Here is a 56482-nt window from a genome sequence, read left to right as displayed (position 1 = left end):
TAGAAAATTTGAGCTTCCGGAGATTTGCATGAAAATCTCTCATGTTCTGCCGTTGGATAGGCAGCGCGGCGACGGCGTTCCCGCTAGAATCCGCCCATTCCGAAGGTCTGGAGCCTTACATGTCCCTGCGAGCACGCTTCACGTTGTTCATCGCATCCCTGATGCTTTCAGCGTTTTCCCAGGCCGCGGGCCTGTCCTACACCAAGGACATCCAGCCGATCTTCACCGAGAAGTGCGTGGCCTGCCACGCCTGCTACGACTCGCCGTGCCAGCTCAACCTGACCGCTGCCGAAGGCGCGCAGCGCGGGGCCAACAAGCTGCCGGTGTACGACGGTGCGCGGACCAGGGCGGCGGACACCACCCGCTTGTTCCTCGACGCCCACGGTGCGGATGCCTGGCGGCGCAAGGACTTCTGGTCGGTGCTCGATGGCCGGGGCAGCCAGGCCGCGCTGATGGCGCGGATGATCGACCTGGGCCATCAGCATCCATTGGCGCCCAACGAGAAGATTCCCGACGGTCTGGACCTGTCGATCAGCCGCACCAACCAGTGCCCGACGCCCGACAGCATCGACGACTTCGTGCAGAAGAACCCGCGCAGCGGCATGCCCTTCGCCGTCACCGGCCTGACCGACAAGCAGCTCGCCACCCTCAAGACCTGGCTGGCCCAGGGTGCGCCGGTGGACCAGCAGGACTGGCAGCCGAGCGCCGCCGAGACGGGGCAGATCGCCGATTGGGAAAGCTTCCTGAACCAGCCCGGCGCACGCCAGAGCCTGGTTTCGCGCTGGCTCTACGAGCACCTGTTCCTGGCGCATCTGTATTTCACCGAGAACGGCCAGGACGGGCACTTCTTCCAGCTGGTGCGCTCGCGCACACCCAGCGGCCAGCCGATCGACCCGATCGCTACCCGCCGGCCGAACGATGATCCGGGCAACAACTTCTACTACCGCCTGTGGCCGGTCCAGGGCGTGATCGTGCACAAGACGCACATCACCTATCCGCTCAACCCGGCCAAGCTGGCGCGTACCCAGGAGCTGTTCTATGGCACCGACTGGAGCACCGACATGGTGCCCGGCTACGGCCTGCAGCACCGCGCCAATCCGTTCGAAACCTTCGCCGCGATCCCGGCGCAGGCGCGCTACCAGTTCATGCTGGACAACGCCGAATACTTCGTCCGTACCTTCATCCGTGGGCCGGTGTGCCGCGGGCAGATCGCCACCGACGTGATCCGCGACAACTTCTGGGCGCTGTTCCAGGACCCGCAGCACGACCTCTATGTCACCGATCCGGACTTCCGCGCCCAGGCCTCGCCGCTGCTGGCGCTGCCGGGGCAGATCGACGACATGGGCACCATGCTGTCGCAGTGGCGCGCCTACCGCGACAAGCGCAACGCCTACGAGGAGCTGCGCCAGGACGTCTACGACGACGCGCCGGTGCCGACCTGGGCCGACGTCTGGGCCGGCAATGACAACTCCGTGCTGAGCATTTTCCGCCAGTACGACAGCGCCTCGGTGCGCAAGGGGTTGATCGGCGGCGTTCCGCAGACCATCTGGCTGCTGGACTACCCGCTGTTCGAGCGCACCTACTACGGCCTGGTGGTCAACTTCGACGTGTACGGCAACGTCGCCCACCAGGCGCAGACGCGGCTGTACTTCGACTTGATCCGCAATGGCGCCGAGCAGAACTTCCTCCGCCTGATGCCGGTCGCCGCACGCAAGTCGCTGCTGGATGACTGGTACCAGAACAGCGGCAGGCTCAAGATGTGGGCCGACTACTACACCAGCGACAGCACCCAGCCGACCGGGCTGTTCCTGCCGGAGAAGGGCGCCAAGAATGCCTTTGCCCAGCAACTGCTCAAGCGCTGCGTGGCGCTTAACGCACGGCCCGACCCGATCAATATGTGCGAGAGCGGCTCCTGCTACCGCAACACTGTCGCCGCGCCGCTGCAGGACGCCGAGCAGATGTTCAGCCGCCTGGTCAGCCGTCCGGCGGCGGGGCTGCCGGTGATCGGCTACTTCCCCGAGGCGACCATGCTGCGAGTGGAGTTGCCTGACGGCCAGCGTGAGATCTACACCGTGCTGCGCAACCGCGCGCACAGCAACGTCGCCTTCATCGCGGGCGAGTCGCTGCGCTACCAGCCGGGGCTGGACACTCTGACCATCTACCCTGGCGTGCTCTCCAGCTACCCGAACTTCATGTTCGACCTGAAGGCGGGCGACGTGGGCGATTTCGTCAGTGCGCTGGAGCAGGTCAGGGACCAGGCCGGCTTCGACAACGTCGTGGACCGTTGGGGCATCCGCCGCAGCCATCCGCAGTTCTGGTTCTACTTCCATGACCTGGACGCCTACATTCGCGAGACCGAGCCGGTGGAGGCGGGCATTCTCGACATGAACCGCTACGAGAACCTCTGACTGGGTGATTCCCCTGTAGGAGCGCCCCATGGGCGCGATCGCGGGCATGGCCCGCTCCTACAGGGTGTAACGCGATATCCCCCAGCTGCGAAATATTCCTACTAATTCAGTAGGGCTTTCTACCTCACCCCCGAATGGCGTAAACTGGCGCCACGTTTGCGAGGAGTTGCCATGAGCGCTATTACCATCACCGAAGCCGCACAGGATTACCTGGCCGAACTGCTGTCCAAGCAGGACACCCCCGGCATCGGCATTCGCATCTTCATCACCCAGCCGGGAACCACCTACGCCGAGACCTGCATCGCCTACTGCAAGCCGGGCGAGCAGAAGCCGGAAGACACCCCGGTCGGCCTGAAGGATTTCACCGCCTACATCGACGCCATCAGCGAGCCCTTCCTGGAAGACGCCATCGTCGATTACGCCACCGACCGCATGGGCGGCCAGCTGACCATCAAGGCGCCCAACGCCAAGGTGCCGATGGTCAACGAAGACAGCCCGCTCACCGAGCGCATCAACTATTACCTGCAGACCGAGATCAACCCGGGGCTGGCCAGCCACGGCGGCCAGGTAAGCCTGGTGGACGTGGTCGAGGACAACATCGCCGTGCTGCGTTTCGGCGGCGGTTGCCAGGGCTGCGGCGCGGTCGAGATGACCCTCAAGGACGGCGTCGAGAAGACCCTGATCGAGCGCATCCCGGAGCTCAAGGGCGTGCGTGACGTCACCGACCACAGCAACCGCGAGAACGCCTACTACTGAGTGGGTGATCGAGCAGCGAAAAGGCGACCTTCGGGTCGCCTTTTTCGTTTGGGCATGGTTCGCGAGCAAGCTCACTCCTACAGGTCGGCCCCGGTGCTCTTCGTAGGAGCGAGGGGGACGCCTAGTCCTTGCTCGCGAACCCAGCCGGCCTGCGGCCGGATCGCGGATAAGATCCGCTCCTACGAGAGCGTGACATTGCACCCGTAGGATGGCGTGGAGCGAAGCGATACCCATCGATGCCCGGCATGGAGTTATCGGCCAATCGCGGCGGATAACCCGTTCCGGGTTATGCGCCCTACGGGCTTTTCGAGATCGCCGCAGGAGCGGATCTTATCCGCGAAAACCATTCGGTCGTACCGGGCTCACCGGTTGACCGCCAGCTCCTTGCGCCCCGACCAGATCATCACCACCGCCACCAGCAATACCGGCCACACCAGCAGGTTCACCGCGCTCCAGCCGATGCTGGTGATCAGCGCGCCGGAGCTGAAGGACATCAGCGCCGCCAGGCTGCCGTTGCCCAGCTCCATCAGGCCCTGCGCGTGACCGCGCTCCTGCGCCGCATGACCGAAGGCGAGCAGGGTGGTGCCGGCCACCAGCATCAGGTTCCAGCCCACGCCCAGCAGCAGCGAGCTGACCAGGAACTGCGCCACCGACTGCCCGCTCAGCGCCACCGCCGCGCTGACCGCCAACAGCGCCATGCCGACCCAGGCCACGCGACGCCCGCCGAGCCGGTCCACCAGCGGACCGGCGATGAACGCGGGGAGGAACATGCCCAGCACGTGCCACTGGATCACGCTCACCGAGCGCTCCAGCGGCAGTCCGCAGAAGCTCATGGCCAGCGGCGTGGCATTCATGATCAGGATCATCAGCCCGTGGCCGGCGGCGGTGCAGGCCATGGCCGCGCGGATCGCCGGGCGCGACAGTAATTCCCACATGACTTTCCAGCCACCGGTGGAGGGCGCTGGCGCCGTGCCGTCCGGCAGGCGGCTGAGCACCGCGATAGCGACCAGCGCGAGCGCGGCAATCGCCAGATAGGAACCCACGAAGGGCGTGGGCAGGGCATTGCGTGACCACAGCGCCAGGCTCGGTGCGAGCAGCGCGGCCAGCACGCCGCCGCCGATCACGTAGGCGGTGGCGCGACCCTTGTGCGTTTCGTCCACCGCTTCCAGCGCGGCGAAGCGGTAATACATCGCCGAAGCCTGATAGGCGCCGATGGGCAACGCGCCGAGGCAGAACAGCAGGAAGTCCGCCAACCACACACCCAGCGCGCACAGCAGCCCGCCGAGCATGCCGCAGGCGGCGCCCAGCAACAATCCGCGTCGGCGGCCGTGGCGCTGCATGAACAGCGACAGCGGCTGTACCGCCAGCAGGTTGCCCAGCACCAGGATCGCCAATGGCAGGGTGGCCAGGCTGTTCAGCGGGGTGAGTTGGGCGCCCACCAGCGAGGTGAGGGTGATGCCGATCAGCGAGCAGGACCAGTACAGCGCCTGGCTGGTGAACAGCAGGCGGATCGTCGGGATGCGCAGCAGCATGACCCGTCCTCAGCCCTGGCAGCCAGCCGGTTTGAGCACGCGCTGGGTCGAAGCCGGATTGGCCGCCAGCTTCTCCGCCGGGCGACGCGGGCGCGGCACCAGTTCGCCGCCGCAGTTCGGGCAGCGACCGTGCAGCACCTGCTCGGCGCAATCGGTGCAGAAGGTGCATTCGAAGGTGCAGATACACGCGTCCGGGCTGTCGCCGGGCAAGTCGCGGTCACAGCATTCGCAGTTGGGGCGCAGTTCGAGCATGGCAAGGTCCTTTCGATTGTCGTTGTCAGTGCAACTGGCCGAAGCGCTCGGCGTACTCCTGCGGGCTGATCGCCAGGTGCTTGTGGAAGGTCCGCCGCAGGTTTTCCGGGTGGCCGAAGCCGCACAGGCGCGACACTGTGCTGATCGACGCCTGGGCGTCCTGCAGCAGCGCGCGGGCCGCTTCCAGGCGCACCCGTTCGACGTAGCGGCCGGGCCCCATGCCCAATTCGTTGATGAACACCCGTGACAGCGTGCGCGGACTCATGCACGCCTGCCCGGCCAGGGCTTCCAGCGACAGATCGCTGCCCAGGTTGGCGGGGATCCACTCCAGCAACGCCGCCAGTCGCGGCGTGCGGCTTGGCTCCGGGGTCAGCCAGTGGCTGAACTGCGCCTGTCCGCCTGGGCGCTTGAGAAACATCACCAGCCGCCGCGCCACCGCCAGCGCCAGGGCTCGACCGAGATCGGCTTCCACCAGCGCCAGGGCGAGATCGATGCCGGCGGTGACGCCGGCCGAGGTGAACACGTGATCGTCGCCATCGCGGCGCTGCGGATCGTAGGTATGCAGCCGGTCGCCCTGGACCCGCACGTCGGGGTAGCCCGCGCACAGCTCATCGACGTCCGCCCAATGCGTGGTGGCCGGGCGGCCGTTCAGCACGCCGGCGGCAGCGAGGATCAGCGCGCCCGAGCACACCGAGCCGAGCCGGCGCACCCGGGGTTCGGCAGCCGCCAGCCAGCGCAGCAGCTCGGCGTTCTCACATTGCGCGGGCACGCCCACGCCACCGGGCACCAGCAGCGTATCGAGCGCGGAAGGATCGACGTCGCGCCACGCCATATCGGCGCAGATGCGCAGACCGGCCGAGGTCGCCACGGGGCCGGCCCGTTCGCCCAGCACCTGCAATTCGTAGGCGGGCGCCAGGCCCTGGCGCTGCCGCTCGACATTGGCGGAGGCGAACACCTGCAGCGGCCCGGTGACGTCCAGGCTCATGACCTCGGGATAGATCAGGCAGGCGATCTGGCGAAGCGATTCCATGGCGGGCCTCGTTCAAGTGATGGAGCGAGTGTGGCGATGATTGATGCTGGCGGCAATGTCAGTCATCCCACGAATATTGCCATTCTCCCGCGGTCAGGCGTGCCGCCGCGCCGTGCGCCGCCACGAAGCCGCCGCGGTCGCCACGAACAGTCCCGCTGCCAGCGCCAGAGCCACCGGCACGCCTTGCGGACCGAGGTCCATCAGGCTGCCGCTGAGCAGCGGGCCGAGCAGGCTGCCGACGCCCCAGAGTATCCCGGCGGCAGCGTTGGCGGTGACCAGGTCGCGACCACGGAAGCGCTGGCCGATCAGCACCAGGGCCAGGGTGTACACACCACCGGCCACCGCACCCAGCAGCATCAGTGCCGGCCATAGCAGCGCGGGTCGGGTGATCAGCCAGGGCAGGGCGAGGCCGATCACGGTGGCCGCCACGCCACAGGCAAGATGCAGCGTCGGGCGGTCGAGGCGGTCGGAGAGCCAGCCCAGCGGTAGCTGGCAGAGCATGTCGCCGAGCAGGATCACCGTGGCCATGAAGGCGGCGATGCCCACTGCGTAGCCGTGGCTGGAGGCGTAGACCGGGAAGAGCGACAGCACCACGCTGTCGAAGAAGGAGAAGAACAGCACGCCCATGCACAGGGCCGGCGCCACCCGCAGGAAGCCGGCCAGGGAGAAGCTGCGTGGCTCTTCGACGTGCTCGTGGATGCCTTCCTTGGGCATGGCGCAGGCCACGGTGGCCAGGGCGATGAGATGCCCGACGCTGACCAGCAGCACCACCCAGGGCGTCTGCGCGCCGAGCAGCGCCACCAGGGTCGGGCCGAGTAGCTGGAAAGCGGTGAAGCTGGTGGCATAGAGGGCGACGATGGTGCCGCGATTGTCCTCGCCGCACAGTTCGTTGACCCATGCTTCGCCGAGGATGATGGCAATACCCATGCCGACACCCAGGGCCAGGCGCGCGATACCCAGCAGCCACAGCGAATGGCTGCTGATCTCGATGGCGGCGGTGCTCGCCGTGCAGAGTACGAAGCACAACAGGTACAGGCGACGCCGGCTCATCAGTTGGCAGGCGCGGTCGACCAGGGTGGCGGCGAGGATCATGCCGGCTGCCGGCACCGCCGAGAGAATGCCGATCTGCAGCGCGCTGGCGCCGTTGTCGAGCAGGCGCAGGGCCACCAGCGGCAGGGTAGCGCCCAGGCTCAGGCCGACGATGGACATGGCGAACAGCAGCACGGCCAGCAGCGGCTTGTTGAGGGTGAGTGAATTGTTCATGGAAACCTTCTCCGGCCCCGGCGCTCCAGCGGCGGGGCTGACACATGCGAACGAGCCCGCCGGCGGGTGCCGGTGAGCGGAATCGGAATGCGGAAAAGCCTGCGCGAGCGCGCGGCGTCCGGCTCAGCGGCCGGCGGGAGGGGAGAAGGTAAAGGCGAACAGCACGCTGCGGCGACGGCGCAGCGCGGTATCGATTTTGCGCACGCGCGGAGGCTCTCGCAGCAGGGCGAGGGACGGATCGGCGAAGCGGTAGAACGGGGTCATGGTGCGGGTACAGCGGACGGACACAAGAGCGCGCACTCTAGTGAGTGGACGTGAAGGCGTCAATCTCGGCGGGTTGGGTGGTCGCAACGGACGCACGCCGTGTCTGTCGGCGCAGGCGCTGTTGTAGGAGCGGGCCATGCCCGCGATCGCGCGCATGGCGCGCTCCTACAGGTCAGCTCCAGCGCTTCGGCTCCCGTAGGAGCGGAGCTTCTCCGCGATCAGCCGGCAAGGCCGGCGCCGGGGGCGCTGTACACCGGCATCTTTCTGGTGGGATCGAAATACGCCGCGATGGATTCGCGGACAAGGTCCGCTCCTACGAGATCAAGAACCCCTCACCCTAACCCTCTCCCGCAAGCGGGAGAGGGGACCGTCCGGTGCAAGATGAAACCATGACGTCAGCCGGCACGATCTGCCCCCTCTCCCTTTGGGAGAGGGCTGGGGTGAGGGGGGCGTGTCGGCACAGACTGCCCAGAAGAAGACAGTTGCTCCTACGGACATTCATCGGCGCGCGTGGTCATCGGCTGTAGGCTGGCGCTCCGGCCGAAACCTCCTGCGGCCGGCTCAACACATCCCGCCCCGGCAGGAACCGCCCGAATACACGTTCCTTGCCCAGCGCCTCCGGGAACCCGCTGCCACGCCGATACGCCACGCGCCCGTTGATCAGCGTGGCTTCCACCGCATCGTCGTTGCGCTTCACCAGCCGTGTCAGGCCGATCCCTTCCATAGGCGCCTCGCTGATCTCGTCCAGTTCCTCGGTCAGGCCGGCGGGGTTCACCACCACCAGGTCGGCGCGGTCGCCCACGCGGATATACCCGGCGTCGATCCCGGCGAAGTCCGCCAGCTCGCCGGTCAGCCGGTGCACCGCGCGGCCGGTGTCCATGAATGCCTCGCCCGCCAGCTCGGCATCGCGCACGTACTTGAGGAAGCGCAGCGGGAAGTTGTACTGCGCATGGGACGCCAGGTGCGCGCCGGAGTCGGCGAAGCCAGGCTGGGTCCAGGGGCTGGCCAGCAGCTTGCGCATGATCTGCGGGCGGTGGTTGCCGTAGCAGGTGGTCCACTTCAGCGCGTTGCGGTACTGGCCGGCCAGCTCGAAGAAGGCGTCCACCGCATCCATGCCGCGCTCGCGGCCGATATCCTCGAAGTTGCGCCCCACCAGCGCTGCGTCCGGGCATTCGCGCACCCAGCAGTCGGACAGGTTGCGGTGCCACAGGCCGAGGCTGAGGGTGGCCTTGATGTCCTTCTTGAAGCGCTCGCGGAAGGCCGGATCCTGGATGCGCGTGTAGAGCTCGTCCGGGTCCTTGATGTCGCGCAGCACTTCGCCGGCGCCGAACTCCTCGAAGCCGTTCATGTTCAGCCCCTCGATGCGCACCACGAAGGGCGCGGGCAGGGTCTGCCAGCGGTAGCGGCCGCGCAGCAGGCGGTTGGCGACCCAGCCGGAGGCGCGGGTGATGCGGTGCATGAAGGGTTGGGATTTCAGGTCCAGCGCGGTGAGCATCGAGCACTTGAGCGGGCGGCGGAACCAGCCGTGGGCCTGGTAGAGGAAGGCGAACACGTTGATCTTGGTGACCGCATTCGGCGCGCCCTGCATCAGCGCGTTGCGCCGGCGCAGCACGGCGAACAGGCGGGAGAATTCCTTCCAGCTGGCGAAAGTGGAGGGCAGCGGGCTGGACCAGGCGCGGTCGCCGTCCATCTTGTCCAGGCGCGTGGTCATCACCGAGAGACCGAAGCAGCCGGCGTCCAGCGCCTGTTCCAGCAATTCCTCCATGCGTTGCAGCTCGGCCTCGGTGGGCTTGGCGCCACCGATGGCGCGCTCCAGGCCCATCACCGCCACGCGCAGCTCGGAATGGCCGAGGAAGGAGCAGAGGTTCGGCCCCAGCGGCTGCTGGTCGTAGAAGGCGCGGTAGCCCCTGGCGTCCTTCCAGGTGCGCTTGTCGCGCAGGATCGGCAGGACCTGCTCGCGCGGCACGGCCTCGACGCGGGTGAACAGGTCGGAGCAGTCCTCGGATTCGCTCAGCACCATGCTGATCGAGCATGAGCCGACCGACACGGTGGTCACGCCATGGCGCACCGACTCTTTCAGCGCCGGGGCGGCGATGACTTCGGCGTCATAGTGCGAGTGGATTTCCAGGAAGCCGGGAGTGACCCACTTGCCGCTGGCGTCTATCACTTCCGCGCAGCCGCTTTCGTCCAGCGGGCTGACGCTCAGGGTGTCGATGCGGCCGTCCTTGATGCCGATGTGGCGCAGGCTGCCGGGGGCATCGCTGCCGTCGAAGTACAGGCCGTTCTTGATGATGATGTCGTAGCTCACAGGAGGCTCCAGGGCGACAGCAGCAGGGTGCCGCTGACCAGCAGCAGGCAGTGGATGGCGAGGCGGAAATGGCGTTCGTCGAAGCGCTGGTGCAGGCGCTCGCCCAGCCACACACCGAGCAGCAACAGGGGCGCGTAGGCGAACACCTGGGGCAGCGCGGGGCGCAGGCGACCGTCGAGGAGGAAGGCCAGGGTCAACAGGCCGTTCAGGGTGAACCAGACGCACACCAGGGTGGCGCGCAGCCGCGCCTTGTCCAGCGGGCGGGTGGCCAGGGCGTAGACCAACAGCGGCCCGCCCGAGGCGAACAGACCGTGGCAGATGCCGGCGGCGCCGGTGGCCAGGCGTACTACCCAGCTCGGCGTTCTACCGCGTTCCGGGGCGCTGGCGCGCAGGCGCCACAATTCGCGGCCGGCGAACCAGAGGATCAGTACGCCGAGGCCGCGCTTGAGCGGCAGCGGGTCCAGGTGCGGTAGCAGCAGGTAACCGATGCCCATGCCGATCAGCATGCCCGGCAGCACGGTGCGCAACAGCAGCGCGCTGTCTATCAATCGCCAGTGGCGACCGACCAGGTAGCCGGTCATGGCGATGTTCAGCGGCACCAGGATCGGCAGCAGCGTCTCGATGGGCATCAGCAGCGCGCCGAGGGACAGGGCGACCACCACGCTGCCGAAGCCGGTGATGGCTTCCAGCGTGTAGGCCAGCAGGATGAAGCCGCCCAGGGCGATGGCGGGGGCGTTCATCGATTGCCCTCGGTGGCGGCAGGGAAGGTGGCGTCACGCGGCTCCCGACGCGCCCACCATTGCGCCAGAACCAGCCCGGAGAACAGCTGCCAGCAGCCCCAGAAAGCGGCGATCAGCAGCATGCCGCCGGCCTGCGGGAAGAAGGTGAGGATCAGCGCCATGCCCAGCGCCGAGTTGTGGATGCCGCTTTCCAGGGTCACGGCGCGCACGTCGGTGTCCGGCAGTTTCCACAGCCGCGCGCAGCTGTAGCCCAGCAGCAGCGCCGTGCCGTTGAGCAGCAGCACCAGCCAGAAGAACAGGTGGAAATACGCCATGAACTGCTGGAAGTTCTTCGCGAAGGCCATGCCGACGAAGCCGAGCATCACCAGCAGCGACAACTGTCGCAGCGGCTTTTCCAGGCGCCGTGCCAGCTGCGGCTTGTGTTGGCCCAGGGCCATGCCGGCGAGCATCGGCAGGATCAGCACCAGCACCACCACGCCGACCAGCTCCAATGGGTCGATGTGGATCTGCGTGAGGCGGTCACGGGTCGCCGGGTTCAGCCCCGCGTAGAGGGCGAAGTTCAGCGGCGTGAAGATGCCCGCGCTCAGGCCCGACACGGCGGTGACGCTGGCCGACACCGCGACGTTGCCGCGCGCCATCCAGGTCATGATGTTGGAGAAGGTGCCACTGGGGCAGGTGGCGACCAGGATCATCCCCAGCGCCAGCTCAGGGTCGATCGGCAGGACGACGGTCAGCAGGCAGGTGGCGGCGGGCAGCAGCAGGAACTGCACCAGCATGCCGATGGCCGGCGCCTTGGGCTGGCGCAGGATACGGCTGAAGTCGTCGCGGCGCAGCTCCAGCGACACGCCGAACATCATCAGGGCAATGATGGCGTTCAGCGCGATCATCGAAGCGCCAGAGAACTCGAGATTGACGCTAGGCATTGCCGGTCTCCTGTCGGGCAGGAGTGGGCGAAGAAGCGGCCGACGCTCGGGGCGCGGCTTCGTTGAGGGTGTGCATGCAAGGCGACTCTTGTTTGTATTTATCGTTGTAATTGGCAAGCATAGGGAGCCGTCCCCCTTTGGTAACGGCTCAATCGAGACTTCGCACGGTTAATTCGGGACCATGCCCCACAGCCCATCGATCACTGTCCACTATGCCCAGGGTATCCTCCAGGCCGCGCAGCGCCTGGGCTTGCCGGTGCCTGCCGAACTGCCGGTGGAGGCGCGCATTCCGCTGGCCGTGCAGGATCGCATCTGGGAGGGACTGTGCGCTGCCTCCGACGACCCGCTGGTGGGGCTGCGCCTGGGCAGTGCCCTGCAGGTCGGCCACCTGGACATGGTCGGTGCGCTGCTGATGAGCTGCGAGCATTTCGGCGAGGCGCTGGAAGCCTTGCTGGAGTATTACCCGATCATTGCCGAGGGCAGCGAGTTCCAGCTCGAACGCGATACCGGACGGGTACGCCTGATCTACCGGCCCAGCTATACGGTGCGGCGCGAGGAGCGGGTGGAGGCGGCGCTGGCCAGCCTGGTGCACCTGACCCGCTGGATCACCGGCGAACGGGTGACGCCTGCGTACCTCACCCTGAGTCACCCGGCGCGCGCGGAGCGCTCCCGTTACGATCAGGTACTGGGCTGCCCCATCGATTTCGCCGCAGCGGACAACGCCTTGTGTTTCACCCTGGCAGACCTCGACGTGCCTTTGATTCAGGCCAACGCCTTGATGCGCGAGCACCTGCGTGCCCTGGCCGACGCACAGCTCCAGCGCCTGGGCGTGCAGAGCCTCGCGGCGCAGGTGCAGCACCTGCTGCGCCAGCAGCCGCGCTGGGGCAAGGAACGGGTCGCCGAACAGCTGGCGCTGAGTGGCCGCCATCTCAACCGCAAGCTGGCCGACGAAGGCACCAGCTTCAAGCTGCTGCGCGAGCAGGTGCTGCATGGCATGGCCGAGCAACTGCTGCGCGAGTCGCCTCGCCTGGCGGAGGTCGCGGAGAAGCTCGGCTTCTCCGACGAGAGCGCCTTCGCCAAGGCGTTCCGCCGCTGGAGTGGGATGACGCCAGGACAGTTCCGCCAGGCCAACTGAACCCTCGCCATTTATTGCCGGGGAGGTTTCACCATTGCCAGGGCTTGTGCCGCTGGCAGGTCGAGCCGCTGGGGAATGCTGCGCGGGTGTTCCATGGCGCCGGTTCCGGGCAGCCAGGTCCCGAAAAACTGCTTGCCGCCGATCAGCAGAAGCAGCAGGGCAATGGCGCCGATCCAGCAGAGCACATCGTAGTTGAGCGGCCAGCCACGATGCTGCCGTTGGGAGCGGAGAGGGGATTGCTTGTGCTTCATGAGGATCACCGCGAACAGGTTGGTGGGGCGGACCCAGCGTGCCGGCCAGTAACCGGGGGCTGGGGTCGCGGACCATTGTCCGAGTCGCGGTGATGCCTGGGATTCAGGGAGCTCTGTAGGACGAGTAAGAATTTCCCCTGGCTTCGGAAGCTGAACTTCCTACGGTGGTGTGCTCGGAGGTGCCCCGTGGCGCTGGCTGATCGCGGACGGAGTCAGATCAAGAGCCCCTCACCCTAACCCTCTCCCGCAAGCGGGAGAGGGGACTGATCGATGCCGGCTGAAACTACGGTATCAGCCGGCACGGACGGCTCCCTCTCCCTTTGGGAGAGGGCTGGGGTGAGGGGAAAGCCCGGACACAGGCTGTCCGGATGAAGGCAGTTGCCCCTTCGAAAGGTGCAGCGGTGATGGGATCAGGCGCCCGGCAGCTCCGCACCCTTGGGCCAGAGCAGCCACAGCTGGCCTTCCTGCTTCATGTGCCCGGCCAGATCGCCGGCGGCATCGCCGGTGCCCCAGAACAGGTCCGCGCGCACTTCGCCGACGATGGCGCCGCCAGTGTCCTGCGCTGCCACCGGGCGAACCACCGGCGCGCCGTCCGGGCGGGTGGTGGACAGCCACATCAGGCTGCCCAGCGGGATCACCTTGCGGTCGATGGCCACGCTGTATCCGGGTGTCAGCGGCACGTTCAGCGAGCCGCGCGGGCCTTCGTTGCTGTCCGGGCGCTGGCTGAAGAACACGTAGCTGGGGTTGCTCGCCAGCAGCTCGTCGACCCGCTGCGGGTGGGCGCGGGCCCAGTCGCGGATGCGCGGCATGCTCACTTCGTCCTTGCTCAGCTCGCCCTGTTCCACCAGCCAGCGGCCCACTGGCTTGTAGGGGCGGCCGTTCTGCTCGGCATAGCCCAGGCGCAGCTGGCGTCCGGAGTCCAGCTGCACGCGGCCGGAGCCCTGGATCTGCAGGAACTGCAGGTCCATCGGGTCGCCCAGCCAGGCCAGAACTGGCGCATCGACGCCGTCGCGGCGGATGCCGGCGGCGTCGGCGTAGGGCTTGAGGGTATTGCCGTCGAGCTTTCCGCGCAGGCGCTTGCCCTTGAGTTCGGGGTAGACGCTGTCCAGTGCCACCACCACCAGGTCGGACGGCGTGCCGTACACCGGCACGCCGTGCTGCGCGCTGCGCTCCAGGCTGCCGCGGTAGACCGGCTCGTAGTAGCCGGTAATCAGGCCGGTTTCGCTGCCTTCTCCCGAACGCAGCTGGTAGGGCTGCAGATGGTCCTGCATGAACTGACGGATTGCCGCCGGCGAGGCGGGTACGCCCAGCGCCTGGGTACAGGTGGCGGCCCAGATCTCATCCTTCTTCAGGCGCACCGCGCAGGCCGAGCGCCAGGCATTGAAGCCCTGCACGACGTCGCTATCGGTGGTTTTCGGCAGATCCGACCAGTCGGCCTTGGAGTAGGTCGGTGCCTTGGCTTCTTCGGGCTTTTTGCCGAACAGGCCGCAGCCTGAAAGCAGGGTGGCGATGCAGAGGCTGGCGAGGAGAGGGCGGGTCCAGTGGCGGGGCGAAACGGTCACGGGCGAATCCTGGCAGGCAAACGAAAGCCCGCTAGCTTGGGCAGACGCGGGGCGTGCGTCAAACGCATCGGTCGGATTTACACGCCTTGCAACGAATCCGTGGGCGGACCGGTAGAATGGGGCGTGATTCGACAGACGGATGGTTAGAGCGTGGAGGCAAGGCAGGGTTTCGTCCTGACCCGACATTGGCGGGATACGCCCGAAGGCACCGAGGTGAGCTTCTGGCTAGCCACCGACGAGGGCCCCCGGCACGTGCTGCTGCCACCGCAGACCTCGGTGGCCTTCGTGCCGGCCGAACAGCGTGCCCGCGCGGAGAAGCTGCTGGCCGGCGAGCGCGGCGCCGAGCTGCGTCCGCTGGGCCTGCGCGACTTCCAGCAGCGTCCGGTGCTGGGCCTCTATTGCCAGCAGCATCGCCAGCTGATGAACCTGGAGAAGAAGCTGCGCGAGGCCGGTGTCGAAGTGTTCGAGGCGGACATCCGCCCACCCGAGCGCTACCTGATGGAACGCTTCATCACCGCCCCCGTGACCTTCAGCGGCAAAACGGCGAATACCGGCAGCATCGTCGAAGCGCACTTGCGCCCGACGCCGGACTACCGGCCGAAACTGAAACTGGTCTCGCTGGACATCGAAACCAATATCCGTGGCGATCTCTATTCCATCGCCCTGGAAGGCTGCGGCCAGCGCCAGGTCTACATGCTCGGCCCTGCCAATGGCGTCGATGGCGACCGCGATTTCGAGCTGGAGTATTGCGACAGCCGCGCGGAAATACTGGAGCGCCTGAACCAGTGGCTGGCCGAGCACGACCCGGACGCCATCATTGGCTGGAACCTGGTGCAGTTCGACCTGCGCGTACTACAGGAACACGCCAAGCGCCTGGAGATCCCGCTGCGCCTGGGCCGTGGCGGCGACGAGATGGGCTGGCGGCAGCACGCCTCGAGCAATCACTACTTCGCCGCAGCGGCCGGTCGGCTGATCATCGACGGCATTGAGGCGCTGCGCTCGGCGTTCTGGAGCTTCCCCTCGTTCAGCCTGGAGAGCGTCTCGCAGCAGTTGCTGGGCGAGGGCAAGTCCATCGACAACCCCTACGACCGCATGGCCGAGATCGACCGCCGCTTCGCCGAGGACAAGCCGGCGCTGGCGAAATACAACCTCAAGGACTGCGAGCTGGTCACGCGCATCTTCGAGAAGACCCGCATCCTCGACTTCCTGCTCGAACGCGCCAGCGTCACCGGCCTGCCGGCGGACCGCAGCGGCGGCTCGGTGGCGGCCTTCACCCATCTGTACCTGCCGCCGATGCACCGCCTGGGCTACGTCGCGCCGAACCTCGGCGGCAAGGCGCCGGAAGCCAGCCCCGGCGGTTTCGTCATGGACTCGCGGCCGGGGCTCTACGAATCGGTGCTGGTGCTGGACTACAAGAGCCTGTATCCGTCGATCATCCGCACCTTCCTGATCGACCCGGTGGGGCTGGTGGAAGGCTTGAGCGACCCGTCGGACGAGGCCTCGATCCCCGGCTTCCGGGGCGGTCGTTTCTCCCGCACCCAGCACTGCCTGCCGGCCATCGTCGAACGCGTCTGGCAGGGCCGCGACGCCGCCAAGCGCGACGGCAATGCGCCGCTGTCCCAGGCGCTGAAAATCATCATGAACGCCTTCTACGGCGTGCTCGGCTCCAGCGGCTGCCGCTTCTTCGACCCGCGCCTGGCGTCGTCCATTACCATGCGTGGCCACGAGATCATGCGCCGTACCCGCGAGCTGATCGAAGGGCAGGGGCATCGGGTGATCTACGGCGACACCGACTCCACCTTCGTCTGGCTCGGCCGCGCCCATGGCGAGGAAGAGGCCGCCGAGATCGGCCGCGCGCTGGTGCGCCACGTCAACCAATGGTGGGGCGAGCACCTGCGCACGGAGTACGGCCTGGAGAGCGCGCTGGAAATCCAGTTCGAGCGGCATTTCCGGCGCTTCCTCATGCCGACCATCCGTGGAGCGGAAGAGGGCAGCAAGAAACGCTACGCCGGCCTGGTACGGCGCGCCGACGGCAGCGACGAGATGGTCTTCAAGGGCCTGGAAACCGTGCGCACCGACTGGTCGCCGTTGGCCCAGCAGTTCCAGCAGGAGCTTTACCTGCGCATCTTCCAGCGCCAGCCGTACCGTGATTTCGTCCGCGACTACGTGAACCGCACGCTGGCGGGCGAGCAGGATGAACTGCTGATCTTCCGCAAGCGCCTGCGCCGGCAACTGGGTGACTACGAGCGCAACGTCCCGCCCCATGTGCGCGCGGCGCGCATCGCCGATGAGTACAACGAACGCCTGGGGCGACCCCGGCAGTACCAGCGTGGCGGCTGGATCAGCTACGTGATCACGGTCAACGGCCCGGAGCCGCTGGAGACGCGGCACTCGCCCATCGACTATGACCACTACGTCAGCCGGCAGCTACAGCCGATTGCCGATGCCATCCTGCCGTTCGTGGAGGATGATTTCGCGGCGCTGATCGATCGGCAGATGGGGTTGTTCTGAGTGTGGGGGAGAGTGTGTTTGCCGGTAGCATAAGAGCCCCTCACCCTAACCCTCTCCCGGAGGGAGAGGGGACTGGCCTGGCGTGACGACGAGCTCGGTGCCAGCCGGTCGGCGCTGAACGGCTCCCTCTCCCTCTGGGAGAGGGCTGGGGTGAGGGAACGCCCAGCGACATAAATTATCGTGGGTATGGTTCGCGATGCACGTCCTGGAGAAGCCTCACGCCATCGGCGGCAACCGCCGCTTCACCGGGGTCTTCTTCACGATGGCCGTATTGGTCTCGGCAAAGCCGTTCAGGTGATCGAGCAACTCATCCAGCTGCTCCATCGACCGCACGCACATCCGCGCATAGAAGCAATCCTCGCCGGTGACCTTGTCGCACTCGGTGAATTCGGGGATCGCCATGATCTGCTTCTCCACCTCCTGCAAGCGCCCTGGCAGCGGGCGCACGCGGACGATGGCCTGCAACTGGTAGCCGAAGGCGCGCGGGTCGACGTTCACCGTGTAGCCGGTGATCACCTGGCGCTCTTCCAGCTTGCGCAGGCGTTCGGCGACGCTGGGGGCGCTCAGCCCGCTGACCTGGGCCAGCGCCTTGAGGGAGAGGCGGGAGTCATCCATCAGCGCGGCGATCAGCAACTGGTCGATTTCGTCGGTCATATCGGTCTCGATAGGTAAATGGCGAAAGTTGCCTTGATAGTAAAGGTAAGCCAATGGTTTTGCCTGTGCTAAGCGATGGAGTGCGTCGATTCACCTGTTCATACTGGTCGCCAACGAAAGGAGGTGAACCATGAACGACGGGATCAAACGCGGCACCCTGGAAATGGTCAGCGCCATGCTGATCTGTGGGACCATCGGCTGGCTGGTGCTGCTGTCCGGGCAACCGGTCCTGGATGTGGTGTTCTGGCGCTGCGTGTTCGGCGCCGCAACCCTGCTGCTGATCTGCGGCCTGATGGGCTTTCTGCGCCCCGGCATTCTCACCCGCGCCACCTTCGGCCTGGCGCTGCTCAGCGGCGTGGCCATCGTCGGCAACTGGGTGCTGTTGTTCGGCTCCTATTCGCGGGCGTCCATTGCCATCGGCACGGCGGTGTACAACGTGCAGCCGTTCCTGCTGGTGCTGCTCGGCGCGCTGTTCCTTGGCGAGCGCCTGAGTGCGCAGAAGATGGCCTGGCTCGGGGTGTCTTTCCTCGGCATGTTGGCCATCGTCAGCGCGCATTCTGATGTAGGGCGGGGCGACACGGGGCAGGTGGGCAGCGACTACCTCGGCGGCATTGCCCTGGCCCTGGGTGCCGCGGCGCTGTATGCGGTGGCGGCCTTGATCATCAAGCGCCTGAGCGGCGTGCCGCCACACCTGATCGCGCTGATTCAGGCGGTGACCGGCGTGCTGTTGCTGGCGCCCTGGGCCAACCTGTCGCCCCTGCCGCAGGCGACCACTGCCTGGGCAAGCCTGGCGACCCTGGGCATCGTGCACACCGGCATCATGTACGTGCTGCTCTACGGCGCCATCCAGAAGCTGCCGACGACGCTGACCGGCGCGCTGTCGTTCATCTATCCCATTGCGGCGATCTTCGTCGACTGGTTCGCCTTCGATCACCGTTTGACGCCGCTGCAATGGCTCGGCGTGATCGCCATCCTGCTTGCTGCGGCCGGCATGCAGCGTGGCTGGAGCTTCAATCTGCGGCGGCTGGCCTGGCGCTGAAATCCCTGCTTGGCTGACAATGCCAGGGAACCTGTGCCGTCCAGCACAGGTCCTGAAGGCGGTCTCCAAGCAAGGAACGGATTATGAATGCGGCTGCCCCGACGGCAGATTTCCCCGGCCTGGACAGGCCTCTCCCTCGAATCGCTAATCTCCGACTGCTGGGCCTCGCGGCGCTGCTCGCGCTGGCCGGCTGCGGCACGCGGCCGAGCGCGCCGGAAGCGACCCCGGAGGACGTGCGCGCCAAGGTGGTGAAGCTGATGCCGGCCAGCGTCGCCGACCGCCCCGGCTGGGCGCGGGACATCCAGGTTGCCTTCAGCGCCCAGCGCATTGCGCCGAGCACCGAGAACCTCTGCTCGGTGCTCGCGGTGACCGAGCAGGAGTCCAACTACACGGCCGACCCTGCCGTGCCCGGCCTGGGCAAGATCGCCCGCGGCGAGATCGACCGGCGCGCCGGCAAGCTGCACGTGCCGGGCCTGCTGATCGACGCCGCGTTGAGCCTGAAGTCGCCGAACGGGCGCAGCTACAGCCAGCGCCTGGCGGCAGTGCGGACGGAGAGGGAGCTGAGCGCGATCTTCGATGATTTCATCGGCAGCGTACCGCTGGGGCAGCAGCTGTTCGGCCGCTTCAACCCGGTGCACACAGGCGGGCCGATGCAGGTCAGCATCGCCTTCGCCCAGGCTCACGCCGAGAATTACCCGTACCCGGTGGACGGCACCATTCGCCGAGAAGTGTTCAGCCGGCGCGGCGGCATGTACTTCGGCATCGCCCACCTGCTGGGCTACCCGGCGGACTACAAGCAGCCGCTGTACCGTTTCGCCGACTTCAATGCTGGTTGGTACGCCAGCCGCAACGCGGCATTCCAGCGCGCGGTGAGCGAGGCCAGCGGCATTACCCTGGCGCTGGACGGTGACCTGATACTGCCGGGCAGCTATGACGCCGGCAGCACGGAAAAGGCCGTGCGCACCCTGGCGCCGCGCCTGGGGATGAGCGAGCGGGACATCCGCCGCGATCTGGAGAAGGGCGACACGCCGGAGTTCGCCAAGTCAGCGCTGTATGCCAAGGTCTTCGCTCTCGGCGAGCGCGCCGCCGGCAAGCCGTTGCCGCGGGCGATCCTGCCGGGCATCACGCTGCACAGCCCGAAGATCACCCGCCAACTGACCACCGCCTGGTTCGCCCAGCGCGTGGACGAGCGCTACCAGCGGTGCCTGGCGAGGGCGCCGAAGCGCTGAATCAATCGCCTTCGGCGGCTTCGCAGACTCCATTGGCGCCTTTGGGGCCGGTATAGGAGACCGTGGCGGTGCCGTCGTCATTGAGGCTGATGGAGACGGTCACGCCTTCGCCCTTGGCCTCGATGTACTTGTCGTTGCTCTGCTTGATCTTGGCTTCCTTGCCGTTGATGTAGACCGGCCCGCCCTCGTCGGTGTGGACCTGGATGTCGTTCGGGCAGTCGTAGTTGAGCATGGGGATGGCGGCGTTGGAGGCAGCGGCAGCGGGCTGCATCAGGCCGAGCGAGGCGGGGATCAGCAGCGCAGCGGCGATCTGTAGCGATTTCATGGCGTCTCCCAGGCGAATGTGGTCACGGCGCCAGGCCGTGCGGACATTCTCAGCTTAGTGCAGCCTCGGCTCGACGCTACAACGGTAAGGGGGGCAGCCGTGGCGCCGGGAATTCAAAATATACAAATCTATATAGCGATTGAGGCATTTTTTCCATAGGATGCCCCCTTCATCAGGAAGCGGTCGTTGTAGAGCGGTCGCAGCTTCAAAGGAGCGAGTGCGATGCTGTTGGTGGTCATGCTGGGCGGGCGTCATCCGCGCGCGAAGATCGAAGTGCACGACGTGGTGTTCGCCGTGGCGGACAGCCTCGAAGCCAGCTACCCGCAATTGCGCGACGCCTGGTTCGGCAGTCCGCGGGGCCTGCACATCGATTCCTGGCTGGAGGTCGGCGGCATCGACGGCTATCGCGTCGTCTTCAGTGACCAGCAGCCGGCGCCGGGCGAGCCGCGGCTGTTCTTCATCAACCTGGGCGGCTACGAGCCCGGCCAGTTCGGCGAGGCCCACCATTACCTGCTGGTGGTCGCCCGCGATGCGGCGCAGGCCAAGGCGCTGGGCAAGCACCGCCTGCCGCGCGGCTGGGACAAGCCGCATACCGATGCGCTGCTGGATGTGGACGATTGCCTGCCCATCGACCAGGCGGGCGGCCGCTACGTCCACCTGCTGGCCGGCGAGCATCGCGGAATCGTCCAGCGCAGCGACTACATCGTACTGTGTTGATTCGTGCCGTCGCGGCGGCGCCTTCATCGTTTTGACACGGCTCTGTCATAAAGCCTGGCGTATAAGGGGCCGAACCCGAGTCCCGAGCTGAGGTAGTGATGACCGAGAAACGCCGAGTCCTTTTCGTCTGCATCGGCAACGATGCCCGCTCGCCGATGGCCGAAGCGCTTCTGCGACATTCCGCTGCCGAGCATTTCGAAGCCTTCAGCGCCGGCATCCATCCCCGCGCCATCGATCCGCGTGCTCGCGAGGTGCTGGAGCATGCCGGGATTTCCACCGAGGGACTGCGCAGCAAGTCCATCGACGAATTCAGCGGCCAGCACTTCGATTACCTGATCGACCTGTGCGACAAGTCCAGCCGCGAGGGTGAGGAGCTGCCCAGTTCCAGCGAGGTGATCGTGTGGAACTTCGCCGACCCGACCACCAGCGAGCAGCACGATCCGTTCCGCCACACGCTGCAGGAGCTGAGCGATCGCCTGAAGCTGTTCGAGATGGTGAAGAACCGCCCCTGAAGGCATTGCCGCAAAGCAAAAAGCCCGCTGATGCGGGCTTTCTGTTTGATGGGCGCTGGTCCTTCAGCTGGGGGCATTCTCCGGGCTGCGCATGACAACGGGGTGACGGTTGCGTGAAGCGATGATGGCATCCAGCTATTTCCTCTATCACTGACCTTCATGAGCACTATCGATCCCGACGAGTGGTCAGCAGGGGAAGTGGCCGATAGAGTCACGCTCAAAGTCATGTCCGCGACACCCATTTGCGCGGCGTCTGCGCGACCCGAATTGGAGTGCCTATGAAGTCCCTGTCCGATATCGCTTTCTCCATGCTCGACCTGGTGCCCGTGCGTGACCAGGGCACCGCCGCCGAGGCATTGCAGCATGCCGTCGAGGTTGCCCGGCATGTCGAGCGCCTGGGCTTTACCCGCTACTGGCTGGCGGAGCACCACAACATGGACGGCATCGCCAGCTCGGCCACCGCCGTGCTGATCGGCCACATCGCCGGCAAGACCGAGCGCATTCGCGTCGGCTCCGGCGGGGTGATGCTGCCCAACCATCCGCCGCTGGTGGTGGCGGAGAACTTCGGCACCCTGGAAACCCTCTATCCGGGCCGCATCGATCTCGGCCTGGGCCGCGCTCCGGGGGCCGACCAGGCCACCATGCGCGCGCTGCGCCGCGATCGCCTGGGTGACGGCGCCGACTTCCCCGAGCAGGTCGCCGAGCTGGAAATGCTGCTCGGCCCGCGTCGCTCCCAGCAGTCGCTGCTGGCGATTCCGGGGGAGGGCACCAACGTGCCGATCTGGCTGCTGGGCTCCAGCCTGTTCAGTGCACACCTGGCAGCACAGAAGGGCTTGCCCTACGCCTTCGCCTCACACTTCGCGCCACGCTACCTGCACGATGCGCTGCGCATCTACCGCGAGAACTTCCAGCCCTCGGCAGTGCTCGACAAACCCTACGCCATGATCGGCGTGCCGCTGATCGCAGCGCCCACCGACGAGGAAGCCGAGTACCTGGCGACCACCGCCTTCCAGCGCGTGCTGGCGCTGATTCGCGGCGACAGCCTGAAGCAGAAGCCGCCGGTGAAGAGCATGGCCGGCCTGTGGCTGCCCCACGAGCAGGACGCGGTGGGCAACTTCTTCGGCCTGGCGGTGATCGGCGGTCCGGAAAAGGTGCGCAGCCGCCTGGAAATCCTGCTGGAGCAGACCGGCGTGGACGAGATCATCTTCACCAGCGACATCTACGACCACGAACTGCGGTTGCGTTCGCTGGAGATCGTTGCGGGTCTTCGCTGAAGGCTTTGTAGGATGGCGTAGAGCGCAGCGAAACCCATCAGTTTCGCGTGCCGGGGCAGCATGGGTGTCGCTTCGCTCTACCCAGCCTACGTTCTGCGGTTGAGTTCACTGGAAATTGTGGCTGCGCTGAACTGCTTTTCGTAGGAGCGAGCCTGCTCGCGAATGACTCCGCAGCGGGGTTTGTTCGCGAGCAAGCTCGCTCCTACAGAAAATGCGTGGGATTCACGCCTGCCCGTCTTCCTTCTTCTTCAGCAGATCCGCCAGCCCGGCCAGCCCCTTGTGGGTGACCTTCGGGCCCTTGGCGCCGGCGTCGTTGCTGTTCTGGTAGTGCAGGTCCACCTGCCGCTGGTGCTCGTTGTCGTGGCAGTAGAGGCACAGCAGCTCCCAGTTGGAGCCGTCCTCGGGGTTGTTGTCGTGGTTGTGGTCGCGGTGGTGGACGGTCAGTTCGCGCAGGCGTACGCCGCTGAACTCGCGGCCGCAGCGGCCGCAGATCCAGGGATACATCTTCAGGGCCTTTTCGCGGTAGCTGCTTTCGCGGCGGCGTTGCGCTTCGGCGAGGACGGCGTCGACTTTGCTGGTGGGTTGGCTCATGGCTCTGGCTGGCACTGTGGATCGGACTTCCAGCATAGGCCCGCGCCCGCGCGCTGACTACGGTCCGGGCATGTCCGGGCGCGACCAGATCCACAGATTGCCAACCGCCATGCCGAGAATCACCGCATACAGCCACAGGCCGTGGGGCAGGGTGACCAGCATGATCGCCAGGGCCGCGAGCATGGCGACGCTGGCGCTGATCTTGGCGCGGCGGGCGACGGCGCGGCCATTGCGCCAGTTGTGCAGGATCGGGCCGAACAGCCGGTGGTTCTCCAGCCAGGCGGCGAGGCGCGGCGAGCTTTTCGCGGCGGCCCAGGCGGCGAGCAGGACGAACTCGGTGGTCGGCAGCCCCGGCAGCACCAGCCCGACCATGCCCACGCCCAGGCTCGTGTAGGCGAGCAGCGCGAAAGCGATGCGCGCCAGACGCGAACGGGCAGGGCCGCGCGGGGCGGTGTCAGACGGTCGCGGGAGCACGGTCGTAGCTGTGTTGCAGCAGGTGGGCGAAGCGTTCGAAGGCGGCGATGGCGCCGGCCTCGGCTTCACGTTCTTCGGCGTCGCTGAGTTCCAGGGCGTCGAGGGTGCGGGTGAAGCGCTTCCAACCTTCGGCGCGACCGCCTTCCGGCTCGCCCAGGTGGCGGGCGCCGCTGTTCTCGTCCAGGCCCAGGGCGGCCATGCGCTTGATCAGGAAGGCAGCGCCGAGCTTGGAGCCTTCGGAAACGAACAGCCAACCCAGGGCATGGGCCCGGCTGGGCTTGGTGAGCGCGCCGGCTACCGGGGCGGGTACTTCGGTGTCCAGGTCGGCCAGGTCCAGGCGGGCCTGTTCGGCGCGGCAGCGCTGCGGCAGGTCGGGGAAGATCGTGCCCAGCTCGGCGTCCTGGTAGAGCGCCTGCAGCTCGGACTGGAACAGGTACTGGGCGACCACGAAGCGGGCGAAATTCTCGCGGCTGGAGAAGGGATCGCGGGCCTTCACGGCATGGTCGAGGCGCCCGTGCGGGGCATGGGTCAGCGCGTTCAGGCGCTGCGAGCGCAGGGCGGGGAGTTCCACGGTGGTCATGTCCAATTCCTTGAAATTTCTGGGCTTTATTGACGAGACGAATCAGCTTGGGGATCGCGTAAAGGTTGTCGTTACCGGATGCTTCTGGAGTCGGGCGGGTTCGCGAGCAAGGACTGGGCGTCCCCCTCGCTCCTACAGGTTGGCGTCACGCTCTTCGTAGGAGCGAGCTTGCTCGCGAACATCGCAGACAGCGGGGTAAACCCCGCGTCCGTGAATCAGCCCATCAGATATCCCACACCAGGTTGACCGCGAAGTTGCGCCCCGGCTGGGTCAGCCGGTCGAGGTTGGCCGGAGCCAGCACCGAGGCTTCGCCGACGCTGTCGTAGCCGCGTACGTCGTCCCACAGCCAGTACTTCTTGTTGGTGAGGTTGTAGAGGCCGGCGTTGACGGTCAGGTCGTCGGTCAGCTTGTAGTAGCCGGTCAGATCGAGGATGCCGAAGCCCGGTGTCTTGAACTGGCTGCTGGTGCCGTCGGGGGCCTTGAAGTTGTTGTCGTCGACGCGGTCCTTGCGCTTGACCAGGGTCCAGTCGAGCAGGGCGCCGTAGCGGCCGGCCTGTTCGTCGTACCCCAGGCCGAACACGCCGGTGAGCGGGTTGACGCTGTTGATCGGCTCGCCGGTGTCCTGGTTGCGGCCGTAGGCATAGGCCACCGCGCCCTTGGTGTAGAGACCCTGGGGCGCGCCGAAGGCACCCAGTTCCAGGCGACCCTTGAGCTCGACGCCCTTGATGATGGCTTTCTCGATGTTGTTGCTCTGGAAGGTCGGCTCGCTGTAGCCGGGGGTGATGGCGTCCTCGTTAATGAAGTCGCGGTACTTGTTGTAGAACACCGCGACGTCGAAGGAGCCTGCCTCGAAGTTGCCGCGCAGGCCGGTCTCGTAGCTCTGGCTGCGTTCCGGGTCGAGGTCGGGGTTGGGCTCGACGCGGTAGCCGGTGCCGGGGTTGTCGAAGCGGCCATACAGCGCCTTCGCGGTCGGGGTGCGGAAGCCCTGGGCGTACTGGCCGTACCACAGGTAGTTGTCGTTGAAGGCGTAGGTCACGCCGAGCTTGGGTGAGAGCTGGTGCCAGGTCTTGTCCTCGCTGCTGACTTCACCTTCGCCGCTCTGGTCCACGGTGTTGAGGAACTCCTCGGTGATGTGCGGCTTCAGGCGCGTGTAGTCGTAGCGCAGGCCGGGCAGGAAAGTCCAGGCGTTCCAGCGGATCTCGTCCTGGGCGAACAGGCCGTAGGTATCGATAGTCGGGTCGGGGAAGTCGCTGCTGCGCGCCAGGCTGTCGCTGGCGATGGAGCTGGGCGCGCCGACGGCGCTACAGCCGCGGCCGACCGCCAGGCAGGTGGCATCGCCTTCGCGGTAGCCGGTGACCTTCTGCCGCTTCAGGGTGGTGCCGTAGGTCAGCAGGTGGTCGGTCTCGCCGACGAGGAAGGCCTTGTCCAGCTGCAGGTCGAACACCCACTGGCGATCCTTGTACAGCGTGTCGCGGGTGCGCAGCACCTGGCGGGTGATGGGGTAGTAGAACTCCTCGGTGCTCTGGTCGGTCTTGGCGGTCTGGTAGTTGAAGGTCCAGCGGGCGTGGTCGGCCACCGCGCTGTCCAGCAGCAACTGGTGCTCCAGGCCGAAGCGTTCGCGGGTGATGGTGTCGTTGCCGGTGCGCCACTGGTACATGCCACCGGGCAGCACGCTGTCCGGAATGGTCGGCTTGCCGCCGTAGTAGGGGCCGCCGTAGGCGCTCTTCTGGTCGGTGTCGCGGTCGTCCTTGTACTTCTCGTAGACCAGGCCGAAGCGCTCGCCCTCGGCATACTTCCAGCCCAGCTTGGCCAGCACGTTGGTGGTGCGTACGTCCTGCGGGTTGGCCTCGGTACGCGACAGGCCGGTGCCGCCGGTGCTGCCGTAGGACTCGGTCTCGTGGCCGTTGCGCTGGCTCAGGTGCAGCAGGCCGTCGAAGGCGTCGGTGCGGCCGGCCACGGTGCCGGAAGTCAGCCAGCTGTCGTCGGCGGAGCTGTAGCCGGTCTTCAGGCGTGCGCCGGCGTCCTGGCCGTCCTTGATGATGTCGTCGGCATCCAGGGTGAAGTAGCTCACCGCGCCGCCGATGGCGTTGCTGCCGTAGAGCGCCGAGGCCGGGCCGCGCAGCACCTCCACGCGCTTGACGATTTCCGGGTCGACGTAGTTGCGCTCGGTCTGCGCGTAGGGGCCGTTGAAGAAGCTGTTGGGAACCTCGACGCCGTCGATCTGCGTCAGCACGCGGTCGCCGTCGATGCCACGGATGTTGTAGCCGGTGATGCCGGCGCGGCTGCCGGTGCCGCCGACGGAAACGCCCGGCATGTCGCGTACCAGCTCCTTGATGGTGTTGACGTTCTTGCGGTCCAGCTCGCTGCGGTCGACCACGTTCACCGTGCTCGGCACCAGGGTCACGCTCTGTGCCTGGCGGGTGGCGGTGATGGTGAGCGGCTGCATTTCCGCCACGCTCGACAGGTTGCGTTCCAGCACCACGTTGCGCGGTCCGAGGGGGCGGGCGCCCAGGCCTGTACCGGCGAGCAACCCCTTCAGGGCCTGGTCGGCTGGCAGGCGGCCATTGACGCCGGGCGACTCGATGCCCTCGGCCAGCTCGCCGGCGACGCCCACCTGCCAGCCGGTTACCGCGCTGAAGGCGTTCAGCGCCTGGGCCAGCGGTTGGCGGGGGATGTCGAAGCGGTAGCCGGCCTGGGCCTGGCTGCCTGCCGTGTCCGCCGCGAGGGCGGAGGTCGCCGGCAGGCTGGCCAGTCCGATGGACAGGGCCAGCAGGGAGATGCGGGCGGGGTGGCGCAGAGGGGCACGCGAAGAAGCGATGGGCATCGAAGGGCTCTCTTAGTCAGTCGTCGTTCGCATTCGTAAATGCGAATCTATTGCATTGGCTTCTGACTAAACGAACGAGCCGGCGCGACCGCGTAAAAATACTTTCCGTTCAGGAGGGCGATCAGTCGAGGATCAGCAGTTTCGGGTATTCGTGCAGCTGCGCGGAGGTGATCCGGGCCAGCGAGCGCGCCACGCCCAGCGGGTCATCCAGGCGCCAGTTGCCGGTGACGCTGACGTTCGCCAGGCGCTCGTTGGTATTCACGATCCAGCCGGGGTAATAGCGCCGTAACTCGGTCAGCACCTGGCTGAGCGGGCAGTTCTCGAACACCATGCGGCCCTTCACCCAGGCCAGTTGCGCCTGCCAGTCAGCGCTGTGCTGGCGCTCGCCAAAACCCTGCGGACCGACGCGGATGCTGTCGCCGGCGCCGAGGCTGACGCGGGCGTCGTCCAGCGGCGTGCGCAGGTCCACTTCGCCGCGCTGCACGCTGACTTCCGCCTCGTCGCCCAGGTAGCGCACCGCGAAGGCCGTGCCGCGCACCGTCACCTGCACCGGCCCGGCTTCCACCTCGAAGGGGCGGTCGCGGTCATGGGCGACGTCGAAGTACGCCTCGCCGCGGTACAGGCGGGCGATGCGTTGTTGCTCGTCGACGTGGCTGGAGAGGGCGGTATCGGTGTTGAGCAGGACCCGGGAGCCGTCCGCGAGGTCGAGGTTCTGCCGTTCGCCCACGGCGGTCAGATGATCGGCGCGCAAGCGCAGCAGCAGGTCGCTCTGCAGCGCGACACCGACCGCCAGAACCAGCACTGCCGCGGTCGCCAGCGGCTTCCAGCGGCGCCGTCGACGGGGCGCCGCCGCCAGTCGTTGCTCCAGGCGCGCCGCCGCGGTGCTCAGCAGCGGCGACTGCCAGGCATCGCGTACCCGCTGGTAGGCCCGTGCGTTACCGTCGCTGGCGGCGAGCCAGGCCACAAAGCGCTGGCGCGTCGTGGCGTCCATGTCGTCCTCGAGCATCAGCCAGTCGAGGGCATTGGCGATCTGCTGGTCGTCGGGCGGCGTGGCGTGGGGCACGGGGCGGTCCTTGGCGTGATCCTGGGATTGAGGGCCGCGCATTCTTGTCGAATCGGCAGGCGAAGGGTAGTCCGTCATATCGACTCCTCCAGGCGGCTGACCAGGCCGACGCAGATCGCCATGATCAGCTTCAGCTCCTTCTGTACCGTGCTGGGCGAGACGCCGAGCTGCTCGGCAATCTCCGCATAGCCGCAGCCATGCAGGCGGCTGAGGATGAAGATGCGCTGCTGACGCGCGCTGAGCTGGCCGAGGGTGGCGCCCAGGCGCTCCAGCAGTTTCTCCGCGTGGAGCTGGTCTTCGGCGCTGGAGCCCGGTGCCGGCACCGCTTGCAGCACCTCGGCGGGAACGTCGTCGAGCAGTGTCCGCGATTGCATGCGCAGGTGGCGCAGGTGGTCCAGCGCGAGGTTGCGACCGGTCTGGAAGAGGAAGGGTTCGAGGTGGTCGATGCGGCGTTCGTGCAGGGTGCGGGCGACGCGCAGGTAGGTTTCCTGTACCAGGTCTTCGGCGATGCTCGGGCTCTTCACCATCCGCACCAGCGTGCGCAACAGGGGCAGGCGCTGGGCCAGGAAGACCGCGTCGAGGTTGGAAGTGCTCACAGGGGCGTCCAGCAGGAATAATTTACAAATGATAATTATTATTATTCGTGAGGAGGGAGAGGCACAAGACCGTCCTGCGCGCCGGTGCGCTGCGGGCGGCTCTGGAAAAAAGGGCGAGGCACGCGCGGGGCGGCCTCGCCCGTCCCCTCAGCCGGCTTGTGAGGGGGAAGCAGGGGCGTTGCTCAGGAGCGCACGGGCCGCGCGGTCAGTTGCGGGTCGTGGCGGGTTTCGTTCTGGCGGGCGTTCTCCGGGCGGCTGTTCCAGTGCGGGATCAGCACCCCGGCGGCGATCAGCGCGGCGACGGTGAAGCCGATGAACACGGTGTAGGTGTCGAAGTAGCCCGGCAGCAGGCCGCCGAGGATCGCACCCACCGAGCCGCAACCGTTGACGAAGCCCGCCGCGGTGCCGGCCGCTTCGCCGGTGCCGAAGTCCACGGCGGCGGCGCCGCTGATCATCGAGTCCGGTCCGTACAGGGTCAGGCCCATCATGAACAGCAGGCCGAGCACCATCAGGCTGCTGCCGGTCTGCATCGACGGGACGAACAGCGCCAGGCAGACGGTGAGGCCGATCAGGCTGAGCACGCAGGCCGGCATGCGGCGGGCGCCGAACAGGCGGTCCGAGGCGTAGCCGATCAGGATCGGGCCGAGCAGCCCGGCGACCTCGAAGGCCGACGGCAGGATCGCCGCGCCGACCTTGCCCAGCGCCGGCATGCGTTCGTAGACGATCACCGGGCCCCACAGCAGGATGGCGTAACGCGCCGGCTTGAGCAGGAAGTAGGCCAGGCCCAGGGTCAGCACCGTGCGGTTGCGCAGCACCTTGCCGAGGATGCGCAGCGAGCTGCTGTTCTGCCCCTCCGGCTTGAAACCGGCGTAGCGAACCGCCTCGGGTTGCTGCACGTCCGGCTCCACCGGCGGCAGGCCGACGTCCTGGGGACGGTTGCGCTGCAGCAGCAGGAACAGCAGCGCCACGCCACCGACCACCACGGCGCTGGAATAGAAGGCGGCGTGCCAGGTGCCGAACACCTCATAGGCCCACCAGCCGGCGAACGGCGAGGCGACCAGCCCGCCGAAGGCGTAGCAAGTGCTCCACAGGCCGAGTACGCGGCCGCGTTCATGGGTGGCGAAGAAGCTGCCGACGTTCTTGCACAGCCCGGACCAGCCGGTGGACTGCGCCAGACCCTGCACCACCATGCAGGTGGCGAAGATCGGGAAAGTCGCGTAGCTGCCCATCACCAGGGCGGCTGCCGCGGAGATCAGCAGGCCGCCGAGCACCACCACCCGAGGGCCGAAGCGGTCGGCGAAGACGCCCCAGGTGAACTGGCCCACCGCATAGGCGGCGAGGTAGATGGCGTCGAGGTTGGCCATCGCGATCTTGTCGAGATGGAAGGAGGGGTCTTCGGCGATGCCGAGCTTGGCCACCGAAAAAGCCTTGCGGGTGAAGTAGAAGGCCGCGTAGGCCAGCCAGGTGATGGCGAAGATCTGCCAGCGCCAGCGTTTCATCGATGCGAGCGGCGAACGCGGCGAAGCGGTGCCTTGGGGGTTGAGCATGGTCTGACCTCGTTGTTGTTGTGCTGTGCCGGCAGTCAGTGGGGTAACGCCTGTCTTGTTCTTGTTTTGTAAGCACGTCGCACCGTCTTCGCGGTGCGGGTCAGAAGCGCTGAGGCTATCCGGGTACCGTCGCGGGTAGCGGCGGTGGAGGGATGGAAACAATTTCGAATAAATAACTGAAATCGATTTATCAGATTTCAAAAATAAGCTGGGCTTGTATGACCAGGGGCCATGACGGTAGTGTTCCGCACCGGTGACCCTTTGGTCGCATTGCGTTCGATGCTCTTGAAGGCGGTCAAATCCCCTTGCCAGAGGCTTGCCCATGTCCGTTTCCCACGCCCAGCTCAAGGCATTCCACGCCGTCGCCGTACACGGCAGCTTCACCCGCGCGGCCGAGCGCCTATTCCTGACCCAGCCGGCGGTTTCCGACCAGGTGCGCAAACTGGAAGAGCGCTACGGCGTGCTGCTGTTCCACCGCAACAAGCGCTCGGTGCGCCTGACCGAGCTGGGCGAGCGCCTGCTGGCGGTGACCCAGCGGCTGTTCGTCATCGAGGCCGAGGCACAGGAGCTGCTGCAGGAGTCCAGCGCCTTGCAGACCGGCAGCCTGACCCTGGCGGTGGACGCGCCGGTGCATGTGCTGCCGCAGATCGCGCGCTTCTGCCAGCGCCATCCGGGCATCCGGGTGAAGCTGGAAACCGGCAACACCGACGAATCCCTGCAGCGGCTGTTCGACTACCACGCCGATCTCGCCCTGCTGGGGCGGGAGGTGCAGGATGATCGCCTGCTGACTTTCACCCTGCGCAGCGACCCCATTGTCGCCTTCGTTGGCCTCGGCCATCCCTGGGCCGGGCGCGAGTCCATCGAGCTGGCTGACCTTGATGACATGCCGCTGGTGTTGCGCGAACAGGGCTCGGTCACCCGGCAGATGCTGGAGGAGGAGATGGCCCGCGCCGGCCTGCGCATTCGCCCGGCCATTGAGGTTGAGGGTCGCGAGGCGTCGCTGGAGGCGGTGGCGGTGGGGATCGGCGTGGGCGTGGTGTCCGCCGCCGAACTGGGCGCGGATGCCCGCGTGCATGCGCTGCCGATCCTCGATTGCCAGTGGCGGATGAGCGAGACCCTGGTGTGCCTGCGCGAGCAGAGCACGCGACGGATCGTGGCGACCTTTCTCGATCTGGTGAAGGAAGAGTTGCCGGCGGACTAGGGGGGAGTTGTAGGAGCGGGCCATGCCCGCGATCGCGCGCATGGCGCGCTCCTACAGTCGGCCCGGGCTTTGGTCATCACCCCTCCGCCAACTCCAGAAACGCACTCACTACCCGCAACCCCCGACGCCGTTCCAGGCAGCCGATGGCATGCCGGTTCAGCAGCCCGTCGCCGCCCAGCGGGATCGCCTTCACCCGTGGGTCCGGGCTGATCTCCAGCGACGACACGATGCCGATCCCCAGTTCCGCCGCCACCGCCTCGGTCACCGCCTCGCGGCTGTCCAGCTCCAGCAGCACCCGGGGTTCGACCATCTGGGCCGAGCAGGCCGCGTCGAAGGTACGACGGGTGATGGAGTCGGGTTCGCGCAGCACCATGATCTGCTGGTCCAGCTCGGCCAGCGGCAGCTCGCCGTCGTGCTCGCTCCAGGCATGGCTGGCCGGGACCAGGGCGCAGATGCGCGACTCCACCAGCTCGCGCAGGAACAATCCCTGGCGCGGCTCGATTTCGGTCAGCACGGCGATATCGACATGTTCGTCGAGCAGCGCGGCGAGGGTTTCCTGTGCATTGCCCAGGCGCAGGTTGACGGTGATGCCGGGGTAGCGCGCGCGCAACCGGGCGAGCATCGGCATCACCAGGTGCGGCCCATCGGCGGCCACTTCGATACGCCCGGTCACCAGCTCGCGGCTGGCGTCGAGCATGGCCTCGGCTTCCTCTTCCAGGGCGAACAGGGTGCGGCTGATGGCCGACAGGCGCATACCGTCTTCGGTCAGCTCCACGCCCCGTGCGGTGCGGCGGAACAGGTTGACCTGGTAGTGCTCCTCCAGGGCTTTGACGTGCCCGGTGACGGCAGGCTGGCTGATGAACAGGCGCTCGGCGGCGCGGGTGAAGCTGCGTTCGCGGGCGACCGCGTCGAAAGCTCTGAGCTGGAAGAGGTTCATGAGGTATATGTCCGGCTTATGCGGTGCATCGTGATAAACAATTTGAACGATATCAGGCCGCCCGGCAAGTTATGCCCAGGCCACGGCAATGACGCCGGGCCCAACCGAATTCCGCCCTGACGACGTTCCCACGAAAGAGGAATCGAGCATGAGCACTGCCGAGCGAGCCCCCATCCTGCTGACTCCCGGTCCGCTGACCACGTCCCCCCGCACCCGTCGCGCCATGATGGTCGACTGGGGCTCCTGGGACAGCGACTTCAACGCCCTGACCGCCGATGTCTGCAAGCGCCTGCTGGCGATCATCCACGGTGAGGCGACCCACACCTGCGTGCCCCTGCAGGGCAGCGGCACCTTCTCCGTGGAAGCCGCTGTCGGCACCCTGGTACCGCGCGACGGCAAGGTGCTGGTGCTGATCAACGGCGCCTATGGCAAGCGCCTGGCGAAGATCTGCCAGGTGATCGGCCGCGAGTTCAGCACCTTCGAAACCGAAGAGGACGTGCCGACCACCGCCGCCGACGTCGACCGCCTGCTTAGCGCGGACCCGGCCGTCACACACGTCGCGCTGATCCACTGCGAGACCAGCACCGGCATCCTCAACCCGCTGCAGGACATCGCCAAGGTCATCGAGGCCCATGGCAAGCGCCTGATCATCGATGCCATGAGCTCCTTCGGCGCCCTGGACATCGACGCCCGCAACGTGCCCTTCGACGCGCTGATCGCCGCCTCCGGCAAGTGCCTGGAAGGCGTGCCGGGCATGGGCTTCGTCTTCGCCCGTACCTCTGCGCTGAACGCCAGCGCTGGCAATTGCCATTCGCTGTCCATGGACCTGCAGGACCAGCAGGCCTACATGGCCAAGACCGGCCAGTGGCGCTTCACCCCGCCGACCCATGTGGTCGCCGCGCTGCACGAGGCGCTGAGCCAGTACGAGGAGGAGGGCGGTCTCGCGGCGCGTCATCAGCGTTACGCAAACAACTGCCAGACTCTGCTGGCGGAGATGGGCAAGCTCGGCTTCCGCAGCTTCCTCCCGGCGGAAATCCAGGCGCCGATCATCGTCACCTTCCACGCCCCGCGTGACCCGCGCTACAGCTTCACCGAGTTCTACGGCCGGGTGCGCGAGAAGGGCTACATCCTCTATCCGGGCAAGCTGACCCAGGTGGAAACCTTCCGCGTGGGCTGCATCGGCCAGGTCGATGGCAGCGGCATGCGTGCAGCGGTCGCGGCCATCGCCGAGACCCTGAAAGAGATGGAAGTCTTCGAAATCTGACCCCGGCCGATTGCCACAGGATTGAATCTGATGAACTACGAACAACCCAAGCAACTGCAAGCCGTCATCCTCGACTGGGCCGGCACCGTGGTCGATTTCGGCTCCTTCGCACCGACCCAGATCTTCGTCGAGGCCTTCGCCGAATTCGGCGTCCAGGTCAGCCTGGAAGAAGCCCGCGGGCCGATGGGCATGGGCAAGTGGGACCACATCCGCACCCTCTGCGACATCCCGGCTATCGCCGAGCGCTACAAGGCCAAGTTCGGCCGCGCCCCGAGCGACGCTGATGTCACCGCCATCTATGAGCGCTTCATGCCGCTGCAGATCGAGAAGATCGCCGAGCATTCGGCGCTGATTCCCGGCGCTCTCGATGCCATCGCTGCGGTACGCAAGCAGGGGCTGAAGGTCGGTTCCTGCTCCGGCTACCCGGCTGTCGTCATGGAGAAGGTGGTGGCCCTGGCGAAGACCAACGGCTACGTCGCCGACCATGTGGTCGCCACCGACGAAGTTCCCAACGGCCGTCCGCACCCGGCGCAGGCGCTGGCCAACGTGATCGCCCTGGGCATCAACGACGTGGCGGCCTGCGTGAAGGTCGACGATACCTGGCCGGGCATCCTCGAGGGTCGCAGCGCCGGCATGTGGACCGTGGCGCTGACCTGCTCGGGCAATGCGCTGGGGCTGACCTACGAGCAGTTCAAGGCACTGCCGGAGGAGAAGCTTGCGCAGGAGCGTCGCCGTATCGGCCAGATCTTCGAGGGTTCGCGGCCGCATTACCTGATCGACACCATTGCCGATCTGCCGGCGGTGATCGTCGATATCAATGCGCGCCTGGCGCGGGGTGAGATGCCGCAGGGCAGCTGATGCTTGGTGTGAATGACGAAGGCCCGCATTGAGTGCGGGCCTTTTTCTTGGGTGTATATGCGCCGCTGCGGAGTGCGCGGGGACTTCCTGTTTCGCCCCCTCGGGCGAGTCCCTTTTGGCAAACGACCCAAAAGGAACCAAAAGGTCTTGCCCCATCATCCGGCCCCGGCTTCGCCGGGGTCCCCTCGCTCCATCTAAGTTTCAGGGGCCCGCCGCGAAGGGCCATCCCTGGCCCATCGCGGCTCTCGCGGCATCCATGCCGCTCAACCCCTGAAACTTCGATTCCACTCGGCCTCCTGAAGGGGCGTTCGGAGTGCGCGGAGGTTTCACTGGAAGTCTTCAGAGCAAAAGCCAAAGCCGGAGATATGAGCTCTTCGTAGGAGCGAGCTTGCTCGCGAACCGCACGGCACGGTATTCCCCCGCAGGAGCGGACCTTGTCCGCGAAATCCACCGCGGATGACTCGGTACCCTATGTGAGCACCGATGTCATGCGCCCACCTAGGAGCGGACTCCGTCCGCGATTCGCTCCCATTGGGCGTTCAATTCACCACGTTCCGCACAAACCGCAACAGCACATCCCCATGGTTCTGGTAGGAAAACGGCTGGTTGCTCTTGAACACATGGAACCCGCCGGCCTCGACCTCCACCGTTTCTTCGGCGAGCACGATGGTCAGCCGCCCCTCGATCACATAGGCCATGTCGTACCAGCCCTCTGCATCCGGTTCGGCGTTGTAGGTGTCGCCGGGAGCGAGCGTCCAGTGCCAGAGCTCGGCCTGGCGCGAAGCGGGGGTGCTGGCGAGGAGGGTGCCGCGGCTGTCGGGCTGCTGGCCGCCCCAGGCCACTGCATCGACGCGGGACAGGCCGCCGGTGGATGGCGGTCGCACCAGGTCGGCGAAGGTGACCTTCAGGGCGGCGGCGATGCGGTCCAGGGTGGCGAGGCTGACGTTGGTGTCGCCGCTCTCGATGCCGACCAGCATCCGCCGGCTGACGCCGGAAGCCTTGGCCAGCGCGTCCTGGCTCAAGCCGGCGCCACGGCGATGCGCCTTCACGTTGTCGGCGACGTGCACCAGCACGCTGGGTCGTTCGGAATTATTGGGCAATATATTGCTCATTCTGGCCTTTTTGCGCATTATGTTGCGCATAACAGTCAATCAAGAATTCCCAACCGTTGCAACGCCTGTTCAGGTCCGCATCATGCCTCGTTCCCGCTTTATCTCCACTGTCCTGCCCGTTTTGCTGCTGATCGTTTCCATGGCGTCGATCCAGTCCGGCGCCTCCCTGGCCAAGAGCCTGTTCCCGGTGGTCGGCGCCGCAGGCGTGACGGCCATGCGCCTGGTGTTCGCCGCGATCATGCTGCTGGCCATCCTGCGGCCGTGGCGTACCTCGCTCAAGGGCAAGGCGCTGACGCCGCTGATTGCCTACGGCGTGACCCTGGGCGGCATGAACCTGATGTTCTACATGGCCCTGCAGACTGTGCCGCTGGGGATCGCGGTGGCGCTGGAGTTCACCGGCCCGCTGGCGGTGGCACTGTACTTCTCGCGCAAGCCGATCGATTTCCTGTGGATCGCCATGGCGGTATTCGGCCTCTGGCTGCTGCTGCCGGTGGGTGACCTGGGCCAGGGCGTGGACCCCAAGGGTGCTGCGCTGGCGCTGGCGGCGGGTGTCTGCTGGGGCATGTACATCATCTTCGGCCAGCGCGCCGGTAACGACCTTGGCGCCCAGGGCGCGGCGCTGGGAGTGACCATCGCGGCGATCTGTGTGGCCCCCATCGGCTTCGCCCAGGCCGGCACCGCGCTCCTGGATACCAGCATCCTGCCGGCGCTGCTGGGTGTTGCGGTGCTGTCCAGCGCGCTGCCCTACACCCTGGAAATGATCGCCCTGACGCGCCTGCCGGCACGCACCTTCGGCACCCTGATGAGCATCGAACCGGCGTTCGGCGCGATCTCCGGGCTGGTGTTCCTCGGCGAGCAGCTCACCTCGCTGCAGTGGCTGGCCATCGCCGCGATCATCTTCGCCTCGGTGGGCACCACGCTGAGCAGCCGACCGGAGCAACCGGCGCTGGTCACTGACTGAATCCTTGCTGTGTAACGAACAAGCCGCCTTTGGGCGGCTTTCTGCCTTTGTAGGATGGGTGGAGCGCAGCGATACCCATGCTGTCCGTGCACGGGATTGATGGGTATCGCTGCGCTCCACGCCATCCTACGTGGTGTTTTTCCTGTGAGATTGGCAGACGAAAAAGCCGCCCTTGGGCGGCTTTTTTGCATCCTGCAGAATTACGCCGCCGTGCGCATCTCGTTCAGCACGATCTGCCGCCTGGCACTGCGCGCCAGGCGGATGCACAGCATCACCGCCGCGCAGGTCAGGCCGACGATCAGGCCTTCCCACAGGCCGCGCGGCCCGGTGGGTTCCTGCAGCCAGTGGGCCAGGCCCAGGCTGTAGCCCACCGGCAGGCCGATGCCCCAGTAGGCGAACAGGGTCATGATCATGGTCGCGCGGGTGTCCTGGTAGCCGCGCAGGGCGCCAGCAGCGGTGACCTGCACGGCGTCGGAGAACTGGAACAGCGCGGAGAACACCAGCAGCGAGGCGGCCAGCGCCAGTACTTCCGGGTCCTGGGTGTAGAGCGCGGCAATGTGTTCGCGCATCAGCAGCATGCCGCTGGCGGAAATGAACGCGTAGGCGAGCGCCGCGCCTATGCCGACGCCGGCGACGAAGCGCGCATCGCGCGGTGTGCCGGCGCCCAGCGCCTGGCCCACGCGTACCGTGACGGCCATGGCCAGCGAGTAGGGGATCATGAACACCAGCGCGCTGAAGTTCAGCGCCACCTGGTGGCCCGCCACCACTTTCTCGCCCAGCTCGCCGATCAGCAGGGCGATCACCGAGAAGATGCTCGACTCGGCGAAGATCGCGATGCCAATCGGCAGGCCCACACCCACCAGGCCACCGATCACCTCGGGCTTGGGCAACTCCCAGTGGGCGAACAGCTGGCTCGGCTTGTAGACCTTCGCCCAGTTCACCCAGAACAGCATGCCCAGCAGCATGAACCACATCACCGAGCCGGTGGCCCAGCCGCAGCCGGGACCGCCGAGCGCCGGGAAGCCGAGGTGGCCGTAGATCAGCATCCAGTTGATCGGAATGTTCAGCATCAGCCCGCAGATGCCCAGCACCATGCTTGGCCGGGTACGCCCCAGGCCGTCGCTGTAGCAGCGCAGCACGTGGTACAGCGCCACCGCCGGCAGGCCGCAGGCGATGCCGCGCAGGTAGAAGCAGCTGGGTTCGATCAGCGCTTCCTCGACTTTCATCGCCCGCAGCACCGGTTCGGAGAGGAACCACAGGACCGCCGCCGCCAGCGGGCCGACTAGCAGCGCCAGCCATAGCGCCTGGCGCACCAGCGGGCCGGTGCCGGGCTGGTCGCCGGCGCCGTAGCGCTGAGCCACCTTGGCGGTGGTGGCGAGCAGGGTGCCGGTCATCAGCAGGAAGATCGGAATCCAGATCGAGTTGCCCAGCGCCACCGCCGCGAGGTCACGCGGCCCCACGCTGCCGGCCATCACCGCATCGACGAAGCCCATGGCGGTGGTCGCCACCTGGGCAATCATGATCGGCGTGGCGAGGCTGAGCAGTTCCTTGAACTCGACGAGGACGCGCCGTCCACGGGAGATGGGCTGGGCGATGCTGGTCACGGCGATCCTTTTCTGGCAGCAGGAAGCGGAGGGAAGCCGGCCAGTTTACGACTTGTCAGTCTGGTCAGGAAAGCATTGGTGCAAGTTGCGGGACCGCGCGCGGGCGCGCTGGTAAAGTAGCCGGTGCCGATTTCTGGAGTCAGTCCATGCGTATCCTTGCCGATGAAAACATTCCCCTGGTCGAAGCCTTCTTCGGCGGTCACGGTGAAATCCGTCGCCTGCCCGGACGCGGCATCGACCGCGCCGCCCTGGGCGATGCCGAGGTGCTGCTGGTGCGTTCGGTGACCGACGTCAGCCGCGAACTGCTCGAAGGCAGCCAGGTGAAGTTCGTCGGCACCTGCACCATCGGCACCGATCACCTGGACCTCGACTATTTCGCCGAGGCCGGCATCGCCTGGTCCAGCGCGCCGGGCTGCAACGCCCGTGGCGTGGTGGACTGGGTGCTGGGCAGCCTGCTGGCGCTGGCCGAAGTGCACGGCGCCAGGCTTTCCGAGCGTCGCTATGGCGTGATCGGTGCCGGCCAGGTCGGCGGTCGCCTGGTGGATGTGCTGCGTGGGCTGGGGTGGGACGTGCGCGTCTGCGACCCGCCGCGTGCCGCCGCCGAGGGCGGTGACTTCCGCAGCCTGGACGAAGTGCTGCGCGAGTGCGACGTGATCAGCCTGCACACGCCGCTGACCCGCGATGGCGAGTACCCGACGCGCCACCTGATCGACGCACAGCGCCTCAAGGCGCTGCGCCCCGGCACCTGGCTGCTCAACGCCAGCCGTGGCGGCGTGGTGGACAACACGGCGCTGCGCATCCACCTGGAATCCGGCGCGGATATCGACGTGGCGCTGGACGTCTGGGAAGGCGAGCCGGAAGTGAACGTGCAACTGGCCCAGCGCTGCCGCATCGCCACCCCGCACATCGCCGGCTACAGCCTGGACGGCAAGCTGCGCGGCACGGCGCAGATCTACGACGCCTTCTGCGCCTGGCTCGGACGCGCGCCGGAGGTGAGCCTGGACGATCTGCTGCCGGCGCAATGGCTGGCCGAACTGAGCCTGAAGGAAGAGTGCGACCCGGACTGGGCGCTGGCCATGCTGTGCCGCGCGGTGTACGACCCGCGCAGCGATGACGCGGCCTTCCGGCGCAGCCTGGTGGGAGATACGGCAACGCGGCGCAAGGCGTTCGATGCCCTGCGCAAGCACTACCCGCCGCGGCGGGAAATCACCGGGCTGTGGGTGGACATCCAGGGCGAGGCGCCGCGCCTGGAAAGCCTGCTGACGGCGCTGGGCGCCAATCGGGTCGGGGAATAATAGGGCAGGGGCGCCCGCGCACTCATCGGCGCGGCGGCTCGCTGCTCTTGTCCAGCTCGCGGCAGGCGCGCTGGATCATGTCTTCGGTGATCGGAATCTCGCGGCCCTGGGCGTCGATGATAGAGCCGCCCACCGGCTGCTGCGGATCACGGGGGGCCGGGCGGGGGGCGGGGGTCTGATGATGTTGCAAGCTCATGGCCAATCTCCTCTACAACGGTTGAATGCAGTCTAGGCAGATCACATGAAACCTCGGTGACAAAGGCCGTCGCGGACGGCGGCGGAGAATCGTCACCAACAGCGGCAGACGACTGTGCGCTCGCAGGATTGGCAGGTTGCGTGCCAAGCGCGAGGCCCCGGTCTACTGCATGTCGTTATAGTGAAGGTCGACCCGGCGTTGCACCGGCCGTTCGATCTGGAATCCCTTCGAGGTGAGTATGGACGGCTTTCGCGTAGGCCTGATCATCAATCCGCTGGCCGGTATCGGCGGACCGACAGCGCTCAAGGGCAGCGACGGCGTTGCCGAACTGGCCCTGGCGCGCGGCGCGCAGCCCCGCGCGGCGGAGCGCACGCGGGTGGCCCTGGAGCAACTGCTGCCGGTGCGCGAGCGCCTGGAGTTCCTCACCTTTCCGGGGCCGATGGGCGCCGATCTGCTGGCGGACATGGGCTTTTCCCATCGGCTGGTCGGTGCCTTGGAGCGGGAGCAGAGCAGCGCGGCGGATACCCGTCATGCAGTGCAGGCCCTGCAGGATGCCGGCGTTGCGCTGATCCTTTTCGCCGGCGGCGACGGCACCGCGCGCGACGTTGCCGAAGTGGCGCGCGAGGGCCAGCCGGTGCTGGGGATTCCCGCCGGGGTGAAGATCCACTCCGGGGTCTACGCCATCAGCCCGCGCGCCGCCGGTGCGCTGGCGTTGCGGCTGGTCGAGGGCGGGCTGGTGCGCCTGACCCACGGTGAAGTGCGCGACCTTGACGAAGCCGCCTTGCGCGACGGCCGCGTGGCCGCGCGCTGGTACGCCGAGCTGACGGTGCCCGAAGAAGGGCACTTCATGCAGCACGTCAAGCAGGCCGGCATGGAGACCGAGGAGCTGGTATTGGCCGACCTCGCGGCCTGGCTGGAGGACAGCTGGGAGGAGGGCGTGCGCTACGTCTTCGGCCCGGGCTCGACCCTGCACGGGCTGGCCGCCGACCTGCACCTGGAGACCACGCTGCTGGGCGTGGACGTGATCGAGAATGGCGAGGTGATCGCCCGCGACGTCACCGAATCGCAACTGTTCGAACTGGTGGACGGGCATCCTGCCTTCCTGCTGATCACCGCCATCGGCGGCCAGGGCCACATCCTCGGTCGCGGCAACCAGCAGATCAGCCCGCGCGTGCTGCGTGCCATCGGCATCGAGCGCCTGCGGGTGATCGCCACCAAACGCAAGCTCGGCACCCTCGAAGGCCGGCCGCTGCTGGTGGACAGCGGCGACGCGGCGCTCGATGCGAGCTTCCCGGCGGCGGTGCGGGTGTGGGCCGGTTACAAGGAAGAGCTGCTCTATCCGCTGGGCTGGGGGCCCGAGGCCTGAGAGCACTTTCGCGCCAGCCACCGGTACGCTGGTGAAGCCTCACTTCCTTGATCTAGACTCCAGCGCCTCGCCGAGGCGGGCAGGGTGCAGGGCAATGATTGACCGAGGCGGCCTGGTGCAAGCAGGGATGAGGGAGGCCGGCATGACGCCGGCGGATGCAAGGGAGTATCGATGTCCGTGTCTGTTGTTGAATCGTCGTTTCGCGTCCTGGTACTGGGCGGCTACGGCAATTTCGGAAGCCTGATCGTTCGCCGCCTGAGCGGGATCGACGGGATTCGCGTGCTGGTCGGCGGGCGCGACCAGAAGCGCGCCAGTGCCCTGGCGCGCGAAGTCGGCGGGGAGGCGGTGTGCCTGGACATGAACCAGCCGACGCTCGCCGGTCGCCTCAATGAACTCAAGGTCAATCTGGTCATTTCCACCGCCGGCCCGTTCCAGGGCCAGGATTACCGTGTCGCCCGTGCCGCCATCGGTGCGCGGGCGCATTACATCGACCTGGCCGACGCGCGCGGCTTCGTCTGCGGTATCGGCGAACTCGACCGCGCCGCTCGCAGCGCCGGGGTGCTGGTATGCAGCGGCGCCAGCTCGGTGCCGGCGCTGGCCGCCGCCGTCATCGACGAGTTGCGCCCGCGCTTCCAGCGCCTGGACAGCATCCACCATGGCATCAGCTCGTCGGCGAAGATTCCCGGCCAGGCCACGGTGTCGGCGGTGCTGGGCTACTGCGGCAAGCCGCTACGCCAGTGGCGCCAGGGCCGCTGGCAGAACGTGCATGGCTGGCAGGGCCTGAGTCGCCATCGCTTCCCCAGGCCGTTGGGGCGCCGCTGGCTGGCGCATTGCGATGTGCCGGACCTGGAGCTTTTCCCGCAGCGCTACCCCGGCGTGCAGGAGGTGCGCTTCTCCGCCGGGCTGGGCCTGAGCCTTACCCAGTTCGGTACCTGGGGCCTGTCCTGGCTGGTGCGCGCGCGAGTGCTGAGGAATGCCGCCGCGTTGAGCAACAGCCTGCACCGGCTGGCGGTGGCGATGCAGCCACTGGGCGACGGGCGCAGCGGCATGTTCGTCAAGCTGCAGGGCGTGGGTGGCGACGGCAGGCCCCTGGCGCTGTGCTGGGAAATGCTGGCGCAGCAGGACCACGGCCCGAACATCCCCTGCATGGCGGCGGTGGCGCTGGCGCGCAAGCTGGCTGCCGGGCAGTTGCGCCAGCGCGGCGCGATGCCCTGCGTCGGGTTGCTGAGCACCGACGAGTACGTGGCCGAACTGGAGGGCCTGAGCATCTCCCATGGCCTGCGTGAGCTGGGCGCTCATTGAGGCGCAAGTGTTGCTCAGGCAACAGTCGATCAGCAGCACTGTTGCCTGGATGACATAAGGGCCCGGCGAAACCTCGCCGAACTGCCCTGAAATCGCACATTTTCCTGTTGATACGGCCCCTTGCGGGGGTTGGTACGGCCCTTGCTCAAGGCCTCTGAACCTAGCGCAACAGTCAACAGGGAAAACCCATGACCAGCCCCATCAAAGTGGTCGCCGTCTCCGGCGGCACCTATCGTCCCTCGCGCACCCTGGTGCTCACCAATGCCGTGCTCGACGCCCTCGGCGAGCAGCTTCCGGTGCAAGCCCAAGTGATCGAGCTGGCCGACATCGCCCGCCCGCTGGGCGCCGCGCTGTCGCGCCAGGAACTCTCCGCCGAGCTGGAGCAGACCCTGCGCGAGATCGAAACCGCCGACCTGCTGGTGGTGGCCTCGCCGGTCTACCGCGGCTCCTATCCGGGCCTGCTCAAGCACCTGTTCGACCTGGTGGACATGAACGCCCTGATCGACACCCCGGTGCTGCTCGCTGCCACCGGCGGCAGCGAGCGCCACGCGCTGGTCCTCGACCACCAGCTACGCCCGCTGTTCAGCTTCTTCCAGTCGATCACGCTGCCCATTGGCGTGTATGCCAGCGAAGGCGACTTCGCCGACTACCAGATCACCAGCGACACCCTGCGCGCCCGCATCCAGCTGGCCGCCGAGCGCGCCGCGCCGCTGTTCGCCCGCCCGCAACTGCGCAAGACCGCCTGAGGAGCCATCGATGAACGTATTCTGGTTCCTGCCCACCCACGGCGACGGCCACTTCCTCGGCACCAGCGAGGGCGCCCGCCCGGTGTCGCTGCCGTATCTGAAACAGATCGCCCAGGCCGCCGATTCCCTCGGCTACTACGGCGTGCTGATCCCCACCGGCCGCTCCTGCGAGGATTCCTGGGTGGTCGCCTCGGCCCTGGCGCCGCTTACCGAGCGCCTGCGCTACCTGGTGGCGATCCGTCCGGGGATCATCTCGCCGACCGTTTCCGCGCGCATGGCCGCGACCCTGGATCGCCTGTCCGGCGGCCGGCTGCTGATCAATGTGGTCACCGGCGGCGACCCGGATGAAAACCGTGGCGACGGCATCCACCTCAGCCACGCCGAGCGCTACGAAGTCACCGACGAATTCCTGCGCATCTGGCGCCGCGTGCTGCAGGGCGAGTCCGTGGACTTCGCCGGCAAGCACCTGCAGGTGGAGAACGCCAAGGCGCTCTATCCGCCGATCCAGAAGCCTTATCCGCCGCTGTACTTCGGTGGCTCCTCCGCCGAGGCCCACGACCTGGCCGCCGAGCAGGTAGATGTCTACCTGACCTGGGGCGAGCCGCCGCAGGCCGTCGCGCAGAAGATCGCCGACGTGCGCGAGCGTGCCGCGAAGCAGGGCCGCAGCGTGAAGTTCGGCATTCGCCTGCACGTGATCGTCCGCGAGACCGCCGAGGAAGCCTGGAAGGCCGCCGACAAGCTGATCGCCAACATCTCCGACGAGACCATCGCCAGCGCGCAGAAGTCCTTCGCCCGCTTCGACTCCGAGGGCCAGCGGCGCATGGCCGCGCTGCACGGCGGACGCCGCGACCAGCTGGAGATCTATCCCAACCTCTGGGCCGGCGTCGGCCTGGTGCGCGGCGGCGCCGGCACCGCGCTGGTGGGCGACCCGCAGCAGGTCGCCGAGCGCATCAAGGAGTACGCGGACCTCGGCATCGACAGCTTCATCTTCTCCGGCTACCCGCACCTGGAAGAGGCCTACCGCTTCGCCGAGCTGGTCTTCCCGCTGCTGCCCGAGCCCTATGCGAGCCTCGCCGGGCGCGGCGTGACCAACCTCACCGGGCCGTTCGGCGAAATGATCGCCAACGATGTACTGCCGGCGCGGGCTGCGAGCTGAGGCGCTGTTCATTGGGCCCCCGCGAACGCGGGGGACCCAGAAAGCGATTAACCCATTCAGAAGGAAGCGAGCGTGAACGCCAAGACGCGTCTCGACGCACAGACACCCGGGCAGATCGCCCAGCGCCTGGCCGCCGGTTTCGCCGAAACCGCCGCCGAGCGCGATATCCGTGGCGGCACGCCGAAGGCCGAGCGTGACGCGCTGCGCCAGAGCGGCCTGCTGTCGCTGATCATCCCCAGCGAATACGGCGGCCTGGGCGCCGACTGGAGCACCACGCTGGACATCGTTCGCCAGTTCGCCGTGGTCGACAGCTCCATCGCCCACGTATTCGGCTTCCAGCACCTGATGCTGGCCACCGTGCGGCTGTTCTCCCGCCCCGAGCAGTGGCAACCATGGTTCGAGCTGACCGCGCGCAGCCAATGGTTCTGGGGCAATGCGCTGAACCCGCTGGACACCCGCACCCTCTCGCGCACCTTCGCCGGCTGGCGCGAGTTCTCCGGGCGCAAGAGCTTCTGCTCCGGCGCGCTGGATTCGGAAATGCTCATCGCCTCGGCACTGGACGGCGAGGGCGGCAAGCTGCTGATCGCCGCCATCCCCACGGCGCGCAGCGGCATCAGCCTCGCCCACGACTGGGACAACATGGGCCAGCGCCAGACCGACAGCGGCAGCGCCACCTTCGAGCGCGTGCGGGTGGAGGAGAGCGAGCTGCTGCTCGATCCGGGCCCGCTGAGCACGCCCTTCGCCTGCCTACGTCCGCTGATCGCCCAGCTGATCTTCACCCACGTGTTCCTCGGCATCGCCGAAGGCGCCTTCGAAGAGGCCCGGCAGTACACGCTCAAGGAGGCCCGCCCGTGGTTCCGTTCCAGCGCCGCATCGGTCGGTGAAGACCCCTACGTGCTCGCGCATTACGGCGAATTCTGGGTCGGCCTGGAAAGCACCCGCCTGCTGGTGCGCCGTGCCGCTCAGCTGCTCGACGAAGCCTGGAGCAAGGGGGCGGCGCTGGACGGCGAGGAGCGCGGCCGGCTGGCCGTGGCCATCGCCACCGCCAAGGTCGCGGCGACCCGCAACGGCCTGGACATCTGCAATCGCCTGTTCGAGGTCACCGGCGCGCGCTCCACCCACGCCGCGCTGCGCATCGACCGCTACTGGCGCAACCTGCGCACCCAGACCCTGCACGACCCGGTGGACTACAAGGTCCGCGAGCTGGGCGACTGGGCGCTGAACCAGCAACTGCCGCAACCGACCTTCTACTCATGAACGCGACCACTCCCGAGGGTCTGCTGACCCTGCCCAAGTCCCCCGCGCTGGCCACCTCCATCCGCGCAACGGCCCAGGTCTTCGAGGACCCCAAATCCCAGGCGCTGCTCGATCACCTGCAGCAGGTCGCACCCAGCGAGGCCAGCGTGCTGATCATCGGCGAGACTGGCACCGGCAAGGAGCTGGTGGCGCGGCACATCCACAACCTCAGCGCGCGGCGCGGCGGGCCCTTCGTGGCGGTGAACTGCGGGGCCTTCTCCGAATCCCTGGTGGAGGCCGAACTGTTCGGCCACGAGAAGGGCGCCTTCACCGGCGCGCTGGCGGCCAAGGCCGGCTGGTTCGAGGAGGCCGACGGCGGCACGCTGTTCCTCGACGAGATCGGCGACCTGCCGATGCCGATCCAGGTCAAATTGCTGCGCGTGCTGCAGGAGCGCGAAGTGGTGCGCCTGGGCTCGCGCAAGAGCATCCCGATCAACGTGCGGGTACTGGCAGCCACCAACGTGCAGCTGGAGAAGGCGATCAACGCCGGGCATTTCCGGGAGGACCTGTATTACCGGCTCAATGTGGTCAGCCTGGAGCTGGCGCCGCTGCGCGAGCGACCCGGCGACATCCTGCCGCTGATCCGCCACTTCATCGCCGAGTACAGCCGGCGCCTGGGCTACGGCCCGAGCCAGCTCAGCGCGGAGGCGGCGCAGAAACTGCGCAGTTACTCCTGGCCGGGGAATATCCGCGAGCTGGAAAACGTCATCCACCACACCCTGCTGATCTGCCGCGACGGCGTGGTGCGTGCCGAGGACCTGCACCTGTCCAACCTGCGCATCGAGCGCAGCGAGGAGCCAAGGCTGGAAGCCCTCGGCGCCGAGCAACTGTTGCAGCAGGCCTTTCAGCGCCTGTTCGAGGAGCAGGGCGGCAACCTGCACGCTCGGGTCGAGGATGCGCTGCTGCGGGCGGCCTACCGCTTCTGCCACTGCAACCAGGTACACACGGCGAACCTGCTGGGGCTGACCCGCAACGTCACCCGCACCCGGTTGATCGATATCGGCGAGCTGGTGGTGAACAAGCGGCGCGGCGCTTCCGAAGTCGATCCTGACCGGGTGGTACGCCTGTCGATCTAAGCGCCAGCTCCTGCACTGGCCCCCAGCGAAGCTGTTCGCTGATCGAACGCATAGGCGGTTATCGAATTGAACCGCCCGGTGACTCTCCGTACTGTTGCCCCAACCCCGCCCAGCCAGGCGGGGTAATAACAACAATGAGCGTCAGCCAGGGCCTTCAGTGCCTGCCATGTTGCCGGTCCGTGCGTCCTCCGGCTTGCGCCTCATTCCTGTCCGTCCAAGGCAGTCTCGGTGACTCGGCACTGCTGCGACGAACCCTTCGCAGGAAGACTTCGCATGACCAGCTCCGCCCACGTGCCCGCTGCCGGCACCCTCGACGTCCAGTCCTTCATCAACGCCCAGCCGCTGTCGCTGTACCAGTGCCGCATCGTGCTGCTGTGCTTCCTCATCGTCTTCCTCGACGGCCTCGACACCGCTGCCATGGGCTTCATCGCCCCGGCGCTGACCCAGGACTGGGGCATCGACCGCGCCAGCCTCGGCCCGGTGATGAGCGCCGCGCTGATCGGCATGGTGTTCGGCGCCCTGGGTTCCGGCCCGCTGGCCGACCGCTTCGGGCGCAAGGGCGTGCTGGTGGTCGCGGTGTTCCTGTTCGGCTTGTTCAGCCTGATCTCGGCGTTCAGCGCCAACCTCGACCAGTTGCTGGTCCTGCGCCTGCTGACCGGCATTGGCCTGGGTGCGGCCATGCCCAACGCCACTACGCTGCTCTCCGAGTACACCCCCGAACGCCTCAAGTCGCTGCTGGTGACCAGCATGTTCTGCGGCTTCAACCTGGGCATGGCCTCGGGCGGTTTCGTCTCCGCCAAGCTGATCCCGGCCTACGGCTGGCACAGCCTGCTGCTCCTCGGCGGTGTACTGCCGCTGGTGCTGGCGGTGGTACTGCTGGTGTGGCTGCCGGAGTCGGCGCGATTCCTGGTGGTGCGCAACCGCGGGGCGGACAGGGTGAAGCGCGTGCTGGCGCCCATCGCGCCGGCCGAGGTGGTCGCCGCGCGTGATTTCAGCGTGCCCGAGCAGAAGACGGTGCAGAGCCGCAACGTGTTCAAGGTGATCTTCTCCGGTACCTACAGCGCGGGAACCCTGCTGCTGTGGCTGACCTATTTCATGGGCCTGGTGATCGTCTACCTGCTCACCAGCTGGCTGCCGACCCTGATGCGCGACGCCGGCGCGAGCATGGAGCAGGCCGCCTTCATCGGCGCGCTGTTCCAGCTCGGCGGAGTGCTCAGTTCGGTGGCGGTGGGCTGGGCCATGGACCGCTTCAACCCGCACAAGGTGATCGGCATCTTCTACTGCCTGGCCGGTGTGTTCGCCTACTGCGTGGGGCAGAGCCTGGGCACCGTCACCCTGCTGGCGACCCTGGTACTGGCCGCCGGCATGTGCGTGAACGGTGCGCAGTCGGCCATGCCGTCGCTGGCCGCGCGCTTCTACCCGACCCAGGGCCGCGCCACCGGGGTGTCCTGGATGCTCGGCATCGGCCGCTTCGGCGCCATCCTCGGTGCCTGGATCGGCGCGACCCTGCTGGGCCTGGGCTGGAACTTCGAACAGGTGCTGACCGCGCTGATCGTCCCGGCGGCCATCGCTACCGCCGCGGTGGTGATCAAGGGGCTGGTGAGCCACGCTGACGCCACCTGAAGGTAACGCGGGACGGGGTGAGTGCGTTGCCATTCATCCCGGCCCCGTCCGCTCTTCGTGCCGCTCGCATAGACTGGTGCGACCGCGGCGCAGATCGCGGCAGCCGAGAACAACCCTGAGTGCCTTGTATGCAGAACCTGCTGAGCGAACGTAGCCGAGTGTTCGAACGCGCCGACCCCTACGCGGTGTCCGGCTACGTCAACCAGCACGTGGGCACCCACGACCTGCGCCTGCCGGCCCACGGCTATCCGCAGGCCAGCCTCAACCACCGGCGCTTCGCCAGCCTCGACCTGTGTCGCATCAGTTATGGCGGCGCGGTGCGCGTCACCTCGCCGGCACTGGAAAGCATCTTCCACCTGCAGATACTCCTGAGCGGTCACTGCCTGTGGCGCGGCCAGCGCCAGGAGCACTACCTAGCGCCGGGCGAGCTGCTGCTGATCAACCCGGACGATCCGGTCGACCTGACCTACTCGGACGACTGCGAGAAATTCATCCTGAAGGTTCCGGTGACCCTGCTCGAAGCCATCTGCGCCGAGCAGCGCTGGAGCCATCCGCGCGCCGGCGTGCGCTTCACCGAGAACCGCTACCAGCTGGGCGAGTTGGAAGGCTTCGTCAACCTGCTGTCGATGGTCTGCCAGGAGTCCGAGGCCAGCGAGCGCCTGGCGCGGGTAGACGAGCACTACCAGCAGATCGTCGCCAGCAAGCTGCTGACCCTGCTGAAGACCAACGTCAGCCGCGAGCCCATCGCCGGCGCCAGCGTTTCTTTCGAGCGCCTGGAGGCATACATCGAGGGTCACCTGCGCGAGGACATCGATGTCGAGGTCCTGGCCCACCAGGCATCCATGAGCCTGCGTTCGCTGTATGCGCTGTTCGAGCGACAGGCGGGCACCACGCCGCGCCAGTACATCCGGCGCCTCAAACTGGAGCGCATTCGTGCCTGTCTGAGCGATCCGGCGTGCCCGGTGCGCAGCGTTACCGAGCTGGCGCTGGATTATGGCTTTCTGCATCTGGGGCGGTTCTCGGAGAGCTATCGGCAGCAGTTCGGGGAACTGCCGTCGGAGACGCTCAGGCGCCGGGGTTTATAGCTGTAGGAGCGGGCCATGCCCGCGATCGCGCGCATGGCGCGCTCCTACGGGCTGACTCCGACGTTTTCTTTTACGTAGGAGCGGACTCCGTCCGCGATGTTCTTGCCTCGGGTTGGGTATTCCTGCGCCGCTTCGGTATGCGCGCGGACTTTGTGTTTCGCCCCCTCGGGCGACCCACTTTGGCAAACGACCCAAAGTGGGCAAAGGTCTTGCCCCATCATTCGGCCCCGGCTTCGCCGGGGTTCCCTCGCTCCATCGAAGTTTCAGGGGCCCGCGTTGACGGGCCATCCCTGGCCCGACAACGCTCTCGCGGCATCCATGCCGCTCAACCCCTGAAACTCCGATTCCGCTCGGCCTCCTGAAGGGGCGCTCCGGCGTGTGCGGAGATTTCTCTGGAAGTCTTCAGAGCAAAACCCAAAGCCGGAGATATGGGCTCTTCGTAGGAGCGAGCTTGCTCGCGAACCGTACGGCACGGTATTCCCCCGTAGGAGAGACGGGGGCGCCTAGCCCTTGTCCGCGAAATCCATCGCGGCGGAGTAAGGCGCTCAAGGTGACCTCATTGTTGTGCGCGCAGACGTCCCTGGCGCCGGCCCTGCCGGCGCATCGCGGATAAGATCCGCTCCCACGAAAGCCCCCTGTTCCGGACGGCCCTGCCGTTCTTCCGATTCCCCGCCCGGCCCGCGCCGATGAACTCTACTGAAAAGAGGCGTGCGCACGTTGCGTCGCCCCAGGGGAGGCCACTTCCATGAGCTCCAACCCGTTCATCCTCACGCCGGGCGAGCGCAGTCCGGCCCTCAACGTCGTCGGCATCCGCATCAACGTCCTGGTGTCCGATATCGATTCGGCGGCGCAACGGATCACCTATCAGGAGGGCGGGGAGGGCGCCGGTCCGCCGCTGCATACCCATGACTGGGACGAGTCCTTCTACGTGCTCAAGGGCGAAGTCGTCTTCACCGTCGCCGGGCGTACCGCCGCCTGCCAGGCCGGCACGCTGATCCATATCCCCGCAGGCACCCTGCATGGCTTCAACTTCGGCCCCGGTGGCGGCGAGATGATCGAGATCACCGGCGCCGGCAGCCAGGCCATCGAGATGTTCCGCGCCCTGGACCGCGAAGTGCCGCCCGGCCCCGTGGACGTCCCGAAAACCGTGCAGGTCGCCGGCGAATACGGCGTCGTCTTCCACCTCTGAGCCCCTTGCTGGCGGCTCGCAAAAGGGTCGCCAGCCCACCTGCCGTTCGCGCCTGCAGAATCTGGATAGCACTCTGCACAAAGCGGATATTGCCCCCGCCAACCCAGCCATAACCTGAGCCTGCCTGAACAAAAACAACGGAGGCCCCGGCCATGTCCCTGGGTATCGACTACTTGCGTTCGCTGCTCGAAGAAGACCCCGAGAAGGGTGTCTACCGCTGCCGGCGGGAGATGTTCACCGACCCGCGCCTGTTCGACCTGGAGATGAAGCACATCTTCGAAGGCAACTGGGTCTACCTCGCCCATGAAAGCCAGATCCCCGAGAAGAACGACTTCCTGACCACCATGATCGGTCGCCAGTCGGTCTTCATCGCCCGCAACAAGGAAGGCCAGCTCAACGCCTTCCTCAACGCCTGCAGCCACAAGGGCGCCATGCTCTGCCGGCACAAGTCCGGCAACCGCGCGAGCTACACCTGCCCGTTCCACGGCTGGACCTTCAACAACTCCGGCAAGCTGCTCAAGGTGAAGGACCCGGCCGAGGCCGGCTACCCGGAAGGCTTCAACTGCGAAGGCTCCCACGACCTGACCAAGGTGGCGCGCTTCGAGTCCTACCGCGGCTTCCTCTTCGGCAGCCTGAAGGCTGAGGTCAAGCCGCTGGTGGAGCACCTGGGCGAGTCGGCGAAGATCATCGACATGATCGTCGACCAGTCCCCCGAAGGCCTGGAAGTGCTGCGCGGATCAAGCAGCTACATCTACGAAGGCAACTGGAAGCTCACCGCCGAGAACGGCGCCGACGGCTATCACGTCAGCTCTGTGCACTGGAATTACGCCGCCACCCAGAACCAGCGCCAGCAGCGCGAGGCCGGCGAGGCGGTGAAGACCATGAGCGCCGGCGGCTGGGCCAAGCAGGGCGGCGGTTTCTACTCCTTCGACCACGGCCACCTGCTGCTCTGGACCCGCTGGGCCAATCCCGAGGCGCGCCCGGCCTTCGAGCGCCGCGACGAACTGGCCCGCGACCATGGCCAGGCCCGCGCCGACTGGATGATCGAGAACTCGCGCAACCTCTGCCTGTACCCCAACGTCTACCTGATGGACCAGTTCAGCTCGCAGATCCGCATCGCCCGGCCCATCGACGTCAACCGCACCGAAATCACCATCTACTGCATCGCGCCTAAGGGCGAGAGCAGCGAGGCGCGCGCCCAGCGCATCCGCCAGTACGAGGATTTCTTCAATGTCAGCGGCATGGCCACGCCGGACGACCTCGAGGAGTTCCGCTCCTGCCAGCAGGCCTACCAGGGCAGCGCCGGCGGTTGGAACGACCTGTCGCGCGGGGCGCAGCACTGGATCGAAGGCGCCGACGACGCGGCGCGGGAGATCGACCTGGTGCCGGCGCTCTCCGGCCTGCGCACCGAGGACGAGGGCCTGTTCGTGCTGCAGCACCAGTTCTGGCAGCAGACCATGATCGACGCGCTGGCCGCCGAGCAGGCCAACCGAATCGCCGTGACAGAGGAGGGTGTGTGATGAGCCGCTACGAGACCGTCCGCGACTTCCTCTACCGCGAAGCCCGCTACCTCGACGACAAGGACTGGGACGCCTGGCTGGAGCTGTACGCCGCCGACGCCACCTTCTGGATGCCTGCCTGGGACGACCGCGACCAGCTCACCGAAGACCCGCAGCGGGAAATCTCGCTGATCTGGTACGGCAACCGTGGCGGCCTGGAAGACCGCGTGTTCCGTATCAAGACCGAGCGCTCCAGCGCGACCCTGCCGGACACCCGCACCTCGCACAACCTCAGCAATATCGAGGTGCTCGGCGAGGCCGACGGGCAGTGCCAGGTGCGCTTCAACTGGCACACCCTGAGCTTCCGCTACAAGACCGTCGACAGCTACTTCGGCACCAGCTTCTACACGCTCGACGTGCGTGGCGAGCAGCCGCTGGTGAAGGCGAAGAAGGTGGTCCTGAAAAACGACTACGTCCGCCAGGTCATCGACATCTATCACATCTAACTTCGCCGGCAGGGCTGTGCGTCGTGCGCGTGGATTCGCCGCGCGCGACGCCGCCTGCCCGGCGCCGAGGTGCACGCCATGAACCACAAGATCGCCCTCAACTTCGAAGACGGCGTTACCCGCTTCATCGACGCCAGCCCCAGCGAGACCGTGGCCGACGCGGCCTACCGCCAGGGCATCAACATCCCGCTGGATTGCCGCGACGGCGCCTGCGGCACCTGCAAGTGCTTCGCCGAAGCCGGCCGCTACGACCTGGGCCAGGACTACATCGACGACGCCTTGACCGAGGACGAAGCGCAGCAGGGCTACGTGCTCACCTGCCAGATGCGTGCGCAGAGCGATTGCGTGGTGCGCGTGCCGGCTTCCTCGCAAGTCTGCAAGACCGCCCAGGCCAGCTTCGAGGCCAGCATCAGCGCGGTGCGCCAGCTCTCCGAGAGCACTATCGCGCTGTCGATCAAGGGCGAGTCGCTGAGCAGGCTGGCCTTCCTGCCGGGGCAATACGTCAACCTGCAGGTGCCGGGCAGCGAACAGACCCGTGCCTATTCGTTCAGCTCGTTGCAGAAGGACGGCGAAGTCAGCTTCCTGATCCGCAACGTGCCGGGCGGGCTGATGAGCAGCTTCCTCACCGGCCTGGCCAAAGCCGGTGACGCCATGACCCTGGCCGGCCCGTTGGGCAGCTTCTACCTGCGCGAGATCAGGCGGCCGCTGTTGCTGCTGGCCGGCGGCACGGGCCTGGCGCCCTTCACCGCGATGCTGGAACAGATCGCCGAGCGCGGCAGCGAATATCCGCTGCACCTGATCTACGGCGTCACCCACGACTTCGACCTGGTGGAGATGGACCGCCTGGAAGCCTTCGCCGCGCGCATCCCCAACTTCACCTGGAGCGCCTGCGTGGCCAGCTCGGAGAGCCGCTACCCGCGCAAGGGCTATGTCACCCAGCACATCGAGCCGGCGCACCTGAACGACGGCGAAGTGGACATCTACCTCTGCGGCCCGCCGCCCATGGTCGAGGCGGTGAGCCAGTACATCCGCGAACAGGGCATCACGCCGGCGAATTTCTATTACGAAAAGTTTGCCGCCAGCGCCGCCTGAGCCCGGAATACGCCTGTATACCCAGCGGGTATGCAGGCATGCCGACAAAGTATTTTTCCTCGGCGCCACCGCGCCCTAGCCTCCGGGCTGGGCCCCTGGCAGGGCCTGCATAAAAACAATCAGCGAGGCAGTGCCCTCGCAGCGGAGACCCACATGAGCCAGACGTGCAACATACCTGACGTGATAGATCACGCCGCCTTGAGTTCCTTCCAGTGGCGCGTGTTCGCCCTGTGTTTCCTGGTCGCCATCTTCGATGGCTTCGATACTCAGGCCATTGCCTACACCGGCCCTGCGATCATCGAGACCCTCCAGCTTTCTACCAGCGGCCTGGCGCCGATCCTTAGCGCCGGCATCGTCGGCATGGCCCTGGGCGCCATGGCGCTGGGGCTGTTCGGCGATCGCTTTGGCCGCCGCCCCACGGTGATGGGCGCGGTCGCACTGTTTGCCCTTGCCACCTTGGCCACGGCCTTCGCCACCAGCGCCGAGCAGATCCTGGTACTGCGTTTTCTCGCCGGTCTCGGCATGGGCGGCGCCACGCCCGTGCTGCTGGCGCTGGCCTCCGAATACGGTCCGGCGCGCCTGCGTGGGGCCATCGTCACCGGCATCCTGCTGGGCTTGCCGGCGGGTGCAATGCTGGGCGGGTTGCTCGCCGCCCAGGTCATGCCGCTGATCGGCTGGCAGGGCATCTTCCTTGCCGGCGGGCTGCTGCCGCTGGTGCTGCTGGTGGGGCTGTACTTTGCGCTACCGGAGTCGCTGCAATTCCTCGCCACCCGCTCGGGCGAGACGGCGCAGGTACGCCGCATTCTCGCGCGGATCAGTTCGCGGGCGCTCGCCGATGACGTGCGCTTCAGCGTGCCCGAAGCCGCCACCCGCACCAGCGTACGGGCGCTGTTCGGACCAGGTCTGGCGCGCAATACCCTCGCCGTGTGGCTGACCTACCTGTTCAACTGGGTGGCCTGGTTCATGTTCCTCTCCTGGCTGCCCACCGTGCTGAAAACCGCCGGTCTGCCGGTGGAGCAGGCGCCGCTGGGGACCGTCACGGTCAATGCGGTGTTCATCCTCTGCGCCATCCCGCTGTCGATCCTGCTGCCGCGCCTGAACACCCGCAACGTGCTGCTCGGCCTGTTCGCCCTCGGCGTGCTGGTCAGCCTCGGCCTGTCCCTGAGCGGCGACAACTGGGTGCTGGTGTTCCTGCTGGTCGGCGCCGCGGGCCTGGGTATCGGCGGGCAGCAGATCGCCCTCAACTACCTGGTGGTTTCCGCCTATCCGACCAGCCTGCGCGCCACCGCCACCGGCTGGGCCATTGGCCTGGGCCGGGTGGGCGCCATCATCGGTTCTGCTCTGGGCGGAACCTTCCTCGAATGGGGCGGCGTCGCCGGTTTCTACCTGGCGCTGGCCGTCCCCCTGCTGCTGGCGCTGGTCGCCGTGGCCCTCATCCGCGGCAGCGAGAAGCCTTCGGGCGGGCTCGTGGCCGCGCACTGACAGGAGAACGTCATGTCCCGTTTCGACAACAAGATCGCCCTCGTCACCGGCGCCGCCCAGGGTATCGGCCGGCGTGTCGCCGAGCGGCTGGCGGAAGAGGGCGCCAGGGTCATCGCCGTGGACCGCTCCGAGATCGTCCACGAACTGCAGGACGCCCTCGGCCAGCACGGCGAAGTACTCACCCTGACCGCCGACCTGGAACGTTTCGCCGACTGCCAGGGCGTGGTCGACCAGGCGCTCGCGCGCTTCGGCCGTCTAGACATCCTGATCAACAACGTCGGCGGCACCATCTGGGCCAAGCCCTTCGAACACTACGCCGAAGACGAGATCGAGGCCGAGGTGCGCCGCTCATTGTTCCCAACCCTGTGGTGCTGCCGCGCGGCGCTGGTACCGATGCTGGAGCAGGGCGCGGGCGCCATCGTCAACGTCTCGTCCGTCGCCACCCGTGGGGTGAACCGCGTGCCCTACGGCGCGGCGAAGGGCGGGGTGAATGCGCTGACCGCCTGCCTGGCCTTCGAGACCGCCGAGCGCGGCGTGCGGGTCAACGCCACCGCGCCCGGCGGAACCGAGGCGCCGCCACGGCGCATTCCGCGCAACGCGGCGCAGCAGAGTGAGCAGGAGAAGGCCTGGTACCAGCAGATCGTCGACCAGACCGTCGACAGCAGCCTGATGAAGCGCTACGGGACCATCGACGAGCAGGTCGGCGCGATCCTCTTCCTCGCTTCCGACGAAGCCAGCTACATCACCGGCGTGACCCTGCCGGTGGGTGGCGGCGACCTGGGCTGAGGCGCCGCGATGATGCGCTTACGGCAGCTGCGCGCCGATCAGCCGCAGGCAGTGTTGCAGCGGCGCACTGACGTCGCCACGGCGCTGGCTGAGGATGATCGGCGAGACCGCCTCGGCGTCGGTCAGCCTGGCATAGCCGATGTCGGCGCGGTGCTGTTGCTGCACCGACGCCGGCACCAGCGCTACGCCCAGGCCGGCGGCGACCAGGCCGATGGCGGTCTGCAGCTCGTTGGTCCATTGCGTCACGCGCACGCTCAGGCCGTGATTGGCGAACAGCGCCAGCACATGGTCGGCGTAGCTGGGGCGCGGGTTGGCGGGGTAGAGCACGAAGTCTTCGCCGGCCAGTTGCGCAAGGCTCAGCGGCGCGCCGAGCAGGCGGTGCCCGGCGGGCAGCACGGCGACCATTGGCTCCTCGCGCAATACCTGCTGGGTAATGGCTGGATCGTCGATGCGGATGCGCCCGAAACCGATGTCGATGCGCCCGCTTTTC

Annotated in this window: 52 protein-coding genes (1 of these 52 only partly in view); 28 read left to right on the top strand and 24 right to left on the bottom strand. The window is 67.0% G+C overall.

Features of this window, described 5'->3' with window-relative positions; genetic code table 11:
* The first annotated feature begins 119 nt into the window (after positions 1 to 119).
* Both J5M67_RS12445 and nfuA read left to right on the top strand, forming a co-directional pair.
* Positions 120 to 2408 carry a fatty acid cis/trans isomerase gene (locus tag J5M67_RS12445; RefSeq protein WP_207885624.1) on the top strand — a complete coding sequence of 763 codons (2289 nt, stop codon included), beginning with the start codon at positions 120 to 122 and terminating at the stop codon, positions 2406 to 2408.
* Between the two features lie 171 nt (positions 2409 to 2579).
* A complete protein-coding gene (gene nfuA / locus J5M67_RS12440; RefSeq protein WP_207885623.1) occupies positions 2580 to 3164 on the top strand; it encodes a Fe-S biogenesis protein NfuA in 585 nt (194 codons plus the stop codon).
* A 362-nt stretch (positions 3165 to 3526) separates the two neighbouring features.
* Here nfuA and J5M67_RS12435 read toward each other — a convergent pair whose 3' ends face one another.
* From J5M67_RS12435 to J5M67_RS12400, 8 genes are all read right to left on the bottom strand, one after another.
* Complete coding sequence (locus J5M67_RS12435; protein WP_207885622.1) at positions 3527 to 4696, bottom strand: MFS transporter; 1170 nt, start codon at positions 4694 to 4696, stop codon at positions 3527 to 3529.
* 9 nt (positions 4697 to 4705) lie between these two features.
* The gene (locus J5M67_RS12430) at positions 4706 to 4948 is read right to left on the bottom strand and encodes a DUF1272 domain-containing protein (protein ID WP_207885621.1); all 243 of its coding nucleotides are present in this window, start codon (positions 4946 to 4948) and stop codon (positions 4706 to 4708) included.
* A gap of 25 nt (positions 4949 to 4973) precedes the next feature.
* Positions 4974 to 5978 (bottom strand): GlxA family transcriptional regulator, encoded by a 1005-nt coding sequence (locus tag J5M67_RS12425; RefSeq protein WP_207885620.1) that lies wholly within the window; start codon positions 5976 to 5978, stop codon positions 4974 to 4976.
* 93 nt (positions 5979 to 6071) lie between these two features.
* A complete protein-coding gene (locus tag J5M67_RS12420; RefSeq protein ID WP_207885619.1) occupies positions 6072 to 7241 on the bottom strand; it encodes an MFS transporter in 1170 nt (389 codons plus the stop codon).
* A 123-nt stretch (positions 7242 to 7364) separates the two neighbouring features.
* Complete coding sequence (locus J5M67_RS12415; protein ID WP_207885618.1) at positions 7365 to 7505, bottom strand: hypothetical protein; 141 nt, start codon at positions 7503 to 7505, stop codon at positions 7365 to 7367.
* Positions 7506 to 8019: 514 nt separating this feature from the next.
* Complete coding sequence (locus J5M67_RS12410; RefSeq protein ID WP_207885617.1) at positions 8020 to 9813, bottom strand: amidohydrolase family protein; 1794 nt, start codon at positions 9811 to 9813, stop codon at positions 8020 to 8022.
* Positions 9810 to 10553: a sulfite exporter TauE/SafE family protein gene (locus tag J5M67_RS12405; RefSeq protein ID WP_207885616.1), complete on the bottom strand. Its 744-nt coding sequence runs from the start codon at positions 10551 to 10553 to the stop codon at positions 9810 to 9812. Before J5M67_RS12405 ends, J5M67_RS12410 begins: the two co-directional genes overlap by 4 nt.
* Positions 10550 to 11476 (bottom strand): bile acid:sodium symporter family protein, encoded by a 927-nt coding sequence (locus tag J5M67_RS12400; protein ID WP_207885615.1) that lies wholly within the window; start codon positions 11474 to 11476, stop codon positions 10550 to 10552. Before J5M67_RS12400 ends, J5M67_RS12405 begins: the two co-directional genes overlap by 4 nt.
* A gap of 181 nt (positions 11477 to 11657) precedes the next feature.
* Here J5M67_RS12400 and J5M67_RS12395 point away from each other — a divergent pair, with 181 nt between their 5' ends.
* On the top strand, positions 11658 to 12611 hold the full coding sequence (locus J5M67_RS12395) for an AraC family transcriptional regulator (RefSeq protein ID WP_207885614.1): 954 nt from the start codon (positions 11658 to 11660) through the stop codon (positions 12609 to 12611).
* Between the two features lie 11 nt (positions 12612 to 12622).
* Here J5M67_RS12395 and J5M67_RS12390 read toward each other — a convergent pair whose 3' ends face one another.
* A complete protein-coding gene (locus J5M67_RS12390) occupies positions 12623 to 12862 on the bottom strand; it encodes a hypothetical protein (protein WP_207885613.1) in 240 nt (79 codons plus the stop codon).
* A 410-nt stretch (positions 12863 to 13272) separates the two neighbouring features.
* Positions 13273 to 14424 (bottom strand): murein transglycosylase A, encoded by a 1152-nt coding sequence (locus J5M67_RS12385; RefSeq protein WP_207885612.1) that lies wholly within the window; start codon positions 14422 to 14424, stop codon positions 13273 to 13275.
* 150 nt (positions 14425 to 14574) lie between these two features.
* Between J5M67_RS12385 and J5M67_RS12380 the strand changes: the two genes are divergently transcribed.
* On the top strand, positions 14575 to 16935 hold the full coding sequence (locus J5M67_RS12380) for a DNA polymerase II (RefSeq protein WP_207885611.1): 2361 nt from the start codon (positions 14575 to 14577) through the stop codon (positions 16933 to 16935).
* Between the two features lie 216 nt (positions 16936 to 17151).
* Here the strand turns inward: J5M67_RS12380 and J5M67_RS12375 are convergent, their stop codons facing one another.
* Entirely contained in the window at positions 17152 to 17589 is a 438-nt protein-coding gene (locus tag J5M67_RS12375) for an Lrp/AsnC family transcriptional regulator (RefSeq protein WP_207885610.1), read from the bottom strand.
* A 130-nt stretch (positions 17590 to 17719) separates the two neighbouring features.
* Here J5M67_RS12375 and J5M67_RS12370 point away from each other — a divergent pair, with 130 nt between their 5' ends.
* Together J5M67_RS12370 and J5M67_RS12365 are read left to right on the top strand one after the other, a co-directional pair.
* The gene (locus tag J5M67_RS12370) at positions 17720 to 18628 is read left to right on the top strand and encodes a DMT family transporter (protein ID WP_207885609.1); all 909 of its coding nucleotides are present in this window, start codon (positions 17720 to 17722) and stop codon (positions 18626 to 18628) included.
* Between the two features lie 83 nt (positions 18629 to 18711).
* Positions 18712 to 19857, top strand: a complete 1146-nt coding sequence (locus tag J5M67_RS12365) for a DUF1615 domain-containing protein (protein WP_243434635.1) — start codon at positions 18712 to 18714, stop codon at positions 19855 to 19857.
* A gap of 1 nt (position 19858) precedes the next feature.
* Here J5M67_RS12365 and J5M67_RS12360 read toward each other — a convergent pair whose 3' ends face one another.
* Positions 19859 to 20182, bottom strand: coding sequence for a hypothetical protein (locus J5M67_RS12360; protein ID WP_207885608.1), 324 nt, complete (start codon positions 20180 to 20182; stop codon positions 19859 to 19861).
* 222 nt (positions 20183 to 20404) lie between these two features.
* Here J5M67_RS12360 and J5M67_RS12355 point away from each other — a divergent pair, with 222 nt between their 5' ends.
* The 3 genes from J5M67_RS12355 (at position 20405) to J5M67_RS12345 (ending at position 22685) form a co-directional block, all read left to right on the top strand.
* The gene (locus tag J5M67_RS12355; RefSeq protein WP_207885607.1) at positions 20405 to 20899 is read left to right on the top strand and encodes a DUF1543 domain-containing protein; all 495 of its coding nucleotides are present in this window, start codon (positions 20405 to 20407) and stop codon (positions 20897 to 20899) included.
* 98 nt (positions 20900 to 20997) lie between these two features.
* A complete protein-coding gene (locus J5M67_RS12350; protein WP_207885606.1) occupies positions 20998 to 21411 on the top strand; it encodes an arsenate reductase ArsC in 414 nt (137 codons plus the stop codon).
* A 278-nt stretch (positions 21412 to 21689) separates the two neighbouring features.
* The gene (locus tag J5M67_RS12345; protein ID WP_207885605.1) at positions 21690 to 22685 is read left to right on the top strand and encodes an LLM class flavin-dependent oxidoreductase; all 996 of its coding nucleotides are present in this window, start codon (positions 21690 to 21692) and stop codon (positions 22683 to 22685) included.
* 222 nt (positions 22686 to 22907) lie between these two features.
* Here J5M67_RS12345 and J5M67_RS12340 read toward each other — a convergent pair whose 3' ends face one another.
* From J5M67_RS12340 to J5M67_RS12310, 7 genes are all read right to left on the bottom strand, one after another.
* Positions 22908 to 23276, bottom strand: coding sequence for a YajD family HNH nuclease (locus J5M67_RS12340; protein ID WP_207885604.1), 369 nt, complete (start codon positions 23274 to 23276; stop codon positions 22908 to 22910).
* Positions 23277 to 23333: 57 nt separating this feature from the next.
* Complete coding sequence (locus tag J5M67_RS12335) at positions 23334 to 23750, bottom strand: YbaN family protein (protein ID WP_368735928.1); 417 nt, start codon at positions 23748 to 23750, stop codon at positions 23334 to 23336.
* Complete coding sequence (locus J5M67_RS12330) at positions 23731 to 24330, bottom strand: biliverdin-producing heme oxygenase (protein ID WP_207885603.1); 600 nt, start codon at positions 24328 to 24330, stop codon at positions 23731 to 23733. The genes J5M67_RS12335 and J5M67_RS12330 overlap by 20 nt, the downstream gene beginning before the upstream one ends.
* 223 nt (positions 24331 to 24553) lie before the next feature.
* On the bottom strand, positions 24554 to 27154 hold the full coding sequence (locus J5M67_RS12325; protein ID WP_207885602.1) for a TonB-dependent receptor: 2601 nt from the start codon (positions 27152 to 27154) through the stop codon (positions 24554 to 24556).
* Between the two features lie 121 nt (positions 27155 to 27275).
* Positions 27276 to 28259 carry a FecR domain-containing protein gene (locus tag J5M67_RS12320; protein ID WP_279381567.1) on the bottom strand — a complete coding sequence of 328 codons (984 nt, stop codon included), beginning with the start codon at positions 28257 to 28259 and terminating at the stop codon, positions 27276 to 27278.
* 32 nt (positions 28260 to 28291) lie between these two features.
* A complete protein-coding gene (locus J5M67_RS12315) occupies positions 28292 to 28813 on the bottom strand; it encodes a sigma-70 family RNA polymerase sigma factor (RefSeq protein WP_207885600.1) in 522 nt (173 codons plus the stop codon).
* A 182-nt stretch (positions 28814 to 28995) separates the two neighbouring features.
* The gene (locus tag J5M67_RS12310) at positions 28996 to 30360 is read right to left on the bottom strand and encodes an MFS transporter (RefSeq protein WP_207885599.1); all 1365 of its coding nucleotides are present in this window, start codon (positions 30358 to 30360) and stop codon (positions 28996 to 28998) included.
* Positions 30361 to 30682: 322 nt separating this feature from the next.
* Here J5M67_RS12310 and J5M67_RS12305 point away from each other — a divergent pair, with 322 nt between their 5' ends.
* Positions 30683 to 31561: a LysR substrate-binding domain-containing protein gene (locus tag J5M67_RS12305; RefSeq protein ID WP_207885598.1), complete on the top strand. Its 879-nt coding sequence runs from the start codon at positions 30683 to 30685 to the stop codon at positions 31559 to 31561.
* A gap of 76 nt (positions 31562 to 31637) precedes the next feature.
* Here J5M67_RS12305 and J5M67_RS12300 read toward each other — a convergent pair whose 3' ends face one another.
* Entirely contained in the window at positions 31638 to 32498 is an 861-nt protein-coding gene (locus J5M67_RS12300) for a LysR substrate-binding domain-containing protein (protein ID WP_207885597.1), read from the bottom strand.
* A 148-nt stretch (positions 32499 to 32646) separates the two neighbouring features.
* Between J5M67_RS12300 and J5M67_RS12295 the strand changes: the two genes are divergently transcribed.
* Positions 32647 to 33762 (top strand): 2-aminoethylphosphonate--pyruvate transaminase, encoded by a 1116-nt coding sequence (locus J5M67_RS12295; RefSeq protein WP_207885596.1) that lies wholly within the window; start codon positions 32647 to 32649, stop codon positions 33760 to 33762.
* Positions 33763 to 33792: 30 nt separating this feature from the next.
* The gene (gene phnX / locus J5M67_RS12290) at positions 33793 to 34620 is read left to right on the top strand and encodes a phosphonoacetaldehyde hydrolase (RefSeq protein WP_207885595.1); all 828 of its coding nucleotides are present in this window, start codon (positions 33793 to 33795) and stop codon (positions 34618 to 34620) included.
* Positions 34621 to 35159: 539 nt separating this feature from the next.
* Here the strand turns inward: phnX and J5M67_RS12285 are convergent.
* Positions 35160 to 35762 (bottom strand): helix-turn-helix domain-containing protein, encoded by a 603-nt coding sequence (locus J5M67_RS12285; RefSeq protein ID WP_207885594.1) that lies wholly within the window; start codon positions 35760 to 35762, stop codon positions 35160 to 35162.
* 52 nt (positions 35763 to 35814) lie between these two features.
* On the opposite strand from J5M67_RS12285, the gene rhtA reads away from it, so the two are divergent.
* Positions 35815 to 36693 carry a threonine/homoserine exporter RhtA gene (gene rhtA / locus J5M67_RS12280; RefSeq protein WP_207885593.1) on the top strand — a complete coding sequence of 293 codons (879 nt, stop codon included), beginning with the start codon at positions 35815 to 35817 and terminating at the stop codon, positions 36691 to 36693.
* A gap of 200 nt (positions 36694 to 36893) precedes the next feature.
* Here the strand turns inward: rhtA and J5M67_RS12275 are convergent, their stop codons facing one another.
* The gene (locus J5M67_RS12275) at positions 36894 to 38297 is read right to left on the bottom strand and encodes an MATE family efflux transporter (protein ID WP_207885592.1); all 1404 of its coding nucleotides are present in this window, start codon (positions 38295 to 38297) and stop codon (positions 36894 to 36896) included.
* 146 nt (positions 38298 to 38443) lie between these two features.
* Between J5M67_RS12275 and pdxB the strand changes: the two genes are divergently transcribed.
* A complete protein-coding gene (pdxB, locus tag J5M67_RS12270; protein WP_207885591.1) occupies positions 38444 to 39592 on the top strand; it encodes a 4-phosphoerythronate dehydrogenase PdxB in 1149 nt (382 codons plus the stop codon).
* Positions 39593 to 39614: 22 nt separating this feature from the next.
* On the opposite strand, the gene J5M67_RS12265 is transcribed toward pdxB, so the two are convergent.
* Complete coding sequence (locus J5M67_RS12265; RefSeq protein ID WP_207885590.1) at positions 39615 to 39788, bottom strand: PA1571 family protein; 174 nt, start codon at positions 39786 to 39788, stop codon at positions 39615 to 39617.
* Positions 39789 to 40026: 238 nt separating this feature from the next.
* On the opposite strand from J5M67_RS12265, the gene J5M67_RS12260 reads away from it, so the two are divergent.
* The 14 genes from J5M67_RS12260 (at position 40027) to J5M67_RS12195 (ending at position 55992) form a co-directional block, all read left to right on the top strand.
* On the top strand, positions 40027 to 41154 hold the full coding sequence (locus J5M67_RS12260; protein ID WP_207885589.1) for an ATP-NAD kinase family protein: 1128 nt from the start codon (positions 40027 to 40029) through the stop codon (positions 41152 to 41154).
* A gap of 171 nt (positions 41155 to 41325) precedes the next feature.
* A complete protein-coding gene (locus J5M67_RS12255) occupies positions 41326 to 42456 on the top strand; it encodes a saccharopine dehydrogenase family protein (protein WP_207885588.1) in 1131 nt (376 codons plus the stop codon).
* Between the two features lie 188 nt (positions 42457 to 42644).
* Complete coding sequence (gene msuE / locus J5M67_RS12250; RefSeq protein WP_207885587.1) at positions 42645 to 43202, top strand: FMN reductase; 558 nt, start codon at positions 42645 to 42647, stop codon at positions 43200 to 43202.
* A gap of 10 nt (positions 43203 to 43212) precedes the next feature.
* Positions 43213 to 44358: an FMNH2-dependent alkanesulfonate monooxygenase gene (ssuD, locus tag J5M67_RS12245; RefSeq protein ID WP_207885586.1), complete on the top strand. Its 1146-nt coding sequence runs from the start codon at positions 43213 to 43215 to the stop codon at positions 44356 to 44358.
* Positions 44359 to 44430: 72 nt separating this feature from the next.
* A complete protein-coding gene (locus J5M67_RS12240) occupies positions 44431 to 45615 on the top strand; it encodes an acyl-CoA dehydrogenase family protein (protein WP_207885585.1) in 1185 nt (394 codons plus the stop codon).
* Positions 45612 to 46730 carry a sigma-54-dependent Fis family transcriptional regulator gene (locus J5M67_RS12235; RefSeq protein WP_207885584.1) on the top strand — a complete coding sequence of 373 codons (1119 nt, stop codon included), beginning with the start codon at positions 45612 to 45614 and terminating at the stop codon, positions 46728 to 46730. The genes J5M67_RS12240 and J5M67_RS12235 overlap by 4 nt, the downstream gene beginning before the upstream one ends.
* 273 nt (positions 46731 to 47003) lie before the next feature.
* Positions 47004 to 48353, top strand: coding sequence for an MFS transporter (locus J5M67_RS12230; protein ID WP_207885583.1), 1350 nt, complete (start codon positions 47004 to 47006; stop codon positions 48351 to 48353).
* A 128-nt stretch (positions 48354 to 48481) separates the two neighbouring features.
* Positions 48482 to 49438, top strand: coding sequence for an AraC family transcriptional regulator (locus J5M67_RS12225; protein ID WP_207885582.1), 957 nt, complete (start codon positions 48482 to 48484; stop codon positions 49436 to 49438).
* A 745-nt stretch (positions 49439 to 50183) separates the two neighbouring features.
* On the top strand, positions 50184 to 50627 hold the full coding sequence (locus J5M67_RS12220; protein WP_207885581.1) for a cupin domain-containing protein: 444 nt from the start codon (positions 50184 to 50186) through the stop codon (positions 50625 to 50627).
* Between the two features lie 152 nt (positions 50628 to 50779).
* Positions 50780 to 52147, top strand: coding sequence for a benzoate 1,2-dioxygenase large subunit (gene benA, locus J5M67_RS12215; protein ID WP_207885580.1), 1368 nt, complete (start codon positions 50780 to 50782; stop codon positions 52145 to 52147).
* Complete coding sequence (benB, locus tag J5M67_RS12210) at positions 52144 to 52632, top strand: benzoate 1,2-dioxygenase small subunit (RefSeq protein WP_088417390.1); 489 nt, start codon at positions 52144 to 52146, stop codon at positions 52630 to 52632. The genes benA and benB overlap by 4 nt, the downstream gene beginning before the upstream one ends.
* 78 nt (positions 52633 to 52710) lie before the next feature.
* A complete protein-coding gene (gene benC, locus J5M67_RS12205; RefSeq protein WP_207885579.1) occupies positions 52711 to 53724 on the top strand; it encodes a benzoate 1,2-dioxygenase electron transfer component BenC in 1014 nt (337 codons plus the stop codon).
* Positions 53725 to 53877: 153 nt separating this feature from the next.
* Positions 53878 to 55206 carry an MFS transporter gene (locus tag J5M67_RS12200; RefSeq protein ID WP_207885578.1) on the top strand — a complete coding sequence of 443 codons (1329 nt, stop codon included), beginning with the start codon at positions 53878 to 53880 and terminating at the stop codon, positions 55204 to 55206.
* A gap of 12 nt (positions 55207 to 55218) precedes the next feature.
* Complete coding sequence (locus J5M67_RS12195) at positions 55219 to 55992, top strand: 1,6-dihydroxycyclohexa-2,4-diene-1-carboxylate dehydrogenase (protein ID WP_207885577.1); 774 nt, start codon at positions 55219 to 55221, stop codon at positions 55990 to 55992.
* A gap of 18 nt (positions 55993 to 56010) precedes the next feature.
* Here the strand turns inward: J5M67_RS12195 and J5M67_RS12190 are convergent, their stop codons facing one another.
* A protein-coding gene (locus J5M67_RS12190; protein ID WP_207885576.1) for a LysR family transcriptional regulator crosses the window boundary here: on the bottom strand, positions 56011 to 56482 show its 3' portion. The gene runs 401 nt beyond the window's last position; the window shows 472 of its 873 coding nt (coding positions 402-873); its start codon lies beyond the right edge, outside the window; its stop codon occupies positions 56011 to 56013.

Source organism: Pseudomonas sp. 30_B (assembly GCF_017491605.1).
Classification (GTDB): domain Bacteria; phylum Pseudomonadota; class Gammaproteobacteria; order Pseudomonadales; family Pseudomonadaceae; genus Pseudomonas.
The sequence above is the reverse complement of the archived record's forward strand: the minus strand, read 5'-3'. Positions and strand labels throughout refer to the sequence as shown.

Bases quoted from the DNA above. Each gene is read 5' to 3' on its own strand.
- J5M67_RS12445 (WP_207885624.1), top strand. From the start codon at position 120: ATGTCCCTGCGAGCACGCTTCACGTTGTTCATCGCATCCCTGATGCTT.
- nfuA (WP_207885623.1), top strand. From the start codon at position 2,580: ATGAGCGCTATTACCATCACCGAAGCCGCACAGGATTACCTGGCCGAA.
- J5M67_RS12435 (WP_207885622.1), bottom strand. From the start codon at position 4,696: ATGCTGCTGCGCATCCCGACGATCCGCCTGCTGTTCACCAGCCAGGCG.
- J5M67_RS12430 (WP_207885621.1), bottom strand. From the start codon at position 4,948: ATGCTCGAACTGCGCCCCAACTGCGAATGCTGTGACCGCGACTTGCCC.
- J5M67_RS12425 (WP_207885620.1), bottom strand. From the start codon at position 5,978: ATGGAATCGCTTCGCCAGATCGCCTGCCTGATCTATCCCGAGGTCATG.
- J5M67_RS12420 (WP_207885619.1), bottom strand. From the start codon at position 7,241: ATGAACAATTCACTCACCCTCAACAAGCCGCTGCTGGCCGTGCTGCTG.
- J5M67_RS12415 (WP_207885618.1), bottom strand. From the start codon at position 7,505: ATGACCCCGTTCTACCGCTTCGCCGATCCGTCCCTCGCCCTGCTGCGA.
- J5M67_RS12405 (WP_207885616.1), bottom strand. From the start codon at position 10,553: ATGAACGCCCCCGCCATCGCCCTGGGCGGCTTCATCCTGCTGGCCTAC.
- J5M67_RS12400 (WP_207885615.1), bottom strand. From the start codon at position 11,476: ATGCCTAGCGTCAATCTCGAGTTCTCTGGCGCTTCGATGATCGCGCTG.
- J5M67_RS12395 (WP_207885614.1), top strand. From the start codon at position 11,658: ATGCCCCACAGCCCATCGATCACTGTCCACTATGCCCAGGGTATCCTC.
- J5M67_RS12390 (WP_207885613.1), bottom strand. From the start codon at position 12,862: ATGAAGCACAAGCAATCCCCTCTCCGCTCCCAACGGCAGCATCGTGGC.
- J5M67_RS12375 (WP_207885610.1), bottom strand. From the start codon at position 17,589: ATGACCGACGAAATCGACCAGTTGCTGATCGCCGCGCTGATGGATGAC.
- J5M67_RS12370 (WP_207885609.1), top strand. From the start codon at position 17,720: ATGAACGACGGGATCAAACGCGGCACCCTGGAAATGGTCAGCGCCATG.
- J5M67_RS12365 (WP_243434635.1), top strand. From the start codon at position 18,712: ATGAATGCGGCTGCCCCGACGGCAGATTTCCCCGGCCTGGACAGGCCT.
- J5M67_RS12360 (WP_207885608.1), bottom strand. From the start codon at position 20,182: ATGAAATCGCTACAGATCGCCGCTGCGCTGCTGATCCCCGCCTCGCTC.
- J5M67_RS12355 (WP_207885607.1), top strand. From the start codon at position 20,405: ATGCTGTTGGTGGTCATGCTGGGCGGGCGTCATCCGCGCGCGAAGATC.
- J5M67_RS12350 (WP_207885606.1), top strand. From the start codon at position 20,998: ATGACCGAGAAACGCCGAGTCCTTTTCGTCTGCATCGGCAACGATGCC.
- J5M67_RS12345 (WP_207885605.1), top strand. From the start codon at position 21,690: ATGAAGTCCCTGTCCGATATCGCTTTCTCCATGCTCGACCTGGTGCCC.
- J5M67_RS12340 (WP_207885604.1), bottom strand. From the start codon at position 23,276: ATGAGCCAACCCACCAGCAAAGTCGACGCCGTCCTCGCCGAAGCGCAA.
- J5M67_RS12330 (WP_207885603.1), bottom strand. From the start codon at position 24,330: ATGACCACCGTGGAACTCCCCGCCCTGCGCTCGCAGCGCCTGAACGCG.
- J5M67_RS12325 (WP_207885602.1), bottom strand. From the start codon at position 27,154: ATGCCCATCGCTTCTTCGCGTGCCCCTCTGCGCCACCCCGCCCGCATC.
- J5M67_RS12320 (WP_279381567.1), bottom strand. From the start codon at position 28,259: ATGCGCGGCCCTCAATCCCAGGATCACGCCAAGGACCGCCCCGTGCCC.
- J5M67_RS12310 (WP_207885599.1), bottom strand. From the start codon at position 30,360: ATGCTCAACCCCCAAGGCACCGCTTCGCCGCGTTCGCCGCTCGCATCG.
- J5M67_RS12305 (WP_207885598.1), top strand. From the start codon at position 30,683: ATGTCCGTTTCCCACGCCCAGCTCAAGGCATTCCACGCCGTCGCCGTA.
- J5M67_RS12300 (WP_207885597.1), bottom strand. From the start codon at position 32,498: ATGAACCTCTTCCAGCTCAGAGCTTTCGACGCGGTCGCCCGCGAACGC.
- J5M67_RS12295 (WP_207885596.1), top strand. From the start codon at position 32,647: ATGAGCACTGCCGAGCGAGCCCCCATCCTGCTGACTCCCGGTCCGCTG.
- phnX (WP_207885595.1), top strand. From the start codon at position 33,793: ATGAACTACGAACAACCCAAGCAACTGCAAGCCGTCATCCTCGACTGG.
- J5M67_RS12285 (WP_207885594.1), bottom strand. From the start codon at position 35,762: ATGCGCAACATAATGCGCAAAAAGGCCAGAATGAGCAATATATTGCCC.
- rhtA (WP_207885593.1), top strand. From the start codon at position 35,815: ATGCCTCGTTCCCGCTTTATCTCCACTGTCCTGCCCGTTTTGCTGCTG.
- pdxB (WP_207885591.1), top strand. From the start codon at position 38,444: ATGCGTATCCTTGCCGATGAAAACATTCCCCTGGTCGAAGCCTTCTTC.
- J5M67_RS12265 (WP_207885590.1), bottom strand. From the start codon at position 39,788: ATGAGCTTGCAACATCATCAGACCCCCGCCCCCCGCCCGGCCCCCCGT.
- J5M67_RS12260 (WP_207885589.1), top strand. From the start codon at position 40,027: ATGGACGGCTTTCGCGTAGGCCTGATCATCAATCCGCTGGCCGGTATC.
- J5M67_RS12255 (WP_207885588.1), top strand. From the start codon at position 41,326: ATGTCCGTGTCTGTTGTTGAATCGTCGTTTCGCGTCCTGGTACTGGGC.
- msuE (WP_207885587.1), top strand. From the start codon at position 42,645: ATGACCAGCCCCATCAAAGTGGTCGCCGTCTCCGGCGGCACCTATCGT.
- ssuD (WP_207885586.1), top strand. From the start codon at position 43,213: ATGAACGTATTCTGGTTCCTGCCCACCCACGGCGACGGCCACTTCCTC.
- J5M67_RS12235 (WP_207885584.1), top strand. From the start codon at position 45,612: ATGAACGCGACCACTCCCGAGGGTCTGCTGACCCTGCCCAAGTCCCCC.
- J5M67_RS12230 (WP_207885583.1), top strand. From the start codon at position 47,004: ATGACCAGCTCCGCCCACGTGCCCGCTGCCGGCACCCTCGACGTCCAG.
- J5M67_RS12225 (WP_207885582.1), top strand. From the start codon at position 48,482: ATGCAGAACCTGCTGAGCGAACGTAGCCGAGTGTTCGAACGCGCCGAC.
- J5M67_RS12220 (WP_207885581.1), top strand. From the start codon at position 50,184: ATGAGCTCCAACCCGTTCATCCTCACGCCGGGCGAGCGCAGTCCGGCC.
- benA (WP_207885580.1), top strand. From the start codon at position 50,780: ATGTCCCTGGGTATCGACTACTTGCGTTCGCTGCTCGAAGAAGACCCC.
- benC (WP_207885579.1), top strand. From the start codon at position 52,711: ATGAACCACAAGATCGCCCTCAACTTCGAAGACGGCGTTACCCGCTTC.
- J5M67_RS12200 (WP_207885578.1), top strand. From the start codon at position 53,878: ATGAGCCAGACGTGCAACATACCTGACGTGATAGATCACGCCGCCTTG.
- J5M67_RS12195 (WP_207885577.1), top strand. From the start codon at position 55,219: ATGTCCCGTTTCGACAACAAGATCGCCCTCGTCACCGGCGCCGCCCAG.